We start from the raw sequence: 57,671 nt of genomic DNA on the forward strand, positions 1-57,671 counted from the left end.
CTGGATCATCGCTAACACCTAAGTGCGTCGCTACCAGCGCGATATGTAGAGGTTGATCCATCGAATGAACCAAACCGCCCACATATCTCTTCAGATATCTATCATTTCAAAGAGCGTCGAGACAAAAGAAACCAAGATGCGCCGTAACTTTCAGCGCGCCCCGCCTCAATGCCTCAGAATTTCCCCGCTACGTAAACCTCCGAAACCTCAGCCCCGTCCGTCCCGTCTAGCGCACCGTGTCTGCTTGTCTGCGTCTCCGGTAAGGGGCGTTCTAAGGTTTGTTCCAAATACCCGCAACCCCTTTTTTGGGTTAATCGTCATTTTTTTCAAATTCCCGTATTTCGCCGTAAAATCATAGGGTTGATTATCGAATGATGCGTTAACCACCCCGGTTTGCGCAGGATTATTGCTCTTACCATAGGTCAGCTTTGGGGTGCCATGTTAGCGCCCTAAACTTATCCACAGGCCGGGCGGCAAAATGTGGATTGTTTGCCGCCATTCGGGCCGAATCCGGCAGCTTAGAGACCCCTGTTCGCGGCGCGATCTTGGAAATGAATCGGTATCGCAATCAAACCGCCCGTGCTTTGCGCCGTTTTGGCAGGCGCAAGGCCAGCAGCCCCAGAATCACGGCCATATAAACCAGCGGCTCGATCTGGAATCCTTTGACCAGCCAGATGTAGTGAACGCCCCCCAGGATCACAGCCAGATAAGTCAGCCTGTGCAGCTTGCGCCATTTGGGCCCCAGCTTGCGGATCGAGAAATTGTTCGAGGTCGCCGCCAATGGCAGCAGGCAGAGAAACCCCGCCATTCCGATGGTAATATAGGGACGCTTTATGATGTCCGCCCAGATCTGGCTTGGAATACCGACATCCAACACCAGCCAGACCAGCAAGTGCAGCGATACATAGGCAAAGGCCAGCAGACCAAAGGCGCGGCGGAACTTGATCAGGTTCACCCCGACATAGCGGCGCAACGGGGTAACCGCCAAACCGATGATCAGCAGCTGAAGCGCGATCTCGCCCAACTCATGCTCAAGCTCTTTGATTGGCTCGACACCCAGGCCGCCGGTTTGCGCCAGATACAGCAACCACGGCACCGGCAAGAGATACAGTATATAGAGAGGCCAGGTTGGCACCTTGCCGGCCAATCCGTTCACGCGATCAATGATGCTCCCCACGGTCCGGCCCTGCCTTAAATGTCTTTCGCCAGGTCCATGCCTTCATAAAGGCCAGCGACCTCGCCTTCATAGCCATTGAACATCAGGGTCGGCACGCGTTTGGAAAACAGCCCCCCCCCGATCAACCGCTCGGAGGCTTGCGACCAGCGCGGGTGATCCACCTCAGGGTTCACATTACTATAGAACCCGTATTCGCGTGCGTTCGCCTTGTTCCAGCTGGTGGCAGGCTGCTTGTCGGTCAAAGTGATCTTGACCACGGACTTGATCGATTTGAAGCCGTATTTCCATGGCACCACCAAACGCAGCGGCGCACCGTTCTGGTTTGGGATGTCCTTGCCGTATATCCCCGTCGCCATGATGGTCAGGGGATGCATTGCCTCGTCCAGCCGCAACCCTTCGACATAGGGCCAATCCAGCACGGGATACGCGACGCCGGGCATTTCGTCCGGGCGCAGGGCAGTTTCAAACGCCACATATTTCGCGCCCGACTGTACACCAGCCATGTTCAGCAGATCGGCCAGCTCGAACCCGTTCCACGGCACCACCATCGACCACGCTTCGACACAGCGGAACTTGTAGATCCGCTCCTCGATGGTCATCGCCTTCATAATATCCTCGAATGCGAATTCGCCGGGATTGTCGACCATCCCGTCAATCTGCACAGTCCACGGCGTGGTCGTCAGCTTTCCTGCATATCTGGCCGGATCATCCTTGCCGGTGCCGAATTCATAATAGTTGTTGTAGCTGGTGATTTCTTCGTAGCTGTTCGGCTCAAGCCCCTCGGGCGCGGCGGATACCGAAGACCCCATTCCGGCCAGCCCGACCCCAGCCAAAGCGCCGCCCATGATCTGCCGCCGGTTCAGGAACATATCCTCGGGGGTCACGTCTTTGTCTTTTAGCGTATTGATCCAGCGATTGGCCATTTTGGGCACTCCTTACATCTATATATAAAGTAGGTAGTGCGCCGCCCGCCCGTTACCAAACGCTTTGAGGGTACATTTCAAGGATCACACCGAAACGTCAGGGACGTGTCATGCCGTCAAAGGGGCCACAGCTTGCCCGAGTTGTTGCCGTGGGCAACCTGTGCGAAACGCCAATACTATGGTGAGGATATTGGCATTCTGCGATGCGGCAAGCAACGGCGATGCGGACAGTCCGAGGGGATTCACGGATTATGATGCCCTATAAGAATTGCAGTTTTGCAGACAATGCACCACTTCACGGCAATGCATCCTACGGCAGCTTGCGGACCGCCCCCACCATGTTCCGACAGTAAGGACGCCGCAGCGCAGGTCGTGCGCCCAAGCCGACGCCATCAAGGGTATGGCGCTAGAAACGCGTTACCTTGATGGACCGGTCGATCAGCCGAGCGAGAGGCTGAACATGCACAAGAACACACGCGGGCAGTGCGCCACATGTTCAAGTTTCTGACGGGTCTAATTGTGGCCAAACGCCGCCGCGGGCACTGTTTCCAGCGCGCTGCCTTCTTCTGCCCACTCCATGATCAGGCAGCTCCCGCCCTTACGTTGCCAGTAAAGCGCCTCAAGTTCGTACCACCCCGCTTCCGGAACGCTCACCTCGACAGCGCCGATCGGGTCACACCCCCGTTTCTCGTCCACCTTCGCAACCTCGCGCCCGCCGATGCTGAGTTCGAGGCCATCGTTTGAATAGGTCTCGAGCGTGTAAACGCCGGGCGCATCGAAGCGAAGATAGCCCTTGATTCGCGCCGCAACCATCATTTCCTGCCCCGAAGTAAGCGCGAAGGGCTCGCTCTCGGAACTCAAATAATCGATATCCGCCAAAGGCTCGCCTGGCTTTGCCCCAATGCCAAGCGCAATATAGGCATCGCGCAGCGACTTGACGTCTTCGGGGAAAGCATAATCGACCGCCAGCCCCGTGCTCACGCTTTCTGGCTGCGGGTCTGCGGGTTTCAGTTTCAAGGGGCTTGCCACAACCGTGCCCGCACAAAGCGCCACAAGCGCCGCCACCCCTGCTATCCGATGCATTATCATCTTGGCTCGTCTCCCTGTTTTTCTCTGTTCCAGCCTACGCTCACCCGCGTCGTGCGCAAGCGCTGTGTGAACCAGCTGACGTTAAGTAGGTCTCTGGAAGTTTGCAGCACAAGCACCTGCTGGTGCCCAACGCGGCATATCACGCCAGAAACGCACACTGCTGCACAAAAACGTTTGGGACAAATGCCGGCATGGGCCTGCACCGGACCGTTATCACGTTGCCCGGTCCTGCCAAGAAGATGTTAATTCGATTATCCAAGCAAAAGGGCCAGGGTTTCCCCCGGCCCTTTTTATCAACACCTAACGGCGTTTAGTGTACCGTTGCCTCTTCCGGCTTGGGCCGGTTGCTGGCGGCGATGCGGTCGCCGATGATCAGACCTTCGACACCTGCCGACACAGGGATCAAATCGCCATCCATCACATCCCCGGCCAGGATCATCTCGGCCAGCGGATCTTGCAGCGCGCGTTGGATCACACGTTTCAAGGGCCGCGCACCGAACACCGGATCATAGCCTTCATCCGCAAGCCATTGTTTGGCCGATGCGTCCAGCTCCAGACCGATCTTGCGCCCGGCAAGCCGTTTCAACAGACGGCCGATCTGGATATCGACGATTCCAGTCATGTCGTCGCGCGCCAGACGGTCAAAGATGATGGTTTCATCCAGACGGTTCAGGAACTCGGGGCGGAAGTGTCCGCGAACGGCATCCATGACATCGCGCTTGGCCTGTGCCATGTCCCCGCCTTCCGGCAGTTGGCTAAGCGATTGCGCGCCAAGGTTGCTGGTCAGAACGATCAGCGTCTGCTTGAAGTCGACCTTGCGGCCCTGACCATCGGTCAGCACACCATCATCAAGCACCTGCAGCAGCACGTTGAACACATCCGGATGCGCCTTTTCGACCTCGTCGAACAGCACGACCTGATAGGGCCTGCGCCGCACGGCTTCGGTCAGGACACCGCCTTCGTCATACCCGACATAGCCCGGAGGGGCACCAATCAGGCGGGACACGGCGTGTTTCTCCATGAATTCACTCATGTCGATCCGCACCATCGCGTTTTCGTCATCAAACAGGAACTCGGCCACGGCTTTGGTCAGCTCGGTCTTACCCACGCCGGTTGGTCCAAGGAACAAGAAGCTGCCCAAGGGGCGCGCCTCGTCGTTCAGGCCGGCGCGCGCACGGCGTACCGCGTTGGCGACAGCCTTCACCGCCTGGTTCTGACCGATCACACGGTTGTGCAATTGCTCTTCCATGCGCAGCAGCTTGTCACGCTCGCCTTCCAGCATCCGGCCGGCAGGGATACCTGTCCAGCGCTCGACCACGCTCGCGATCTGGTCGGGGCGCACGGCCTCTTCCACCATCACGTCAGCTTCGCTGTCCTCGGCTTCGCCCAGCTCGCGCTCCAGCTGCGGGATCACGCCATAAGACAGCTCTCCGGCCTTGGCCAGATTGCCTTCACGCTTGGCGATGTCCAGCTCGGCCCGCGCACGGTCCAGCTTTTCCTTCAGCTCGCGCGCACCTTCAAGACGGTCGCGCTCCCCTTGCCACTGTGCCGTCATGGCATCGGCTTTTTCCTGAAGATCGCCCAGTTCTTTTTCAAGCTTTTCCAGACGGTCCTTGCTGGCGACGTCATCTTCTTTCTTCAGCGCCTCGGCTTCGATCTGAAGCTGCATGATCTGACGGTCCAGCGCGTCCAGTTCTTCGGGCTTGCTGTCGACTTCCATCCGCAACCGGCTGGCAGCCTCGTCCATCAGGTCAATCGCCTTGTCGGGCAAAAACCGATCCGTGATATAGCGGTGCGACAGGGTCGCCGCAGCCACAAGCGCGGAGTCGCTGATCCGCACGCCATGGTGCAGCTCGTACTTTTCCTTGATGCCGCGCAAGATGCTGACCGTGTCTTCCACCGTTGGTTCGCTTACCATCACGGGCTGGAACCGCCGCGCCAGGGCTGCGTCCTTTTCAACGTATTTGCGGTATTCGTCCAAAGTGGTCGCACCAACGCAATGCAATTCGCCCCGCGCCAAGGCAGGTTTGATCAGGTTGGCCGCGTCCATCGCGCCCTCGCCTTTGCCCGCGCCGACAAGCGTGTGCATTTCGTCAATGAACAAGATCACCTCGCCCGCGGCTTCGGTGACCTCGGTCAGGACGGCTTTCAACCGCTCCTCGAATTCGCCACGGTATTTCGCACCGGCGATCAGCGCACCCATGTCGAGCGCAAGCAGACGCTTGTTGCGCAGGCTTTCAGGCACGTCACCATCGACGATGCGCAAGGCCAAGCCTTCGGCAATCGCGGTTTTCCCTACACCCGGCTCACCGATCAGCACCGGATTGTTCTTGGTTCGACGGCTAAGCACCTGCATGGCGCGGCGAATTTCTTCGTCACGGCCAATGATAGGGTCGATTTTACCCTCCCGCGCACGTTCCGTCAGATCGAGACTGTATTTTTTCAGCGCATCATAGCCTTCTTCGGCGCTTGCCGTATCGGCAGTGCGCCCTTTCCGGACATCGTTGATCGCGGCGTTCAGGCCTTGGGCCGTCACCTTGCCGTTCTCTAGCGCCTCTTTCGCGGCGGATTTCACCATGCACAACGCCATCAGGATACGTTCTACCGGCACGAAACTGTCGCCAGCCTTCTTGGCCAGCGCTTCGGCTTCGGCCAATACCTTGGCTGTCGCATTGTCCAGATATACCTGTGCAGCGTCGCCCGTCACCTTGGGCAGCTTGCCCATCGACAACGTCAGCGCTTCGACAACCCGTGACGGCGTACCGCCTGCGGCCGCAATCAGATTGCTTGCCAGTCCCTGGTCGTCATCCAGCAGTGCCTTAAGAAGGTGCTCCGGCGTCAGGCGCTGGTGGCTTTCTCGGGTCGCAATTGTCTGCGCTGCCTGAATGAAGCCACGCGATCTCTCCGTGAACTTGCTCAAGTCCATGGTTCTCTCCTTTTTCAGTTAAGCGCCAATCGGTTCCGGCACCTGATTATCAGCGTGCCGGGGTTTTGGCCTTGATCTGAATCAAAGGTTTGAAGCCCCCCGTTTCAAGAGGCAGGTAACATAATTCTGTCCTGAAAATTCGCCCGCACCGACCGGGTTCGCGCAGATTAGTGGAAAATGACCACAATTCGAAGCACTTGAAACCATTCACCTAAACAGCCGCCGCGCAATATTCCGCGCACGTCAAGTAAAAAATATCCACACTACAATTGACTGTTTTTTAATGGAAAATTAACTTTATTAACAGGTTGCGTTGGAATTTATGGAACTTTTCCGCAACAGTTGAGTTTACTAGTCAATGGGAGACAAACCCACGGTACGAGCAGATATAACGATCAATGAGGTAAGACACATGAAGACGTGTAAAATCCAACTGAATGACGTGATTTATAACGCTGCAGAACAATGCTTTGAGGCGATCGTCACCGTCCATGACAAGGGCCGTTCCTTTAGATACGCCTGCGCCATCAATGCGCCGATTACAACATCCTTTGCTGACGCCGCCAAGGGTCTGACCAAACAAGCCGACCGCCGCCATCTGGGCCGCGGTGGCATGAGATCAGAGATCAAGCGACTGGGTCCCGACCAGCGCGCTGGACGCCCCCGTTTTGACCCCAAGGCCTGGCTGAAACATGTGATCAACCTGCCCGGCCTGCGCGCCGCCTGATTTTTTCGATTTTGCGGAACTGCCTGTTGTACCTGCCCCGGTACAGCGCCGCAAACCCCAGAGACTGCTGCCTAGTCCGTCTCTGTTACTTGCCCGGACTGCCCTCGTGCAGTCCGGGTTTTTTTTGTTTTCATGGACATGCCCCGCCAGACCTCGTAAGCCAGCATCGTTTGCCCTTCCCCCACCAACCGGAGCCCCCCATGTCTGACGACCGCCTGATTGTAGCCCTTGATGTTCCCAATGCCGTCGCCGGATTTGAACTGGCCCAAACGCTGGGGGATAGCGTTGGTTTTTATAAAATTGGCCTCGGGATGCTGACGGGGGGCGGGCTGGGGCTGGCCAATGAACTGATTCAGGATCACGGCAAACGGATCTTTCTGGATATGAAGTTATTCGATATCGGGGCCACGGTCGAAGCCGCCGTGCGGGGCCTTGCGCAGTTTGATCTGGATTTCCTGACGGTGCACGGCGACCCGCATGTGGTGCGCGCCGCGATGGAGGGTGCCTCGGGGTCGGGCATGAAAATCCTTGCTGTGACAATCCTGACCTCGCTGGATCGGACCGATCTGGACGCAAGCCTGATCCAGGCGGGCGACATTCCAGATCTGGTCGCCACCCGTGCGGGCCGCGCGTTTGACGCCGGTGCCGATGGCGTGATCGCATCCCCGCAAGAGGCCGCCCTAATCCGCGCCCTGCCCGAAGCCACTGGCAAGCTGATCGTTACCCCCGGCGTGCGCCCTCAAGGTGCGGCGTTGGGTGATCAAAAGCGCGTGGCAACCCCGGCACAAGCGATCGCGGACGGCGCAGACCATATCGTGGTGGGTCGCCCCATCTGGCAGGCCAGAGACCCCGCCGCCGCGGCCCGTGCCGTCTTGGCCGAACTTCCCTGATCTGACACGCGCCACCAAACCTGTGTTAATTCGGTAACAGAACAAAGCTTTTAAACCTTAGCGGGAATAATCGTTTTGAAATTCCACAATCGTATGGCACCCTTACTATGGTGATACTCCCCGACGAACTGGTTCTTCCTGAAGTTCGTCACCTCCCCCCGCACAGTTGCGGGGGGCCTTTCTAACCCTCCACATAGCTACAATGACCGCGGGGAACCCCCGTTCAGATAAAGCCGCAGACGATCCTGAAACATCGGGACTGCTTTGGCGTGTGTGATAAACCTCTGGTCGGTCATCAACGCCCATTTTTGCCCCTCATCCCCGAAAACAATTTCGTCGGCAAAAGACGCAGGCAGGTGGCCGACAAAGAACCAATGCACCACGCCACCCGTTTCAAAGCTACGCCCCCAGTCGAACACCATATCGGTCAAATCCAACGCCAGTTCTTCGAAACACTCCCGCTGAACGCAGGCTTGCGGGGTTTCAACGCCTTCGCGGCCGCCGCCGGGCAAATCCCAAAAACCGGGGAAGGGCAGCCCGTCGATGTCGTCGCGCAAGATCACAACCAGTTGGTCGCCCAGATAAAGCGCGATCTTTGCCCCCTCGAAATCCATGTTCAAACCCTTCGCCCTAAGATAGTCTTGCTACGATCCAGCTTTGAACCCACATACCCCATATGCCAGCCCTTTGTCGTGACTGCCTGTCCCAAATTGCGCCTGCACGCCGCTGTCCGGCCTGCGGTAGCCCGCGTGTGTTTGCGCATCCCGAATTGTTTGACCTTTCCATCGCGCACATGGATTGCGACGCGTTTTATGCCTCGGTCGAGAAACGCGACAACCCGGCCCTGAACGGCAAACCCGTGATCATCGGGGGCGGGCGGCGCGGGGTTGTATCGACCGCCTGCTATATTGCGCGGATCAAGGGCGTGAAATCCGCCATGCCGATGTTTCAGGCGCTCAAGCTTTGCCCCGAGGCGATCATCATCAAACCCCGCATGGATGCCTATGTCGAAGCATCGCGTGCGATTCGCACCATGATGGAGGAATTGACACCCTCGATCGAACCCTTGTCGCTGGACGAGGCATTTTTGGACATGACCGGTACGACCAAACTGCACGGCGCACCGCCAGCGGTGATGCTGGCGCGGTTGGTGCGACGGATGAAGACGGAACTGGGGCTGACAGGCTCCATCGGTTTGTCCCACAACAAGTTTCTGGCCAAGGTCGCGTCGGATCTGGATAAGCCCAACGGCTTTTCCGTGATCGGTATGGCCGAAACCCAAAGCTTTCTTGCCGATAAACCCGTCAGTATGATCTGGGGCGTCGGTGCAGCGTCTCTTGCCACGTTGAACAGGGCGGGAATCAAGACGTTTTCCGATCTGCTGCGGTGGGAACGGACTGATCTGGTGGCACGTTTCGGCAGCATGGGGGACCGGTTGTGGCATCTCGCACGCGGTCAGGACAAGCGCCGCGTCTCGTCGCACGAGCAGATGAAATCCATCAGCAACGAGACGACATTCAACGACGACACCTCGGATCCCGAGCTGCTTGACGGTCACCTGTGGCGCATGGCCCAAAAGGTCGCCGACCGCGCCAAGGCCAAGGATCTGGCGGGGCGCGTCGTGGTGCTCAAGCTCAAGCGTGCCGATTTTTCGCTGATCACCCGGCGCGTGTCACTGTATGATCCGACGCAACTGGCCGATCGCATCTATCGCACGGCGCGCGGTTTGTTCGATCAGTTGAACGATCCCGGCCCTTACCGCCTGTTGGGCTGCGGCATCTCAGACCTTGGGCCCGCCGCGGGGGCCGACCAGTCCGGCGATCTGCTGGACCCCGACGCCAAGCGCCGCGGTCAGGCCGAACGCGCCACCGATGCGATTCGCGAGAAATTCGGCGACAAGGCCATCGTCAAAGGCCGTGCCCTACGCTGAACTTTGGGCTGGCTATTCGGCCGCCAAGGGCACCCGCCCCTCACCGATTCCCGCGATCTGCGCCACGACGACGTGAAGAGCCTTTTGAACGGCCTCGAAGTTGTCGTTTGGACAAACAAGTGATTCGTTCATGTACAAAGACCGGTCCAATTCAACCTGCACCGCATGCTGGCCCCGCGACGGACGTCCGTAGGCCTGCGTGATATAAGCCCCCGCAAAGGGCGTGTTGCGCGTGACGTTAAACCCCGCGTCGACAAAAGCCGCCTCGACCCGGTCCACAACATCACCGCTTGCCGTAGACCCGAAACGATCCCCCAGCACGACATCGGGCCGCTTCATGCCGCGACGGGCCACGCCATCCATCGCTTCGTGGGGCATTGAATGACAATCAATCAGCACCGCCTGACCGTGGCGGCGACGCGCGTTGTCCAACAGTTTTTGCTGCATGGCGTGATAGGGATGCCAATATCCATCAAGGCGGCGCTGCACCTCTTCCTGACTAATCTTGCCGTGATAAATCGACCGTCCGTTGGCCACGACCCGGGGAATCACCCCCAAACCCGATGAAACACGCGGATTATGGCCCTGTTTGCGCAGCCCTTCGATCAGCGCGGGATCAAGTTCTTCGCAGGATCGGTTCAAATCGACAAAGGCCCGCGGCGCGCGCGCCATCAGGAACGGCGCACCGAATTGGGGGGCCGCGTTGAACAGCCGATCGACAAAAGCATCCTCGGAAGACCGGATCGTATGGCTGTCCAAAACGCTGGCCTGCAAGAACGAAAGGCTATAATCCCGCCCCGAATGGGGCGATGCAAACACCACGCAGGACAGGGCACCGTCGGGGTGTAAAACGTCATAGGCAGAGTGTGGCATTCGCGCACCTTTCAAATAACATCATAGCGCATGTTTTTACAAAGCCAAAACCCCTTGATCATGTCTGCGACTCTATTTATAGACCCCGCTACCGGCGCGGAAATCTCGCGCCCCGTTTTTGTTAGGGGCGTTGGTTTTCGGGCTACATAGGGGGTGATTAGCTCAGCGGTAGAGCACTTCGTTGACATCGAAGGGGTCACTGGTTCGATCCCAGTATCGCCCACCACCTAATTCATTGGTCCAGCATCCGCTGGACTGCCCGCAACCCGGCGCTGGCCCGCGCCACGACACAGGAGAACGACCATGAAGGTTCGCAATTCGCTCCGCTCGCTCAAAAACCGGCATCGTGACTGCCGCGTTGTGCGTCGCAAAGGCCGCGTTTACGTCATCAACAAGACGCAGCGCCGGTTCAAAGCCCGTCAGGGTTAAGAACTGTTGCATTCAGTTAGAAAAGCCGCTCCTTCGGGGGCGGTTTTTTTTGTTTCAGTGCAGCACTAGGCACCATCCGGACAGGGCCATTTTGCGGCCCGAACGACGCCAACCTCTGAAAAGGCCCGCTAGTCCGAAAGATAGTCGCTCCAAAGCGTCCGATCGAAACCTTTGACAAAGGGTGTCAGCAGGTCGGGGTTCTTCCGCCATTTTTCGATAGAATCAGTATGTACCGGTCGCCGCAATTGCGTGGCGCTGTGGGTCAGGACCTGCGTCGCGTTCAGATCGGGACGCGCCATTGCGCCGTGCCACTCAAGGTCACAGAACGCTGCCATGCTGCGGCCTGTGGCTTCGACATCTTCGACCAGATCCTTGTAGTGGACGTCAAGGATCTGCCCCGGCAGTATGGTTTTCCAATGCGCCATTGATTGCGCATACAGATTGAACCTGAACGCCATTCGGTCCCAGTCATATGTATACGACAGTGCCGTTCCCGAAAAATGGGATTTCCACATCGACAGGGCAATATCCCTTGGATCACGGCGGACATTGATGATCCGCGCATTCGGGTAAGCCGATTTCAGAAACCCGACAAGCCGGTAATTTTCGGGCATTTTATCAACATAGGCGACTGTTCCCTCGGGGAGATCCGGCATCAGCCTTTGATCCTCTCGGATCATTTTGATGGCGTCGTTGCGCGTGAATGGCAGGTTTTGTTCAATGATATCCCGCAGCAGAAAGCCTGCGGTGCCGCGCTCTCCCAATGGGGCGACATGCGGGTGGGCCCCCAAGACGGCTTCGACAAGTGTCGTGCCCGATCGCGGCAGTCCGATCACGAAAACCGGATACGGAGCGGTAGAAGTTTCGCCGTCGCTTTCGAGAATGGCAGGAAATCTGCCAAGTATCGCGCGTGTCACATCAGCGTCGGCAACCGGGTCGTATGGCAACAAATTCGCCATTTCCTTGTTCGCCAAACCCAGCATCTTGTCAGCATCCAGCGGCTTTTCCTGCGCCGATAAGGCTGCGGACAGCGCATAGAACAACGAAGCGCGGTCTTCGGAATTCCTCGCCACTTTCTTAAGAGCCATTTGGATTTTCGGCTCTAGGGCGGCAACCTCGGCCTTGGACAAGAGGAGCGTCAGTTGCTCTAGCGCCCCTGCATGATCGGGCTGCATGTCCAGAATGGCGTTGTAGTGGAAAATACCGTCCTCGGACCGTCCCATCTCCACGAACTGGGTGGCAAGCCGGTACCGGGCCGCGACGTTGTTCGGGGCAAGCTTCACGGCCTTCTGCACCACTTCCAGCGCCTCTTCAAATCTCGTCTGGCGCGCAAGCGGGAGGCTGAGGTTGGTCAGGGCTACGACGTCCTCCGGATTGATCTTCAAGGCAGCATACAGATCATCAATCGCGTCCTTAATATGCCCAAGGCTCAGGTTGATCGTGCTTCGAAGATGATGGACCGTGACCGATGTTGCAGTAAGGGCAAGCGCCCTGTCCACAGAGGCGAGCCCGTCCTTTTCCTTCCCCAAAGCAAGTTCGGCTTGCGCCTTGAGGTACCAGACCTTCCAGTCCGCAGGCGTCCTGATCGCAAGCTTGGCCAACTGCGCCAGGGCAACGCCCGGACGGCCGATCAAGATCAACGTCTGAGCGAAATTCTTTTGCGCATCGGGGAAGTCCGGCGTGAGCTTCAAGGCCTTTTGAAAATACTTGATCGCATCGCCGGGCCTGCCTGTCGCGCTTGTCGCGATGCCCGTGATATTGGCGGCCACCGCCGAACCCGGCGATTTTCTGGACGCCGAAAGCGCTGCCTTCAAGCTCCGTTTGTAGTTGCCTTGCTGGAGGTATTTCTGCGCATCCAGCATGTCATTTTCATACGTCATCCGGGCAAACTACTCGCGATTTTGGGTAATCAGATTGCATATATATCCAGAACGCGGCCGCGCAAGCGCATGATCACTCAATTGCCCTGCCCAATCGCAAATTCCCAAGTGTGAACGACAGCCGTCCCGGCTGCGCATCCCACCTCCGCCCTTGCGCTCCGCACTCCACACCCTAGGTTCCTCGTCAGACATGAAATATCTGCATCGAAAGGGATATTATGACCGATCTGCCCGACTACACGCCCCCCGCCGTCTGGGAATGGGAACCCGGCAACGGCGGTAAATTCGCCAATATTAACCGGCCGATCGCGGGTCCGACCTCGGAAAAAGAGCTGCCGGTGGGCAAGCATCCGATTCAGCTTTATTCTTTGGCGACGCCAAACGGCGTCAAGGTCACCGTGCTGCTCGAGGAACTTCTGGCAGCCGGTCACGAAGGCGCGGAATATGATGCGTGGCTGATCAACATTGGTGAAGGTGACCAGTTCGGGTCGGGTTTCGTTGACGTGAACCCCAATTCCAAGATCCCTGCGATGATGGACCATTCCGCCGACAAACCGCAGCGGCTTTTCGAATCCGGGTCGATGATGCTGTATCTGGCCGAGAAATTCGGCGCGTTCATCCCGAAGGACCCCGCGCAAAAGGCCGAATGCATGTCCTGGCTGTTCTGGCAAATGGGCAGCGCGCCCTATCTGGGCGGTGGCTTCGGGCACTTCTACGCCTATGCGCCGGTCAAGATCAAATATTGCATCGACCGCTTCGCGATGGAAACCAAGCGCCAGCTTGATGTGCTTGACCGTCACCTTGCTGACAACGAATACATGGCGGGCGAGTATTCAATCGCCGATATGGCAATCTGGGCCTGGTATGGTCAACTTGTGCTGGGGCGTCTGTACGACGCGGCAGAGTTCCTTGATGTGGCGTCCTATAAGAATGTCATGAGATGGGCACAAACGATTGATTCCCGCCCCGCCGTGTTGCGCGGCCGCATGGTCAACCGCCCCTTCGGAGAGCCTGAGATGCAGCTGCACGAGCGTCACGACGCCAGCGATTTCGACACCAAGACCCAGGACAAGATCGGGACGGACAGCTAAATCTACTGCGTTTTGCCGCGCCTGGAGTTAGCGGCAAAACGCTTATCCCACTATTTTAGTCAAGAACTCCTTGCCTTAAGGGGCCATATCTGTTTCTTACTAAATTAGTAAGTAATACAAATCACATGGACATTTATTATGACCCTGAAAAAATCCGCTCTCGCTGCCGTGCTTATGGCCTCAGCTGCCCTGCCCGCTTTCGCCGAAGGCCAGCTGAACATATATTCGTCGCGCCACTACGACACGGATGAAAAGCTGTATTCCGACTTTACCGATCAAACCGGAATCACCATCAACCGGATCGAAGGCAAAGCCGACGAATTGCTGGCCCGCATGAAGGCGGAAGGCGCGAATTCGCCCGCAGATATTCTGGTTACCGTCGACACAAGCCGCCTGAGCCGGGCCCAGAACATGGCCTGCTGCATCCGTGGACAGCGACATCTTGAGGAACGCATCCCCGCCAACTGCAAGACAGCGAAAACGAATGGTTCGGGTTCTCCCAGCGGTCGCGGATCATTTCTACGCCAAGGACACCGTCGACACGCCGCCGATGACCTATCTTGATCTGGCCGCCCCTGCCTACAAAGGCAAGGTGTGCATCCGGTCGTCCTCGAACGAATACAACCAGACCCTGCTGGCCGCGATGGTCACGCATTACGGTGAAGAAAAAGCCACCGCTTGGGCGCAAGGCGTTGTCGACAACATGGCCCGCGCGCCGCAAGGTGGTGATACCGACCAGCTGCGCGGTCTGGTGTCCGGCGAATGTGAAATCGCCGTGTCGAACACCTATTACTTTGCCCGCGCCCTGCGCACGGACGTGGACGGCGTCAGTGCCGAAATCGACAAGATCGGCTGGATCTTCCCGGATCAGGAAGACACCGGCGCGCATATGAACCTGTCCGGTGCAGGCGTCGCGGCCAATGCGCCCAACCGCGACCACGCTGTGAAATTCCTTGAATATCTGTCGTCGGACAGCGCACAGGTCTATTTCTCGACCGGGAACGACGAATTTCCCGCCGTCAAAGGCGTCGAACTGGCTGAATCAGTCGCGAAGCTGGGTGAATTCAAGGCAGACGAAGTGAACCTGTCGGAAGTGGCCGAAAACATCCCGACTGCACAGAAAATCTTTGACGCGGTTGGCTGGGAATAAATCCCACCTGCCCTGACAGATATGTGAAAACAAGACCGTATCGGAAACGCTTCGATACGGTCTATTCTTTTCTGGACACCCCCAGCAGCCCTACCGAACAGGAGCGTCCAGATGACCCAAGGCCCCCGCAAGACCGCCCGCGATTTCGACCCACGCCTGCTCGAGATTTTCGACGGCTATGTGCACGGCGCGATTTCGAAACGTGACTTCATGCGCCAAGCCAGCAAATTCGCCGCCGTCGGTGTAACAGGTGCGATGCTGCTGGAACAGCTTCAGCCAAACTATGCCCTGGCCCAGCAAGTCGCCCCCGATGATCCCGACATCGAAACCGCCACCATCGAATATGACAGCCCGGACGGCCATGGCACCATCAAGGGCCTGATGGCCAAGCCGGCAGGTGCCACCGGCCCCTTGCCCGCCGTTCTGGTGATCCACGAGAACCGTGGCCTGAACCCCTATATCGAAGACGTGGTGCGCCGCTGTGCCAAAGCGGGATACCTTGCCCTTGGTCCCGACGGACTGACGCCGCTTGGCGGCTATCCCGGCACCGACGAAGAGGGCCGAGAAATGCAGCGTTCCCTGGACGGGGTCAAGCTGATGGCGGATTTCTTTGCCGCCTTTGAATTTCTGCGCGACCATGACGACACCACCGGCAAGGTCGGCGCTGTCGGCTTTTGCTATGGCGGTGGCGTGTGCAATGCGCTGGCGGTGGCCTACCCGGATCTGGCGGCCTCGGTCCCGTTCTACGGTCGCCAGCCGGATGCCGCAGATGTGGCTGCGATCCAGGCCCCGCTGATGATCCACTATGCAGGGCTGGACGAACGGATCAACGCAGGCTGGGACGCCTATTCAGAAGCGCTGCGGGCCAATCAAAAAGAGTTCAGCGTGCATTTTTATCCGGATGTGAACCACGGTTTTCACAACGATACCACACCCCGGTATGACGCCGAAGCTGCCGCATTGGCATGGGACCGCACCCTGGCGCATTTCGAAGAACATCTGCGCGGGTGACCCGCGCGGGCGGTGGCCTAGCGCTGCCGTCCCACCTGCCGACAGATCAGAATGACAGGCAGCAACCCCAGTGCAACGATCACCAGACTGGGTACGGCAGCCCCGTCCAGTCTTTCATCGCTGGCCAGACGGTATGCCTGCACCGCAAGGGTATCATAGTTGAAAGGCCGCATGATCAAGGTCGCGGGAAGTTCCTTCATCACATCGACAAAAACGATCAGCAGCGCCGTCAAAAGGCTGGGCGACAAGATCGGCAAATGCACCCGGCGCAGGGTGCCAACCGGCGTTTCGCCCAAGGACCGGGCTGCCGAATCCATATTGGCGTGCACCATCGCCTGACCGCCCTCGTAGGCCCCAAGCGCCGCCGCGAGGAAACGTACCATATAGGCTGCGACCAGCAGCCAGATCGACCCCGTTACCAGCAACCCGGTCGAGATGTCGAAGGTACTGCGCATCCATGCGTCCAGCGCATTGTCAAAGGCTGCGAACGGCACCAGCAGCCCCACCGCGATCACTCCGCCCGGCACCGCATAGCCAAGCCGCGCCACATAGGCGGCAGCATTCGACAGCGTTCCCGGCCGCAGCCGCTGAAAGAAACCGACACAAACCGCCGCCGTCACCGTCAACGCCGCAGCGATCCCCGCAAGCATGGCTGAATTGCGGATAAAGCCAAGATAGCGCGGGCTGAGCAGATCCTGTTCGGACCCGATGCCCATGGAAAACAGGATCACGACGGGCAGCACGGCCCCCAACAGCACCGGCAGGCCGCAGGCGACCAGCGCCGCAGCCGCGCGCCAGCCGGTCAATTGCAGCGGCGGCATGGCGACAGCACGGCGCGAGGGGTCATGGTATTTCGCCTTGCCGCGCTGGACCCGTTCAAGCATGGCCAGCAACAGCGCAAAGCTGAGCAGGCACAGCGCCAGCTGCGCCGCACCCGCACGGTCGAACAGGGAAAACCAGCTGGTGTAGATGCCTGTCGCAAAGGTCTGGACCCCGAAATATGCGACAGTACCAAAATCGGCGATCGTCTCCATCACGGCAAGCAGCACGCCCCCTGCGATGGCCGGACGTGCAAGCGGCAAGCTGACCTTGTAGAACGCCACCCACGCGCTGCTGCCCAAGGCACGCGCGGCCAGGAATGTCGTCGCCGACTGCTGCAGGAACGCGGCACGGGCCAGAAGATAAACATACGGATACAGCACGAGGATCAGCATCAGGGCGGCCCCGCCCAGCGACCTGATCTCAGGGAACCAATAGTCACGCGGGCCCCATCCCGTCATATCGCGCAAGGTCGCCTGCACAATGCCCGGATGATCAAGGACATGGGTATAGGCGTAGGCCAGCACGTAGGCGGGAAAGGCCAGCGGCAGGACCAGCGCGATTTCGAGGATTTTTGCCCCCGGAAAGCGGGTCATCGTCACCAGCCACGCCGCCCCGACCCCCAGGGCAAACGTGCCCACTGCCACAAAAACCACCAGCAGCAGCGTTGTGCCGGCATAGCCCAGCAAAACGGTTTCTATCAGATGGCGCACCGTGTCTGTGCCGCCCACAAGGGCCGCCAGCAGCACCGCCAGCATCGGCAAGGCGCAAGCCCCTGCAATGGCGACGGCAGCCGCAGCCAGCAGGCGCAGCCCGTCACGGGGCCCCTTGACGTCAATTCGGGATGGATTTGTCTGGCGCGAGGTCATTTGTTTGGTTTCGACTATTTTAGTCGGAAATACCAGCGGGGTGCGCAAAATTATCGCTGCATCTGCTGCGACGTCGTGCCGCCTTCGGCGAGGATATTTAAGAGCCAGAGAAGGTCAGGGACGTTAGTCGTAGCTGCGTTGATCTTCGATCACGAGGCCGTCCTTGGGCAAGGTTCCGGGATCGGCAAGAACGATTCTCGCCTTGAGTTTGAGAACGTCGACCACGGTTTGCGCATAGGCATCGGCGTCGCCGCCGGTGGTTTCGATATGCACGGTCATCACGTCCTGTTCACCAGCGCGGCTCGCCACGACGCGGGCCTTGGTGATTTCGGTATGATGGGCGACAAGGGCCGCGACCTGTTCGGGGCGCACGAACATCCCCTTGATCTTGGTGGTTTGGTCGGCGCGCCCCATCCAGCCCTTGATGCGCATGTTGGTGCGTCCGCAGGGCGAGGTGCCGGGCAGGACCGCGCTTAGGTCCCCTGTGGCAAAGCGGATCAGCGGGTAGTCAGGGTTCAGCGTGGTCACGATCACTTCGCCGACTTCACCGGCGGGGACCGGATTGCCCGTGCCTGGCGTGACGATTTCGACGATGACGCCCTCATCGACGATCATCCCCTCCATCGCGGGGCTTTCATAGGCGATGTTGCCCAGATCGGCGGTTGCATAGCTTTGCAGGCAGGTGATGCCGCGCGCGGTGTAATAGTCGCGCAGGGACGGGAACAGGGCACCGCCGCCGACGGCCGCCTTGGTGATGCCAAGGGTCACGCCCATGTCGTCGGCTTTTTCGAGGATGACTTTGAGGTAGTCTGGTGTGCCTGCATAGGCTGTGGTGCCGACATCGCGCGCGGCGATGACCTGCAATTCGGTTTGACCGGTGCCTGCGGGCAGCACGGCCGCCCCGACGGCCTGTGCGCCGGATTCAAAGATCATGCCTGCAGGGGTCAGGTGGTAGCCAAAGCAGTTCTGGACGATATCCCCAGTCCCGATGCCAACCGCATGCAGGAACCGGCCCATGCGCCACCAGTCGGGCGCATTTGACGAAGGTTCATAGATTGGGCCGGGGGATTGGAAGATGTGGGTAAAGGCCTGTGCAGGCTTGGTCGTGAAGCCGCCAAAGGGGGCTGATACCGCCTGCGCCTTGCCCAGTTCGGACTTGCGCAACACCGGCAGTCCGGCAAGTGCGTCGGCGCTGGTGATGGTCGCAGGGTCGACCCCGTCCAACGATCCCGAATATCCCGGCAACGCCTTTGCGCGCGCTATCTGGGCAGGCAAGGCCTGCGCCAGATCAGCGGCGCGGGCGTCGGCGCTGCGGGTTTCTTGGTCATGGAAATGGGACATCTGTGCCATGTTGCTTACTCGCAATTCACGTAAAATTCAGGATCGGTGGCAAGGGTCGGTTCAGCTGAGCCAGCGTTTCCGGCGGCGGTAACTGCGCACGTCGCGGAAGGATTTGCGGCCCTCGTCGGACATGCCAAGATAGAATTCCTTGACGTCCTGGTTTTCGCGCAGATCGGCGGCGGGACCATCCATCACGACACGACCGGATTCCAGAATGTATCCGTAATGTGCAAACCTCAGCGCCACGTTGGTGTTCTGTTCGGCCAACAGGAAAGTCACGCCTTCCTGTTCGTTTACCGATTTCACGATCTCGAAAATCTGTTCGACCAGTTGCGGGGCCAGCCCCATGGACGGTTCGTCCAGGAGGATTGTTTCAGGGCGTGACATCAGCGCGCGGCCAATCGCGCACATCTGTTGTTCCCCGCCCGAAGTATAGCCGGCCTGTGATTTGCGGCGTTCGCGCAGGCGTGGAAAATAATCATACACCATCTCAAGATCGCGCGCGATTGCAGCTTTGCCGTCACTGCGGGTATAGGCTCCGGTCAGCAGGTTTTCTTCGATGGTCAGGTGTTCAAAACAATGCCGGCCCTCCATGACCTGCACGACGCCACGTTTGACCATCTCGGCGGGATCGGATTTGTGCACCGGCTCGTTACGGTACTTGATCGACCCTTTGGTAACCTCGCCCCGTTCAGAGTGCAGCAGGTTCGAAATCGCCTTAAGCGTCGTCGTCTTGCCCGCGCCATTGCCGCCCAGCAAGGCTGTGATACCGCCCTTGGGGACCTTCAGGCTCACGCCCTTGAGCACCAGAATGACCGAGTTATAGATCACTTCGATATTGTTGACCTCAAGAAGGGTCTCGACCTGCGCGTCGGGCGTTGGTGTGGCGTCCAGCATGGGTGTCTCTTTCATAGATGGCGGTTGTCGGGGATGCGGCGACCTGGCCGCCGCATCCCAATTCGAACGGTCCGCTTAGCAGCCTGGCGTGATACCGGATTCAGCAGCAAATGCGGCTGCGTCTTCGGTAACCAACGGGCCAAGGATGTCCTGGTCAGACTGCACATAGTCGGTGATCAGGCTCCAGCTGTCGGCAGCTGCGTCCCACTGGGACACGGCCACAAAGCCGTTACCGCCATGGTTTTCACAGGATACCTTGAATTCCGGACCAAAGTTCGGCAGGCCAAGATCGGCCATTTTGGCCTCTGTGATCTCAAGCGCTTCCATACCGTCACGCATTTGCGCAGGCGTCAAAGTGGTCGTGTTGTGCATGCCTTGCGCTGTTTTCGCAGCTTCGGCCGCCAACATCGCGGCATAAAGACCACGGTTGTACAACGCCGTACCGATCTGGTCGCCTGCACCCGCAGCTTTGCCCGCATCGACGACAAACTTCTGGATGTCGTCAAACACCGGGAAATCATCGCCCACGTTGTGGAACGTCAGTGCCTTGTAGCCGTTGGCCGCATCGCCCGCAGGACGTACGTCGTTCTCAGAACCGGACCACCAGATGCCGATGAACTGATCCATCGGGTAACGGATGTTCGCCGCTTCCTGAATGGCAACCTGGTTCATGACGCCCCAACCGTACATGATAACATTGTCCGGCTTTTCACGACGGATTTGGAGCCACTGGGACTTCTGCTCCTGACCGGGGTGGTCGATGGGCAGCAGGCTCAGTTCAAAACCGTGCTTCTTGCTCAGCTCTTCCAGCGTGCGGATCGGTTCCTTGCCGTAGGCAGAGTTGTGATAGACCAGCGCGATCTTCTTGCCCTCAAGGCTGCCACCGTTCACGTCCAGCAGGTGCTTGATCGCGACCGATGCGCCATCCCAGTAGTTCGCAGGATAGTTGAAGATGTTCTTGAACACGGAACCGTCTTTGGCAGAGGTCCGGCCATAACCCATCGAGTGGACAGGGATTCCGTCGGCAGTCGCTTTGGGAATCAGCTGGTAGGTAATGCCCGTGGAAAGCGGTTGATAAACCAAAGCGCCTTCGCCCTTGGTGCTTTCGTAGCATTCCACACCTTTTTCGGTGTTATAGCCGGTTTCGCATTCGATCATGCGGATCGCTTCGCCACCGATGCCGCCATCGCGTTCATTCAGCAGCGTGAAGTAATCTGCATAGCCATCCGCAAACGGAATGCCGTTGGCGGCGTAGGGGCCGGTGCGGTAGCTTAGTGATGGAAAGACAAGCTCTGCCATCGCGGGGCCGGCAGCCAGTGTAACGCCAAGCGCCACTGTGGTCAGTTTCAGTTTCATGTTCATCGGTGTTTCCTCCCTGGATATGTCCGATAGTGCCGGGTTTGCCCGGTCGTCTTCTTCGGCGTGGGTCTCCTCCCCCGCCATGTGCCGTCCCCTAGTGCGGGAAGGGCCACAATCTCAGTTTTTCCTTGGCCACGCGCCATAGTTGGGCAAGGCCATGCGGTTCTGCGATCAGGAACACGATAATCAGCCCCCCGACGATCACAAGCTGCAAATGCGCCACGATATCCGTGGGCCAGCCCAGCCAGTCCACGCCAACGATCTTGAGAACGACCGGCAGCAGCACCAGAAATGCGGCCCCGGCAAAGCTGCCAAAGATGGACCCCAGCCCGCCGATGATGATCATGAACAGCACAAGGAACGACTTCTGTATGCCAAAGGCTTCGCCGACTTCGACAGCGCCCAGATAGATCGAAAAGAACAGCGCGCCCGATATGCCGATAAAGAACGACGATATCGCGAATGCCGTCAGCTTGGCCCGCAAGGGGTTCACGCCGATGATCTCGGCCGCGATATCCATGTCCCGGATCGCCATCCATTTGCGTCCCACCGACCCGCGGGTCAGGTTGCGGGCGACATAGGCGCTAAAGATCACGAACATCAGACAGAACAGATAGGTCGCCCAGGCTTGGGTATTCGCACCTGTGATGTTGACCCCCAAGAACGTGCGCTCCGGCGCGCTGATCTGACCGGAAGCCGAATAGTTGTAGAACCACGGTACCCGGTTGAACAGCCACACAAGAAAGAACTGCGCCGCCAGTGTCGCCACCGCCAGATAGAACCCCTTGATCCGCAGTGACGGCAAACCGAACAGCACGCCAACCGCCGCCGTAATCAGCCCCGCCAGCAACACATGTATCAACATGCTGACATCCGGAAAGCTGGTCATCAGCTTATAGCAGGCATAAGCCCCCACAGCCATGAAGCCACCGGTGCCAAGGCTGACCTGCCCGCAATAACCCACCAGAATGTTCAACCCGATCGCTGCAATGGCATAGATCAGGAACGGCAGGAAAAGCGAATTCACCCAATAGTCGTTGATCATAAACGGGATCACGGCAATGGCTACGAACAGCACAAAATAATAGCGGTACCGGTCGAACTTGATCGGAAACGTCTGGCTGTCTTCTGCATAGGTGGAGCTGAAATCCCCTGATTCACGATAAAGCATCAGCCGCGCCCCTCATTCCAAATGGTAAAAAATCCCGGGGTTTGGGGCAGCGCCCCGATCCGACATCGAATTAGGCTAAACACGCTCAATGATCTTCTCCCCAAACAAACCCTGCGGACGAAACACGAGGAAAATCAGCGCCAGCATATAGGCAAACCAGTTCTCCGTCGCACCACCAAGAAAGGGTGCACCAATCAGGAATTCGAACAGCTTCTCACCCACACCGATGATCAGACCGCCGACAATCGCACCGGGGATCGACGTAAACCCGCCCAGCATCAACACGGGCAATGCCTTCAACGCGATCAGCGACAGCGAAAACTGCACGCCCGATTTCGTGCCCCACATGATGCCGGCCACAAGGGCGACAAACCCCGCCAACGACCACACCAGGATCCAGATAAAGTTCAGCGACACACCGACGGACAACGCCGCCTGATGGTCATCCGCCACAGCCCGCATTGCGCGGCCTTGCTTGGTATATTGCGCAAACATGACCAACCCGATGACCAGCAGCGCCGCGATGATGCTCGCCACGATATCCAGGTTGTCGATGAAGAAGCCGTAGCCCAGGGCCTCGAACGTGGTCTCGTCGATCCATGTGTTGATGCCCTGCGGCAGGCCGACATCCATTGATTTGATGTCGGACCCCCACATCAGATCACCTACGCCCTCAAGGAAATAGGCAAGACCGATGGTCGCCATGAACAGGATGATCGGCTCTTGCCCCACCAGATGGCGGAACACCAACCTCTGCACCGCATAGGCCAGGGCGATCATCACCACCATGGTCAGCAAAATCGCCAGAAACGCCGGAACGTTCCACCCGAAGTGATGGACGTCGGTGCCGAAGACAGCGTTGATCAAGTGGCTGAAGGGTACCTGCCCGTCCATGATCCCCGCCAGGGTCAGCGCGGCAAACAGCGCCATGACCCCTTGCGCATAGTTGAAAATTCCGGACGCCTTGTAGATCAGAACAAACCCCAACGCGACCAGTGCATAAAGCACCCCCGCCATCAGACCGTTCGCGGTTACCTCAAGGGCAAAGGCCAGTTGCTCAGGCATATCAGACCCTCCAGTTCGCAAAGTTTAGGTCAAAATCAGTCATCATGTGCGACCCCCAAATAGGCGTCGATCACGGCTTGGTTGTTGCGCACCTCATGAGGTGTGCCGTCGCCGATCTTCTTGCCGTAATCCATCACCACCACCCGGTCGCTCAGATCCATCACGACACCCATGTCATGTTCGATCAGCGCGATCGTGGTGCCGAATTCGTCATTCACATCCAGAATAAAGCGGCTCATGTCCTCTTTTTCCTCGACGTTCATCCCGGCCATCGGTTCGTCCAGCAGCAAGATAGACGGCTCCGCCGCCAGCGCCCGCGCCAGTTCAACGCGCTTTTTCAAACCGTAAGAAAGGCGCGACACCGGGGTTTTGCGGATTGCCTGAATTTCAAGGAAATCGATAATCTTCTCGGCGACTTCGCGGTTCGCGGTCTCTTCCCGCTCGGCCTTGCCTTTCCAGAGCGACTGCCAGAACAGGCCGGTTTCCATATGGGTCAACCGTCCGGTCATGACGTTGTCCAGAACCGACATGCCCTCAAACAAGGCGATGTTCTGGAACGTCCGCGCGATGCCCTGTTCGGCGACCTGAAACGGCTTCATCGGCGCGCGGCGCGCTCCTTTGTACCAGACTTCACCCTCTTGCGGCACGTAAAACCCGCTGATCACGTTCAGCATCGACGACTTGCCCGCCCCGTTCGGCCCGATGATCGCGCGAATTTCACCCTCGCGAATATCAAACGAGATATCCTTGATTGCTTCCACGCCACCAAACCGCAGGGTGATGTTTTTCATCTCCATCACGACAGGGCCGATCTGGCGACCATCCGCGGTGATGTATCCGTCCGCCTGATCCTTCATGCGACACCCTCATTCCAAATGGTCTTAAAATCCACTGCGCGCGCGCTGCGCCCGAACACTCCGCTCATGATGCTCATGCCGCAGCCTTCTTGCGATTGTCTGCAAAGACCTTCGCGTCACGCACTTCCAGCGTGGCCGAAATCGACCCTTTGCGCCCGTCCTCATAGGTCACTTCCGTGACCGTGCTGACCGACGATGACCCGTCATACAAAGCGTTGATGATGTCTTCGAACTTTTCACCGATCACCTTGCGGCGCACCTTGCGGGTGCGTGTCAGCTCGCCGTCATCAGCGTCCAGTTCCTTGTGCAGCACGACAAAGCGGTGCACCTGACAGCCCGACAGCATCTCGTCTTCGGCGATTGAGGCGTTGACCTCCTCCACATGGCTTTGGATCTGGTCCATCACCTGAGGATGCCGCGCAAGTTCCTGATAGGACGCATAACCGATGTTGTTCCGCTCGGCCCAGTTGCCGACCGCCGTCAGGTCGATGTTGATGAACGCCGTACATTCCGTGCGCCCATTGCCAAAGACAACCGCCTCCAGAATGTTCGGGAAAAACTTCAGCTTGTTTTCAACGTATTTCGGCGCGAACAGGCTGCCGTCGGCCATCTTGCCCACATCCTTGGCGCGGTCGATGATGCGCAGGTGGCCTGTGCTTTCCTCGATAAAGCCCGCGTCGCCGGTTGCGACCCAGCCTTCGGCATCCTTGGTATCCGCCGTGCTTTCCGGGTTCTTGTAGTATTCCACAAAAACACCGGGGCTGCGGTAGAAGACCTCGCCGTTGTCCGCGATCTTCAGCTCTACGCCGGGGCATGTCACGCCAACGGTGTCGCTGCGCACTTCGCCATCGGGCTGTGCGGTGATGAAAACGGTTGCTTCGGTCTGACCGTAAAGCTGTTTGAGGTTGATCCCGAGCGAGCGGTAGAAGTCGAAAATCTCGGGGCCGATCGCTTCGCCTGCGGTGTAACCCACGCGCACGCGGCTCAGACCCAGGGTGTTTTTCAGCGGACCGTAAATCATCAGCTCGCCCAGACCGTATTTCAGCCGGTCCATGAACCCGACGGGCTTGCCGTCCAGAATATCGGGGCCGACACGGCGCGCGATCCCCATGAAGGTGTCGAACAACCACTTCTTGAAACGGCTGGCGTCTTCCATCCGGATCATGACGCTGGTCAGCTGTGTTTCAAACACGCGGGGCGGCGCGAAGTAATAGGTCGGACCGATTTCGCGCAGATCGACATGCATCGTGTCGGCGGATTCGGGACAGTTCGTGCAGAACCCCGTCCACAGCGCCTGACCGACAGAGAAGATGAAATCGCCGACCCAAGCCATCGGCAGGTAAGCAAGGATATCATCGGTTTGACGCAGGTGGTCGAATTCAGACGACGACTTGGCCGTCTCGATGATGTTGCGGTTGCTCAGCACGACGCCCTTTGGCTTGCCCGTGGTGCCGGAGGTATAGAGCATCACACCGGTGCTATCGTAATTCAGCTTGGCCTGACGCGCTTCAAGCTCCTTGATATGCTTGTCGCGGGTCTTGCGGCCGAGGTCCTGAACCGCGCTGTACTGGTCCAAAGCCGCGTGGTCGTATTTACGCAGACCGCGCGGATCAAGGTAGATCATCCGTTCGAACTGGGACAGCTGGTCTTGAACCTCAAGCACCTTGTCGACCTGTTCCTGATCCCCGACGATGGCAAATCGCGCGCCACAATGTTCCAGCACATAGGCCATTTCTTCGGCATTGGCGTCTTGGTATAGCGGCACCGGCACTGCGCCGACCATCTCGGCGGCCATCATCGCCCAGTACAGATAGGGGCGGTTGCGGCCGATGATGGCGATAAAGTCGCCTTCGTTCGCGCCAAGTTCAAGTAGGCCAAGGGCCAGTGCTTCGACTTCGTCGCGGGTCTGGGACCACGTCCAGCTTTGCCAGATACCATATTCTTTTTCGCGATACGCCGGCGCGTTCGCGAATTGCTTTGCATTACGATGCAACAGCGCCGGAACGGACTGCGGTCCGTCGGCGCTTACAAGCTTGTAAGCCAAATGTCTTCCTCCCAATGCCTGCTCTTTAATGGCAGGTCGATCGCTGATGCGATTCTGATGTCGCATCATGATGTTCACCGAAGGTTGATCGTCAACTTTTTCTTAATGATTTCTCAATCCTTACGAATTGTTACAAGGTGGTTTTAATCCGACAGCCTTGGCACCAGCACCGCTAAGGTGGTATCCCTTGAAGACTGAAAAGGGGGGCAGACATGCAGCTGAACGACACGCAGACCAACGCGATGACGGCGGCCGGGCTGAACCTGATTGCGCAAGCCCTCACGATTTATGATGCAGACCTGAATCTGGTGCTGTGCAATGCGCCCTTCCAGCAGATGTTCGATCTGCCGCGGGCGCTGGTCACGCCCGGCGCGACCTTTCAGGAAACCATCGCCCACTTGGCGCGGACCGGTGAATACGGCGATGTCGCGGATGTTGCCGCCTTCGTAAATGAACGCGTGGTACAGGCCCGCGCATTCGAGGCGCATTACATGGAACGTACCCGCTCGAACGGGCGCACGATCTCGGTCGAAGGGTCGCCGCTGCCGCAGGGGGGCTGGGTGACGGTCTATACCGACATCACCCGCACAAAACAGCACGAGGCGTTGTTGCGGGCCCGGTCGGACGCGCTGTCGGGACAGGTCATCGCCCACGCCGAAGAACTTTCCGCCACCAACCGCGAACTGGCCGCGATGAACACTGCATTGGAAGAGGCCAAGCGCCAACTGACCCTGTCAGAGGCCCGCACCCGTCTGACCACCGAAATGATGCCCGCCCATATCGCCCATGTCGATGCCGACGGGCGTTATACCTATTCCAACAGGCGGCTCAGCTCGGTGATGCCCGGACGGCCGACCGACCTGATCGGGCGCAGCATTCGCGACGTTCTGGGCGCGCAGGCGCATGACAGCATCGCCCCGTCGCTGACCCAGGCCTATGCCGGAAAGCAATCCATTGTGGAATTCAGCGACCACGCCACTGCGCGCCGCATCCGTGGCGCTTTCACGCCGGACAACAACGGCGGCGTCTACATTCTGTCGATGGATGTAACCGAAGAAACGCAGAACCGGACGGCCCTGCAACAAACGCGGCGGCGCGAATCCGCAGCGCAGGTGATATCGGGCCTGGCGCATGATTTTTCGAACCTGCTGACGATTATCCTTGGCCTGCAGTCGCGTTTGGGGCGGCTGGACGCCCTGCCCGCAACGGCGCACCCGTTGATCGAAGGCACCTTGGCTGCCGCACGGCGCGGCGGTGCCCTGCTGAGTACCATCGCCGATATGACCGGCGCGCGGACCTTGCGACCGATGGCGACCAACATCGACACGATGCTGGCCGATCTCAGCGTGCTGGCGCGGCCCACCCTGCCCGAAGCCCTTGAAATGCGCATCGTAAACCGCATGCCGGAACGCCCTGTGCTGCTGGACAGCGGGTTGGTGCAGGACGGGCTGCTGAACCTGATCCTCAATGCCCGCGACGCCTGCGGCACGGCGGGGGTCGTCACGCTTGAGGTGCAGCTGGTCCATGATACCTGGATCGAATTTGCGCTGCGCGACACCGGACCGGGATTTTCGCCCTCGGCGCTTGAAAACGGTTTCACGCCATTTTTCACCACCAAAGGGGCCGAAGGGTCCGGCCTTGGGCTGGCAATGGTTTATGACATGGTGAAATCAGCCGGCGGCGATCTGCGGCTGGCCAATACGGACAGCGGCGCGCTGGTGACGATGCGCCTGCCCTACCGCCCCGCTGTTGCCGCCACCACCGGGCTGGTGCTGTTGGTCGAAGACGCCGATGACCTGCGCGCGCTGGTGCGCGACATGCTGATGGGTCTGGGCCATTCCGTGATCGAGGCCGCCAGCGCGGACGAGGCGACCGCCCTGCTGGCCGACCTGCCGGACATCGCGCTGATCCTGTCCGACATCCAGCTTGTGGGCGAAGCCACGGGCCTTGACCTGGCGAAACGCCTTGGGCCCGACGCCCCGCCACTGGTGCTGATGACGTCCCTGCCCACCGATGATGCGCTGTTTCTTGAAGCGCAAAAGCGCGCCCCGGTTCTGCGCAAGCCCTTTGGCCCGGACGATCTGACCGCCCTGATCAACCCCAAGGAGATGGCAGCACAATGACACGCCCCCTTGTTACCATTCTGGACGACGAACCCGAAATCCGCACCCTGCTTGCCGAAGTGCTTGAGGAAGCCGGGTTCGACACGCTCAGCTTTGGCCGCGCCCGCGCGTTCGAGGCTGCCTTGGCCACCCACACCCCCGATGTCTGCCTTGTCGATCTGTCCCTTCCCGACACCGACGGGCTGACGCTGGTGCACCGCCTGGCGCTGGAACAGGGGGCGATTGTCATCATTATCTCGGGTCGCGCGCAGGTTCAGGACCGCGTGACGGGGCTTGAACTTGGGGCCGATGATTACATCATCAAACCCTTCGACCCCGCCGAGGTCGTCGCCCGCATCCGCGCCCGCCTGCGCAGCCCGAAACCCGCGTCCCAAACAGGCAACGTCGCCGCCTTCAACGGCTGGACGGCACATTTCGACCGGTACACGCTCGAGGATGACACAGGGGCCGAAACCCCGTTCTCCCATGCGGAAGGCGAAGTCCTGCGCCTGTTTCTGGACGCCCCCAAACGCCTGATCAGTCGCGCACAAATGCAAACCAGCCTGGGCGGCGTCGCATCCGAAAGCTTTGACCGCGCCATGGATGTCCGCATCTCGCGGCTGCGCACCAAACTGCGCGAAGACCCCAAAAACCCGCAGTTGATCAAAACAATCTACGGTGCCGGCTATATCTTTCTGGGAGACGTGACATGGAGCTGACCCCCTATCAACTGGGTCCTGACGACCCTGCGCTTGGGCCCCTCCTGGTCCTGATGCACGATTGCTTCGGATATATGGAGGGCCGCATTTCACCGCCAAGCTCTCTTGGTCAGGTGACAGCGGCAAGCCTTCGGGACACTGCGGCGCAGGCCGAAATCTGGTGCATTGGCGCGCCACCTGTTGCCTGCATGATCCTGACCGAAAAGCCCGGCAGGCTTTATCTGGGCAAGGTTTGCGTGGCCCCTGCCCATCAAAGGCTCGGGCTTGCCCGCCACCTGATCGATCACGCAACGGCGCGCGCCCGTGCCTTGCGCCTGCCGGTGCTGGAGCTGCAAACGCGGATAGAGCTCGAGGATAACCACGCCACTTTTCGTGCGCTTGGCTTCACCGAACATGCGCGCACCGCACATACCGGATTTGATCATCCCACCAGCATAACCCTGCGCAAGCCGGTTCCCTAGCCGCCCAACATCGCCCGCATCGCCGGCACGGTTTCAGCGTTGAACCACCCCCCCTCCGGCGTGTTGGCCCCTGCCGCGATGCCCGCTTCGATCTTGGCAATCGCATCGCCCCTGATCTGCCGCTTGACCGACGCAAAGGTCGCAGGCGGAATCTGCGCCAACGCTGCGGCTTCGTCTATCGCGGCTTGCAACAAATCCTCGGCGGGCACGATCCGGTCCACGATGCCCGAAATTTTCGCGTCCTCCGCCGCCATCGGCTGCCCGGTCAACATCAAGCGCCGCAGATCATTGGGTGAAAGCGTCGCGCGCGCGATCTCAAGCGGGCCAAGGGGAAAATCCGCCCCCACCCGAACCTCGGCCAGCCCAAAGGCGGCCTTGGGCGCGGCAAGCCGGACATCGCTGGCCAGCACATAGAACAGCCCGCCCGCAATCGCGGCACCGTTTACAGCCACGACAACCGGTTTCTTGCAGGCGAACAAGGCCAGGAACCCGTCATTCAGCGCGGTCACGATGGCGTGCTGGGCCGCGAGATCAAACCCTTGCGCCTGCTTCAGGTTCAATCCGGCCGAAAACACCTTGAATGGCGATGCAATCACGATGGCGCGCACAGATGCATCCGCCTCGAGCGCCTTGATCCTCTGCGCAAACTGCATCAGGCCTTGGGCGGAAATCGCATTGACCGGCGCGTGGTTCAGGGTCAGGCAAACGACACCGCCCGCATGGTCGCTGCGCATCAGGTCAGGGGTATCTGTCATTGTTAACTTTCCTTCTGCTTTGCGCCGAAGGTTTCATGCAATCCCCTGACTGTCACCTTAAAAAAGCCCGACACGGGGTGGATTTTCATTGCGCCCCCAAGTGCCTCGGCGCTAGATTCAACAAATGATTGAATGCCTTCTTTACCGCACGGGACGCGCTCAGGGGCGGCTGTTCTACCGCGTTGAAATCGCGATGAACCTGTTCAGCGAAGTCTCTGTGCTGCGCGAATGGGGCGTGGCAGGCGGACGCCCCAAAGCAATCGTGCAATGCTTCAGCAACCTGCGCGAGGCGTCTCGTGTTGCGGACCGACACCGCAACCGCGCAGAGCGGCGTGGATATCTACGCTTCTGATCCCAACCGTGCGACCGCATGTGCCAGCACCTGCACCCCGGCAACCAGGTCCGCTTCGCCCGTGTCTTCCTCGAATGTATGGCTGAGCCCGCCAATCGACGGCACGAACAGCATGGCCACTGGCATCAGCCGCGACACGTTCGTCGCGTCATGCAGGGCACCCGACGGCAGCGTGCGCCACTTGCCCGGCGCAACGGCCTCGGCCCCCGCCTCCAGCGCACTGCGCAACCGCTGATCCATCGAAACAGGCTCCAACCCCAACATCGGCCCATAGCTCAGGTCCATCCCGCGGTCCTCCGCGATCTCGGACGCTGCGGTGCGAATGACCGTCTCCATCCGCCCCAGGCGATCACTGTCCGCATCGCGCCACTGCATCGAAAACACCGCACGTCCGGGCACGATAGAAGACGCATTGGGATGCAGCGACAGATGCCCGATCGTCCAGACGGTTTGCGGCGTGACCACATTGCGCAGCCGGTCATTCAACACTGCGTTAAAGGCCGATACGGCCTGAAACGCGTCGCGCCGCAGATGCATCGGTGTGGTGCCGGCATGGTTTTGCTGCCCCTCAAAAGTAATCTTCATGTCGCGAATGCCAACGATATCAGTGACAACACCGATTTGTTCGCCACTGGTGTCCAGCGTCGGACCCTGCTCGATGTGGAGCTCGATAAAACCGGTAAATTGCTCTGCCGACACTGCGCCCGTCACCATATCCGCGACCGCACGCCGCGCATCACCCAAAGCGATTCCGGCATGATCCACCAGCCGATCCGCATCCTTTTGCGTCAACTGCCCTGACCAGACGGCACTGCCCGTGGTCACGCCAAATCGCCCCTCTTCATCTTGAAAGGATACGACCGACACCGCAGGCCCGCCTGCATCTCGCGCCGCCCTTGCGACCTCAAGCGCTGCAATCACCCCCAGGGCACCGTCCAGCCAACCGCCCTCCGGCTGGCTGTCCGAATGCGACCCCAGCAGCAAAGACGGCCCCTCTGCCAATCCGAACAGATTGCCCATCGCATCCACTTCAACGCGCAGGCCCGCATCTTCCATCTGCCGTGCAAGCCAGCGCCGCGCCGCAATATCAGCGTCCGAATATGCCGGGCGCACAACGCCCTTTCCCACCCCCGACGCGCCAAAGCCGCGCAACGCATGCAAATCCTTCAAAAACCTGTCTGCTTCAATCCGCATGCTATGCCCCACCTTCTCTGGCTCTGAAATATCCCAGGGAGTTTGAGGGACAGCGTCCCTCATCCCTTAAAATATCTGTTCAAGTCGATAATTATCGACCCCCAGCAGAACGCGGAAACCAAGGCGATGCAAGACCGGAATGGCCGACGCGCTTTTTCAAGCAACATCCCGAATGAAAATGCGTCATGGCGTGACAGACCTACTCCGCCGCAACGGCCCCCTTCGCCGCCTCGACCTTGACGGCCGAGAATTTGAATTCGGGGATCTTGCCATAGGGATCAACCGCCGGGTTCGTCAGGATGTTCGCCGCCGCCTCGACATAGGCAAAGGGCAGGAACACCATGTCCGGCGATACGGCGCGGTCTTCACGGGCCATGATCTCGATCATGCCGCGCTTTGTCGTCAGCCTGACATGTTCGCCGGGGGCCACACCCAGCTTGCGCAGGGTAGACGGATGCAGCGAACAATTCGCCTCGGGCTCAAGCCCGTCCAGCACGGCAGACCGCCGCGTCATTGAACCGGTGTGCCAATGCTCCAACTGCCGCCCCGTGGTCAGGATCATCGGATAGTCCTCGTCCGGGGCGTCATCGGGCGCGATGATGCTGGCCGGCGTAAACCGGGCGCGCCCGTCCTGGCGGGGGAACCCGTCACCAAAGACAATCGCCTGCCCGGGATCGGTGGGGCTGGTCGACGGGTACGTCACCGCGCCTTCGCCCTCAAGCCGGTCCCATGTGATGTTGTTAAGAGACGACATGTTCAGCTTCATTTCCGCGAACACCTCGCTCGGGTGGGAATAGGCCCACTCCAGCCCCAGCCGCTTGGCCAATTCGACCTCGATCCACCAATCCTCTTTCGCCTCACCGGGTGGCACCACCGCAGCACGGCCCATCTGTACCTGACGGTTGGTGTTGGTCACTGTGCCTGTCTTCTCGGCAAAGGCGGAAGCTGGCATAATCACATCGGCGAAATTCGCCGTTTCGGTCAGGAAAATATCCTGCACCACCAGATGTTCAAGCTTGGCCAGCGCATCACGGGCATGTTCCACATCGGGGTCCGACATCGCAGGGTTTTCGCCCAGAACATAAAGGCTGCGAATATCGCCGTCATGGATCGCATCCATGATCTCGATCACCGTCAGGCCCTTTTGATTGCTGAAATCTGCGCTTTTCCATACCTCGGTAAAGGCCGATCGCACACCGTCATCCGCAACCGGTTGGTAATCCGGCAGGAACATCGGGATCAGCCCAGCGTCGGACGCCCCTTGTACGTTGTTCTGCCCGCGCAGCGGATGCAGCCCCGCACCGGGTCGCCCGATCTGACCCGTCATCAGCGCAAGCGAAATCAGACAGCGTGCGTTATCAGTGCCGTGAATATGCTGCGACACGCCCATGCCCCAGAAGATCATGGCAGCATTGGCACCGGCGAAAGTCCGCGCCACATCACGCAGGGTTTCGGCATCAATACCGCAAATCTTGGCCATCTTTTCGGGCGTAAACGTCTTAAGATGCGCCTTCTCGATTTCCCAATTTTCGGTATAGGCTTCGATATACTGTTGATCGTACAGCTTTTCTTCGACGATCACATGCATGATCGCATTCAGCATCGACACATCCGTACCGGGCCGGAATTGCAGCATATGCGACGCATGCCGCTTGAGCGCCTGGCCGCGCGGGTCCATCACGATCAACTTGCCGCCGCGCTTGGCGAACTGCTTGAAGAAGGTCGCCGCGACCGGATGGTTTTCGGTCGGGTTCGCCCCGATCACAATTGCCACATCCGCGTTTTCGATCTGGTTGAACGTCGCGGTGACAGCCCCCGATCCGACATTCTCCATCAACGCGGCAACCGACGACGCATGGCACAGCCGCGTGCAGTGATCGACGTTGTTGTGACCGAAACCTTGCCGGATGATCTTCTGGAACAGATAGGCTTCCTCGTTGGTGCATTTGGCCGACCCGAAACCGGCAACACCACGCCCGCCGATCTTTTTCATGCCATTGGCCGCGAAATCCAACGCCTCGTCCCAGGACGCCTCGCGGAAATGCGTGTGCCAATTTCCGGGATCGACGTTCAGCCCCTTGGCAGGCGCGTCGTCGCGGCGGATCAATGGCTTGGTCAGCCGATGCGGGTGGTGGATATAGTCGAACCCGAACCGCCCCTTCACGCACAAACGCCCCTCGTTCGCGGGGCCGTTGATGCCTTCGACATATTTGATCTTGCCGTCCTTGACCTTCAGCGACACCTGACAGCCCACACCGCAGAACGGGCAAATGCTGTCGACTTCGCTGTCGAAATCCGCGCGGTCCCCGACCTGGGCATCATCGACGACCGTGGCCTCCATCAAGGCCCCTGTCGGACAGGCTTGCACGCATTCGCCGCACGCGACACAAGACGACGCCCCCATCGGGTCTGCCATGTCAAAGGTCGGATAGCTGTCATGGCCCCGGCCCGACATGCCGATGACGTCATTCACCTGAACCTCGCGGCAGGCCCGCACACACAGGTTGCATTGGATGCAGGCATCCAGATTGACCCGCATCGCCACATGGCTGTCATCCAGCAGCGGTATGCGCCCCTCCTCCAGCTTCGGAAAACGGCTGGACTCAATCCCGTTCAGCGCCGCCATATCCCAAAGATGGCTCGACTTGTCATGCGCCACGTCTTGGACCGGCTGATCGGTGACCAGCAGTTCCATTACCATCTTGCGCGCATTTTCCGCGCGGGCGTTGTTGGTGGTCACAACCATCCCGTCGGCAGGCTCGCGCAGACATGACGCCGCCAGGACCCGCTCACCCTCGATCTCGACCATACAGGCGCGGCAATTGCCATCAGGGCGATAGCCCGGCTCGGGGGTGTAACACAGATGCGGGATTTTCAGGCCGCGCCCGTTGGCAACCTCCCAGATGGTCATCCCGACCTCGGCCTCGACCTTTTCGCCATCCAGCGTAAATGAAATTGTCTCGGCCATGGGGGATCCTCCTGCAACTCGTTTCCGCAGTCTAATCCGCAACATCATGCAACGGCAGTCACAATCCCGACACACCACCCCGATTTTGCGCCACGGCTGTTTCCGATACGCTTCCCCTCGCTTCTCTGGCTAAAAAATATCCTCGCCGAAGGCTCCGGCCCTTCCAACCCGCGCAGCGCTTGCCTATCAAAGGCCCAACAGCAAAAGGCGCGCCCATGTCCCACATCACCCTTATCCGCCACGGTCAGGCAAATTCCGCCGCCACGGACGAAGCCAGCTACGACATGCTCAGCCCGCTTGGCCACCAACAGGCGGCCTGGCTGGGCGATCACCTGCGCCACTCAGAAACCCACCACACCCGGCTTTATACCGGAACACTGCGCCGCCATATCGAAACGGCAGACGGCATGAACACCGGGCTTACCCCCATCCGCGACGCCCGCTTGAACGAACTCGAATACTTCACCCTTGCCACCCTGCTGGAGCAGCAACACGGCGTCCCCCTCCCCGATGACCAGCACGGGTTCAGCGCGCACCTGCCGCTGGTGTTCGAGACGTGGAAAAGCGACAAGCTCGACAATCCCCCGGAAAGCTACGCCAGCTTCGAGGCGCGCATCCAGTCGGTGCTGGAGGAGATTGCAGCAGGCCAAGGCCCCGCGCTTGTGGTGACCTCCGGCGGGCTGATCTCGATGGCGATGGCGCAGGCGATGGGGCTCGGCGTGCCCGCAATGGCACGCATGGCACTGGCAATCATGAACACGTCGATGCACCGCCTGTTTCCCATCGGCGGCCACTGGTCGCCCGTCCTGTTCAATGCGGTCCCCCACCTTGACACCGCCGAGCGCCGCACAGCGCAAACCCATATCTGAAAGGTCAGATCATGCTCAAACTTTACTACGCTCCGGGCACCATCTCGATTGCCGTGGCCATCACGCTCGAAGAAGCCGCGCTGCCCTATGAGGCGATCAAGATCGATTTCAAAACCGCCGAGCAGACACAGCCCGATTACCTTGCGCTGAACCCCAAGGGGCGCGTACCTGCACTGGTTCTGGATGACGGGACGGTGCTGACCGAAACCGGCGCGCTGCTGGAATACATCGCGGCCATCGCGGCAGATAAAAACCTTGTGCCTGCCGATCCCAAAGATGCGGCCCACATGCGCAGCGCCATGTACTACCTCGCATCAACCATGCACGTTGCACACGCCCACAAGATGCGCGGTTCACGTTGGGCCACGCAGCAATCCAGCTTTGATGACATGACTGCCATGGTCCTGCAGACCATGTCGGCCTGTGCCGCCTATGTCGACACCCACATCCTGCGCGGCGATTATGTGCTGGGGGACAATTTCAGCATCGCCGACCCATATCTTTTCATCGTCTGCAACTGGCTTTCAGGGGACGGCGTCGATGTCGCGCTCTATCCGAAAATCCTGAACTTCATGACTGAAATGAAGCAGCGGGCCAGCGTCGGAACCATCTACGAAAAGGCCATGCTATGACCGCACCCCATCTTTGGGTCCGCGCTGAACAGCGCGACAACGAAACCCGCGTGGGTTTGACACCTGCGGGGGCGGCAACCCTGCTGGCCCAAGGTTACCGCGTCACGGTCGAGGCGTCGGATACCCGCGTTATCCCGACCGACGCCTACGCCCAGGCAGGCTGCACCATCGCACCGCAGAACAGTTGGCCCGACGCCCCGGATGATGCCATCATCTTTGGTCTGAAAGAACTGCCCGACGATGGCACGCCGCTCAAGCACCGCCACATCATGTTCGGCCACGCCTACAAGGGACAATCTGCCGGGCGCATCCTTCTCAAGCGCTTCAACGCCGGTGAAGGCACGTTGTACGATCTGGAATATCTCACCGATGACACAGGTCGCCGCGTCGCCGCCTTCGGCTATTGGGCCGGTTTCGCGGGGGCTGCTGTCGCGGTCAAATGCTGGATCGCCCAGAGGCACGGGACATCGGCAGCCCCGATTACCCCCTACGCAAACGCGGATACGCTCACGGCCGAACTCAAAACCGACCTGGAAGCCCTGTCTGCCCGCCTGCCCGATGCCTTGGTGATCGGCGCGCTCGGCCGGGTCGGAACAGGCGCATCGGACCTCTGCAAGCGCCTGAATATCCCCGTTACCGGTTGGGACATGGCGCAAACGGCACATGGTGGCCCATTCCCCGAAATCCTGGAACACGGGCTGTTTTTCAACTGCATCCTCGCAGGCCCACAAACGCCCGTATTCGTTCCAAAAGACGCGGCAATCCTGCCACGCAACCTGCGGGTCATCGGCGACATCGCCTGCGACCCCGACAGCGATTTCAACCCTGTCCCGGTCTATGACCGCGCAACGACCTGGGAAGAACCCGCGCTCCGCCTTCACGACGCGCCCCCACTTGACGTGACGGCCATCGACAACCTGCCGTCGATGCTTCCGCTCGAGAGCTCTGAAGACTACGCAGCACAGCTTCTCGACACACTAGGCAGTCTGTCCCGCCCCGGGGCCCCAGTATGGCTAAGGACCAAAGCCCTTTTTGACCAACATCGAAACGCACTTTGATCGCCCGTTTCTCTGGCTCTCAAATATCCTCGCCGAAGGCGAAACCCTTGGGCGCGCGCCAATAAAAAGATGCCTCCGGCGGGAATATTTAAGAGCCAGAGAAGCGAGGGGAACGCAGAAAATGTAATGTCGTCGCAAGACGACACCATTGGGTCGATGCTGGCTTAGCCGAAAACGCGATAATAGATGGAATCTGGCAAGAATTGCGCAAAGCGGAACAGAAGCGAAAACGCGAATGGGAAGCTCTTCTTGAACCGATCACTGTTCATGTGATCGAACACTTCCTGGGCGGCGGCGTCGGGCTCCATAAGGAAAGGCATCTTGAAGTCGTTCTTTTCGGTCAGCTGCGTCTTGATGAAACCCGGGTTGATGACCTGCACCTTGACGCCCGTCTTGCGCAGATCGGCATACATGCATTCCGCCAAGGACAGCGTACCAGACTTGGAGGCTGTGTACCCGATCGATCGGGGCAACCCGCGAAATGCTGTCAGACTTGAGGTGATCACGATATGGCCGGCGTCTTTCTTGACCATGCCTGGCACCACTTCGCCAAGCACCCGGACGAGGCCTGTCAGATTGACGTCGATCATCGTCGTCGCGTGATCCGCTTCCCAGGCTTTCGCTCCGAAAGGCCAATAGGCACCGGCCAGATAGACGATGCCATCGACTTCGCCCACGGCAGAAACCGCTGCGCGCACGCTTTCGATATCCTGGACATCCATCGTCTGATAGCTGGCCCTACCCGGAAGCTCCTCAACCAGTTTGGCGAGCTTGACTTCAGACCGGGCGGACAAAATTACTTCGGCCCCTGCACGGTTGATCCTGTGCGCCAGCGCCTCACCCAATCCGGCGCTGGCACCGACCAGCCAATACCGTTTTCCTTGCCAAGCGTTTTTCATCATCTGTCCTTTGTTCGGATCGTCGCGACCAGTTCTGCGACCCGTATGCCATATTTGCGAAACTGGCTGCGGTTGATCATTGTTCCATCGGAGGTAAGGTAGATCCAATCGATGGTTTGCAAGGTGTGGCCGCCCAGTTCGTCAGGCAGTTTTATCGGATACCTGAGCTGTATCGTTGATCCGGAATGCTGACCGCGCCCAACGCCCGGCACATCCGGGGCTGTCGCGGTAAACCGACCGCCTGCGCCCAGCGTGATCGTCCAGACACGGTCCTGGGTCGCCTCATTATCATAAACGAAGTGTTCATTGATCTGCGCTGTGTCACCGTCCCATGATACGTTGAAATCCGCGACGAAACTACTTGTCACACGCCCCGCAGGCCCAAAGATGACGCCTTCGCAGACCATCTCTCCGTTCAGGTGTTTCTTCATGTCCAGAACTAGCAGATCATCCGCATAATCCGCCGGTTTCTGGCCGGAAAACGCCCAGAATTTGCACCGCAGCGCTGCGGCAAGCAAGACAACACCCGCACCGATGAACAAATAAGTCATTTCCATCTTCAGGGACCGTCCTCTTGCAGATTTGCCCCCACAAGCAACGCGACTGCAGCGCTCTTGAGCACGCAGGGCAGGCCGGCATAGAGCCAGACCAGTGTCGTCAACGCCTCGGGTGGGGTCACCAAAGCACCGCTGTCAAAGCCAGCAGCGTGTAGTATTGGAAGTAGCGTGACCGCAGCGAAAGCAAGCGTGAACTTCGAGACAAGCGACCACAGCCCGAATCCTTCGGCGGCGGATGGCGCAATCTTGGCCATGCGGGTGGCAAACATGGCGGGCAGCAGCGTCAGGTCAGCCCCCAGTGCCGCACCCGAACCGATGCACACAAGTGCAAAGGCCCCGATGTCGCCAGCCGCCAGCGTCAGCGCGCCTGCGAAGGCGACGATGGCCAGCACCATGGCCCCCAGCAGCACCGGCTTGGGGCCGAGGCGTTCGGCCAGCAGGCCCCAGAATGGCGCTGCGGCCGCGGCGGACAGAAAGAACAGCAACAGCAATGGCCCCTCCCATCCAGGGGCCTGCAGGGCGCTTTCGACATAGAACAAAAAGAGCGTCGACGTGACTGCTACCGGTGCCGCATTCAGCAGGGCGATCAGCAGCAGGCGGCGCGCAACAGGATCGCGCAGCACGGTGCCAAACCCGGTCGCTGACGGAACCCCGACGCTGCGCCATTCACCGCGCATTGCAACAACCGATGCCAGGGACAGCACCGCGAACCCGACGGCGAACCCGGTAAAGGGCGCGTCCATCACCGCCCCCAAGGCAACGGGCACCACAGAGGCCACACAGACCCCCAGCAAGGCACCCGTCTCGCGCCAGCGGGCGAGCGACAGATGTCCGGTGCCGGGCAAAGCGGCTGCGTCGGCCTTGGCCACGCCTTGGGCATAAAAGCAGATGGTCAAAAAGCTGAACGCCGAAAAAACCCCTGTCAGCGTGACGGCAAACCACCAAAGCGGCGGCAGCAGCGGCGGCACCGCAAACAGCGCGATCATCGAACCAGCCATCACCGCGCAGGCCACAGCAACAGCAATCCCGCGGTGGTCGCGCAGTTTCTCGGAGAGCTTGCCAAGCAACGGGTCCTGCACCACGTCCAGCAGGCGCAGCACAAACAAAACGGTCCCCAAAGCCGCGAGGGAAACACCATATTCATCGACGAAAAACTTTGGGGCGTGGATATAGATCGGCAGCCCCGCAGCAGCCAGAAGGGCCGCGAACAGCGCATAGGCCGGAAGGTGCCGCGCCGCGGGCTTCATCCGCGCGAGACCTCTTTGTCGGGCGGGTCGGGACGGGGTTTATAGCCGCCACCTTTCCACCAAAGCTTGAGCGCCTGCCAGTGGATCAACGCCAGAACGCGGCGTGCGCCAAACGGGCGGCGCAGCAGGGACCGCAGGATGCCGGCATTCGTCAGCGGCTTGCGCGTGCCGGTCAATGTCGCGATCAGCCCGCCATCGGCTTGGGTGTAGTCGATCCAGATCCCGACACGGTCGGGGCGGATGTCAAAGCGGAAACGGTACGACCCCTCGACCGGTTGAAAGGGCGAGACGTGAAATATCTTGGTCGCGTGCAGATGGTCATCCGGCTTGATCTCGCGCAGGTCAGGGTGTTGGCACAGATAGCTGTGGCGGTCGCCAAAGGTATTCGACACTTCGGCAATCACCGTGATCAGCGCGCCGTCCTGCCGGCGACAAAGCCAAAAGCTGACCGGATTGAACACATGTCCGAGAACGCGCGGCTGTGCCATGATCTCGATCTTGGTGACGCCCTCGATCTGATGTTGCGCCAAGACGTCACGTACCCAGGCGGCACCGCGTCCGGCCCCCTTGGCCCCGCCATGGTCGCTGTCGTGCAACGATGTCAGGCCGCTGCGGTTGCGCGCGAACAGGGTCGGCGTCCTCAGTGGCGCTTCGGCATCCAAAACGATGTAATCAACCGAGTAGCGGAAGGCATTTTCGACCGCGCCCTTGCGCCCATGATAGGTCACGCCGACGATATGATCGACGCCGTCGGTCATTCGGCGGCCAAGGCCACCTTTGCAGCGCCTCTGATGCCTTGCACCACATCGACCGCGCTAGACAGTCCATCCTCGTGGAAACCATGCTTCATCCAGGCCCCGCAGAACCATGTGTTGTTGGTCCCGTTGAAACCGCGCATCTGTTCCTGCGCAGCCAAGGCACCGCGATCATAGACCGGATGGCGCAGGGTGACCTGATCATAGATCAGTTCCTCGCGGATCGTGCGCGTGGTGTTGAGCGTGACGAAATGCGGGTCGTCCATAGGGATGGGTTGCAGCGAGTTCATCCAATAGGTCAGATCGATACGCTCTGATTTCTGGCCCTTTTCTTCGGCATAAACCCAGGACGCCCATGTCTTGCGGCGCTTGGGCATGATCGACGCATCCGCATGCAACACGATATTGTTGGGCTGGTATTTCACTGCCCCCAACGCAGCGGCTTCTTGCGGGCTTGGATCGGACAGCATCGCCAGCGTATCGTCGGAATGGGTGGCAAAGATCACGGCATCAAAGGCTTCCCATGCACCGCCAGCCGTTTTCACTTCGACGCCCAGACCCGTGCGCCGCACGGATTGGACAGCGGCGTTCAGCCGGATGTCAGTCCCCTTGGCGATCAATGATGTCTCGAGCCGTCTGACGTATTGAATCGATCCGCCTTGCACCGTGTACCACTGATGCTGGCCCGTGTGGCTAAGCAAGGCGTGGTTCTCGAAAAAGTCGATCATCGAATAGGCCGGGAAATCCAGTATCTTGTCCACCGGCGTCGACCAGATCGCCCCTGACAGCGGCGTCAGGTAATATTTGCGGAAATAGTCGCCCGCGCCCAGCTTATCCAGAAACCCCTCGATGGTCAGCGACCGGTCCTGGGCGATCCTCGTGGCGGTATTGTTGAACCGCAAAATATCACTGAGCATGCGCAAGAATTTCGGGTTCGCCAGATTACGCCGCTGCGCAAAGATCGAATCCATCGTCATCAGCGCATATTCCAGCCGGCCCCCGTCGATCGACGCCCCAAAGCTCATGTTGGATTCAATGACCGGCACGTCCAGTTCCTTGAACAGGGCCGCAAGATGAGGATAATTGGCGTAGTTGAACACGATAAACCCGGTATCCACCGGCTGGTCGCCATTTTTGCCTGCGATCCTGGTGCGGGCATGACCGCCCAGTCGCGCTTCGGTTTCGAAAATCGTAACGCGATGGTCATCCCCCAGCATATGCGCGGCCCCCATCCCGGAGATTCCGGCACCGATCACGGCGATTTTGCGTAGGCCTGTCAGGGTGTCGGGCAAGGGCGGGTCGATGGCTTCAAACGGCATAAGAGGTCGATATCCAGTATGTTGGGTGTCGTGAAGGTAATACGGAAGAGACACGCGCCAAGATGTAAATGAGTTGCACGGCTTTTAAATGAATCTGTGTGCCCATGCGTCACTTTGACCGATGACAGCGCTAGCGATCCGGACGGGGTTTGGTCAGGGAGACGACGGTGGTGTCCGGCTCTGCCAGATCTTCGAAGTCGAAGTTATCCAGCCGCGCCGCGCGTTTGCCTGCACGTTCCGCAGCGGTTCCCAGCCCTTCCAGATCGGCACGGGCCTGGCCGAAATGCGTGTTCAGCTTGCCGACACGCTCCACGACAATCTCGACATCGCGGTGCAGCATTTTCAATGTCTTGCGGATGTCACCGGCCTGCTCGCGCATCCGTGCATCCTTCAGGATTGCGCGCATGGTGTTCAGCGTCGCCATGCAGGTGGTGGGTGACACGATCCATACCCGCGCGGCGAACCCTTCGCGAACCAACTCGGGGAAATTGGCATGCAGTTCGGCATAGACGGCTTCCGACGGCAGGAACATCAGCGCACCGTCAGCGGTTTCGCCTTCGATGATGTACTTGCTGCTGATCGCGTTGATGTGGGCCTTGACGGCGACGCGCATGGCACGGGCCGCGTCCTTCACCTCGTGGTCGGTCTTGGCCCGGCGCAGGGCCTCGTAGGGCTCAAGGGGGAATTTGCTGTCGATCACGATGGGGCCGGGCGGGTTTGGCAGGTGGATCAGGCAGTCTGCGCGCTTGCCCGACGACAGGGTGGCCTGCATCGTATAGCTGTCACGCGGCAAAGCCTTGGACACGATGTCATTCAGCTGGATTTCCCCGAACGCGCCGCGCGTCTGCTTGTTGCTCAGGATATCTTGCAGCGACAGCACATCGCCAGACAGCTTGGTGATGTTGTCCTGCGCCTTGTCGATCGCGGCCAGCCGTTCCTGAAGCTGCGTCAGGCTGGTCGTGGTCTGTTTGGACGACCCGTGCAAGGTCGCCGACATCCGTTCCTGCATTTCGGCCAGACTGCGCGCCGACCGGGCCGCGTTATCCGCCAGCCGGTCCTGCATCTGCTGCTGCACATGGGCCATCCGCGCCTCGATGCTTTGGATCATCTGCGCCTGCGCGTTGGCTTGGGTGTCAGACACCGTCTGCAAGCCGCCGCGCATCTGTTCCTGCCCCATGCCAAGCTGCTGCACATGGCCGCCCAGAACCTGCATCTGCCGCGCCAAAGGTTCAGCCATCCGTGCCGACCGCCCTGCCGCGCGCACCGCCATGATCAACAGCATCAGAATCAGCAGCGCAAGCGCCACAGCCCCAAGCACCATCAAGACGCGCGGATCATCCAACCCGTAGCTTTGCCCGCCGATCTGGATCATGTGCGCCCGAACAGACGTTCAATATCGCTGAGCTTGAGTTCGACATAGGTGGGCCGCCCGTGGTTGCATTGGCCAGAGTGGGGCGTCGCCTCCATCTCGCGCAGCAGGGCGTTCATCTCTTCGCCGCGCATCCAGCGGCCCGACCGGATGGAACCATGACAGGCAACGCGGCTCAGGATCGCCTCGATTCGCGCCTGAACCGTGTTGCTTTCGTTCTGGTCGGCAAGTTCGTCCAGAACATCCAGAATCATCGCCTTCGCGTTCACTGTCCCAAGGATCGCGGGGGTTTCGCGCACGGCAATGGCGCTGCCCCCGAAAGCTTCGATCGTCAGGCCAAGTCTGGTCAGTTCATCCGCCACATCCAGCAGGCGCGCACAATCGGAGGCGGAAAGATCGACGATCTCGGGGATCAGCAATGCCTGCGCGGCCACGCCGTTTTCCGCCATCTGGCGCTTGAGCTTTTCATAGACCAGCCGTTCGTGCGCGGCGTGCTGGTCAACGATCACCATGCCCGTGGCGGTTTGGGCGATAATGTAATTCTCATGCACCTGCCCGCGTGCGGTACCCAGCGGATAATCCGGCGTCTCTTGCGGTTCTTCGGTCACGGGCGCTGCGGGTGTTTCCACCCTGCCCCACATACCGGCGGTTTCGGCAAATCCGGGCGACTGCGCCTGATAGGCCGCAGTCCGCGCGCCCAGCGAAGGGCGGTCCATCTGGTAAACCCGCGCGCCGGTCTGTTCAGGCCGCATCGCGCCCAACGTCGCATCTGCCACGGTCGTCGAGGCGCGGTGCCCCGCATCCGCCAGCGCATGGCGCAGGCCGGATACGATCAAGCCGCGTGCAAGACCCGGATCACGAAACCGCACCTCTGATTTCGCGGGGTGCACGTTGACGTCGACCAAGGTCGGGGCGCAGTCAAGGAACAGCGCTGCCGCCGGATGACGGTCGCGGCTGAGAAGATCAAAGTAGGCCCCCCGCAATGCACCCACCAACAGCTTGTCGCGCACCGGACGGCCATTCACGAACAGATACTGTGCCACAGCAGTGCCCCGCGAATAGGTCGGCAGCGCCGCAAAACCGGTCAGATGCAGCCCTTCGCGCTCTGCGTCGATGGGCAGGGAATTATCCGCGAACTCACGCCCCAAGACCTGCGCCAAGCGGCCATGAAGGGCGGCGAACATATCGCCCTGCTCAGCCTCGGCGCGGAACACGTCACGGCCCTGCCCGTCGCCTGACACATCACGCAGTGTGAAGCGGACGAAAGGTTCGGCCATGGCCAGACGTTTAATTATATCGGCAATCGCCTGCGCCTCGGCGCGGTCGGTGCGCAGGAACTTCAGGCGCGCGGGCGTGGCGAAAAACAGGTCGCGCAGGGTCACAACCGTGCCACCGTTCAGCGCGGCAGGGCGCACAGGGCCTGTCTGGCCGCCGTTCACGGTGATCTCGGCCCCGTCCTGGCCCGCAACGCGGCTGGTGATGGTCAGACGTCCCACGGCCCCCAGCGACGGCAACGCTTCGCCCCTGAAACCGAAGGTGTGAATGTTCAACAGGTCTGATCCGTCGATCTTTGACGTGGCATGGCGTGACAAGGCCAAGGGCAGGTCAACCGCCGGAATGCCGCAGCCATCATCCGTCACACGGATCAGCGTCTTGCCCCCATCGGCATATTCCACGGTGATCTGGCGTGCACCGGCGTCGATGGCGTTCTCGACCAGCTCCTTGACGGCAGAGGCAGGGCGTTCGACCACCTCGCCCGCCGCGATGCGATTGATTGCGGAATCATCAAGCTGACGGATAACCGGTGCTAGATCGCGTATATTGGGGTTTGGATGAGCCATGCTGCTAGACCTAGCATAGCCCCCCACGATTCTTCTAGACGGTTTCGTGGCCGCGGTACGGGTTTTGAACCCGCAACCGGGCGGCTCAGCGGGTTGCCGCTTGGTACCACGCAACGATCTGTGCGCGTTCATCGGGCCGCATGTAGCTTAGGTTTGCAGGCGGCATCGCGTGGGTCAGGCCGGCCTGCAGGTAAATCTGCTTGGCAGCCTTCGCGATCTGATGCTCGGTCTCGAGCCGCACGCCTTTCGGAGCCCAAAGCAACCCGTCCCACGATGGTTCTGCCGCGTGGCACATGCTGCACCGGCCCAGCACGATATCATGGACCTGGTCAAAGCCGTCAGCCTGGGTAAAGCGCAGGGACGGGCCGGTCGCTTCTTCGGGTTCAGCGATGCGGAACATGGGCGCGGTGGACAGCCAGATGATCGTGATGAACAAAAGCGCCGTGGCAAGCCATGTCCAGGTCGGGTTACCCGCGCGGGAATGCAGGCTGTTGAAGTAATGCCGGATCGTCACGCCCATCAAAAACACCAGCGCCGCGATCAGCCAGTTCATTTCGGACGCAAAGGCCAGCGGATAGTGGTTGGACAGCATCAGGAATATCACCGGCAGGGTAAGGTAGTTGTTGTGGGTGCTGCGCTGTTTGGCGATCTTGCCGTATTTCGCATCCGGCGTGCGCCCCACCTTGAGGTCGGCCACCACAATGCGCTGGTTTGGCATGATGATGAAAAACACGTTGGCCGACATGATCGTCGCCGTGAAAGCCCCCAGATGCAGCAGGGCCGCGCGGCCCGAAAAGACCGACGTGTAGAAATACGCCATACCGACAAGGATCACATATAGGCCGATCATCAGGCGCGTATTGTCATCGCCGAATTTGCTTTTGCAGATCTGGTCGTAAACGACCCAGCCAAAAGCCAGTGACACCATCGAAATGCCGACTGCCTGCCACGTTGCCAGATCCGCCACCGCGGGATCGACAAGATAGAATTCGGCCCCAAGGTAATAGACAAGGATCAGCAGCGCGAAGCCCGACAGCCATGTCGAATAGCTTTCCCATTTGAACCAGACCAGATCGTCGGGCATCTGCGCCGGAGCCACGAGGTATTTTTGCACATGGTAGAACCCGCCCCCATGGACCTGCCATTCTTCGCCATCCGCGCCGGACTTCAGGTTGCGGTCGCGGTGGAGGCCCAGATCAAGGGCGATGAAATAGAACGAGGACCCGATCCACGCGATGGCTGTGATGACATGCACCCAGCGGACGGCGAATTCGATCCACGCGCCCATGGCGGCCATATCGTACATGTTGGAATCCTATTTTTTCTTGGTTGGAATGGGTCCGCCGGGGGCGCGCCTAGATTACAGCGCAGGATGCCTCCGGCGGGGATATTTAAGAGCCAGAGAAGAGCGGTGTCTTCTGTGGCCTACGGGGTCAGTGCGGCAGGCTGCCTTTGGAGGTGCCCGACATGCCGCCCGACACTTCCTCAGTAGATTCTGCGGCCAGTTCTTCGGGCAGCAGCAGGTTAAGGACAATGGCGATCAACGCTGCGGGCAGCAGGCCGCTGGTCATGAGGATCTTGAGGGTGTCGGGCAGGTGTTGCACGGCACCCGGTTCCAGTTGCAGGCCCAGACCGATGGAGATCGAGATGGCGAAGATCACCATGTTGCGGCGGTTCCAGTCCACGTCCGACAGCATCGACATGCCCGCCGCGACCACCATGCCGAACATGACGATGACACCACCACCGAGCACTTCGATCGGGATGGTGCGAATGACCGCGCCGACTTTGGGCACCAGGCCGCAGATGATCAGGAAGATCGCGCCGATGGTCACGACATGGCGGCTCATGACCCCGGTCATCGCGATCAGGCCGACGTTCTGGCTGAACGATGTATTCGGCAGGCCGCCAAAGACGCCCGCGATCGCCGTGCCGATCCCGTCGGCGTATGTCGCACCTTCGATTTCCTTGTCCGTCGCCTCGCGGCCAGCGCCGCCTTTGGTGATGCCGGAGACGTCGCCTACGGTTTCAATCGCCGAGATGAATGCCATCAGGCAGAAGCCGATGATTGCCGCAGCCGAAAATTCAAACCCGTATTTGAAGGGGTTTGGCAGGGCGAAGGCGGCAGAGCGGCCCCATGAGCCGGTAATCGCGTCGATGGTCAGCATGCCCGCGGCAAGCGCGTAGATGTAGCCGACGATCAGGCCGATCAGCACCGCAGAGATCGACAGCATGCCCTTGGTGAAGAACTTGATGCCGAGGGTGACGAAGATCACGACCAGCGCCGCAGACCAGTTCAGCAGGCTGCCGTATTCGGGCGTGCCGATCGCGGGAACACCGCCAGCGGCGTATTGGATGCCGACCTTGACCAGTGCCAGACCAATCATCGTGACCACAAGGCCGGTCACAAGCGGCGGCAGGGCAAAGCGGATTTTGCCGATGAACAGGCCAAGGCAGGCGTGGAAAAGCCCCCCGATGACGATGCCGCCGAACAGCGCGGCAAGGCCGTCAACGCCTTTGCCGACCACCAGCGGGATCATGATCGGGATGAAGGCGAATGATGTTCCCTGCACGATGGGCAGCCCGGCACCGATGGGGCCGATCGTGAGGGTCTGCAACAAGGTCGCGACACCGGCAAAGAGCATCGACATCTGGATCAGATACAGCAGTTCGGGGAAATCCGGCGAATTCGAGCCAAAGCCGAACCCCGCCGCCCCCGCCACGATGATTGCTGGCGTCACGTTTGACACAAACATCGCAAGGACGTGCTGGATGCCCAACGGGATCGCGCGGCTTAGCGCGGGGGTGTAGTTCGGATCGCGCAGCTGTTCAGGCGTCCCGATCGAAGTGCTGGTCATAGGTACTGTCCCTTGTTGGAAGGTGGCCGCGTCTTCCGGGGCGCGGTCCTTTTTGGCCTTAGGCTCTGATCACATAAGGCGGGTCGAGGGGATGTTCGTCAAGGTTCGCCGACGCTCCGATCCGGTCCACGACCGCAAACAGCCCTGGCTCTGCCAAGGGCGTAAGCACACCGTGCCACGTGCCGCGGTGGAAGTTCACGCCCTGATGTGGTGCTGTCAGAAACGCGCGCGGGCGTCCCGGCACACCGTTTTCATCAGGGGCCACGATGACAAGGAAGGGTTCCCCCGTCATGGGCAGAAACGCTTGTGACCCTTCGGGATGCCGTTCCAGCAGGTCCAGCACATAGGGCAAGCGGCGGGCCTCGGCGTTGAAAATGCTGATGCCGGCGCGCCCGTCGGGTCCGAAATCCAGCACCGCTTTGTCATGATGACGTCCGCATAACCCGGCGTTGATGATCTTGTCCGGGCTGCCTGACGCATCAAGGATGTCGCCGAAGGGCGCGAAGGCGGCTTTGGTCAGCGGCTCTATCTGGATATCGCGTGTCATAGGGCCAGCGGCATGTGGCGGTTGACATCCTTGTACAGCAGATAGCGGAACGGCGTGCTGCCGGTCGCCACGCAGGCTTGGGGGCAGAACGCACGCAGCCACATGAAATCCCCCGGCCCGACAGGCACCCAATCGCGGTTCAGCAGATAGTCGGCAGTGCCTTGAAGCACGTACAGGCCATGCTCCATCACGTGGGTTTCGGCAAAGGGGATCACACCACCGGGCTGAAACGTGACGATGTTCACATGCATGTCATGGCGCAGATCGAGCGGGTCCATGAAGCGCTGTGTCGCCCAGACACCGTCGGTGTCAGGCATGGCCGTATGTGGTACATCATCTTCGTGCGTCACCAGAGCCGGAGGCGTCTGGATGCCTTTGACCGCAACATAGCGCTTGCGGATCCAGTGGATGCCGCAGGGGACATCGGCCGAATTCCACAAGGTCCAGACAGCGGCGGGCGGCAGGTAGACATAAGACCCCGCCACCAGATCATAGGCATCCCGCCCGATGGTCAACTGCGCAGTCCCATGGGCCACGAACAACACCGCCTGCGCGTCCAGATCGGGTTCTGGCGTGGCACTGCCACCCCCCGGAGCCAGTTCCAGCGCGTACTGGGAAAAGGTTTCGGCAAAACCCGTCAGAGGCCGGGCCAGAACCCAGGCGCGTGTGTTCGACCAGCCCGGCAGAAGGCTGGTGACGATATCGCGCTGCACGCTGGCGGGGATGACGGCATAGGCGTCGGTGAACACGGCTGTGCTTTCGGGCGATTGCGACTGGTCGGGCAGACCGCCGGGGGGGAAGGCATAATTCATAGCATGGTCTCCAATCGCAAGCGCGCGATGCGCTCCACCTGCGCGCAGGCGGTGGTGAATTCGGTGGCTGTTTCATTTGCAAGCCGCGCCTCGAAATGGCGCAGGATGCTTGCCTTGTCGTGATCCTTGACGGCGATGATGAAGGGGAAACCATACTTGGCGACATAGGCGGCATTCAGCGCCTCGAACGACGCGCGTTCGGCATCCGTCAAGGCATCAAGGCCAGCGCTGGCCTGTTCATCAGTGCTTTCTGCCGTCAGCCGTTTCGCAGCCGCCAGTTTGCCAGCCAGATCGGGGTGGGCAGTCAGGACGCCCATGCGTTCGGCGTGCGTGGCCGACCGGAACATACGCGCCAGCGCATTGTGGATGCCAGCGACGCTGTTGTGGGCAGGCCCCAGTTCCAGATCAAACGCGCGTTCGGCGATCCAGGGGGAGTGTTCGAACACGCCGCCGAATTTTTGCACGAACGCCGCGCGGTCCATCAGATCAATGCGCAAGGGATGCTGCGGAGGATGGGTGGCACGCCAATGGTCGGCAATGTCGATGCGGCGCGGCGTCCAGACGCCCTCGAACCCCTTGATGTAGTCGATAAACCGCCTGAGCGCCTGGATACGCCCCGGACGGCCAACCAGACGACAATGCAGCCCTACCGACATCATCTTGGCCGCCCCATCGCAGCCCTCGGCATAAAGCGCGTCGAATGTGTCGCGCAGGTAGGCATAGAACTGATCGCCCGAGTTGAACCCCTGCGGCGTGGCAAAGCGCATGTCGTTGCAATCAAGCGTGTAGGGAATAATCAACTGATCGCGCCCCGCGACCTGCATCCAATAAGGCAAATCATCGTCATAGGTGTCGGAGATATAGTCGAAAACGCCCGTTTCGGCGGCAAGCGCCACCGTGTTGATAGAGCTGCGCCCCGTGTACCAGCCGCGCGGTGGCGTGCCCACGACTTCGCAATGCAGGCGGATGGCTTCGGTGATGTCCGCGCTTTCGGCCTCGGCGTTGTGGTCCTTGTAGTCGATCCATTTCAGCCCGTGACTGGCGATTTCCCAATCCGCATCGCGCATCGCCTCGACCTGCTGGGGGGACCGTGCCAGCGCGCTGGCGACACCGTACACCGTCACCGGGATGTCTGCGCCGGTAAACAGGCGATGCAGACGCCAGAACCCGGCACGCGCGCCGTAGTCATAGATGGATTCCATATTCCAGTGGCGCTGACCGGGCCAAGGCGCGGCCCCCACGATCTCGGACAGGAAAGCCTCTGAGGCGGCATCGCCGTGCAGCACGTTATTCTCGCCGCCCTCTTCGTAATTGATGACGAACTGCACGGCGATGCGCGCACCACTGGGCCATTTCGGATCAGGGGGCGTGGGGCCATAGCCCTGAAAATCACGAGGATAGCGGTTCATGCGGATGTCCTTTGATATGCACGGCACAGATTGCCGGTCGCACCTGCCAGATATCAACCACCGATGCCCCGAAATGTACAGCAGGCGAGAGGTTGAGGCCTGCGCAACACAGGCGGATATCTTGAAACGGAAAAGATTAGGGGTGCGAGAAAGGGGCCGCTGCCCATGCGCGGTGCATGTGCAGGCCTGTCGGCCCCTGTCCAAAGATCACCGCAGCCAGCGCGGTTTGCCCGATCATAAGAATTCTGTTCACCGATACACATATTTCAGACTTATTCGCGCGACTGACAGGCCGCGCATCTGTTTCTATGTAGTGACCATATAGGCCCAGGATGATTCGCAGGTCAAAACAAAAACGAATCGGTACGCAAAAAAGAATGATTCGCCCACAAAATGCGCGCAGACAGGGGCATTGACCTGCCTTTCCTGGCCTCTATCGTGTTTCGGACGAAACCAAAGGAAGACAAATCACCATGGCTGACGGCTATCTGACGACCCATGTCCTTGATACTGCGCGCGGGCAACCGGCGGGCGGGCTGACGATCACGCTTTATCGCATCGAGGGGGCCAACCGTATGAAGCTGGCCGAGATGGTGACCAACGCGGATGGCCGGACCGACATGCCGATCCTGCCCAAAGGCCAATTCGCCACCGGCACCTACGAGCTGGTGTTCGAAGCAGGTGCCTATCTGGATGCAACCGGCAACCCGCCTGAAACGCCGCGCTTTCTGGACCAGATCCCGCTGCGCTTCGGCATTTCGGACAGTGATGCGCATTACCATGTCCCGCTTCTGCTTTCTCCGTTCGGCTATTCAACCTATCGCGGAAGCTGAACCATAAGGCTGACGTTAGGGCGGGGTGCTTGCCAAGCATCACAGCGCCATGCGAGTTTACACCCTGATCAGACAGGAATGCGCCCCATGTCCCACACCGACCCCACTCTTGTGACCGCCCCCACCACCGTGGGGCAGAACCAGTTGCCGCAGGTGACCGAGCCGCGCAACCCCGGCATGCCGCTGGATATGGACTGGGTGCGCGCCGTGCAGGTCAATACCTCGGCGGTGGAGCGGCGCGCGGCGTCTTTGCCAGCGCGGCGGTCGGTCAAGAAAGACCATCAGGCCGCGTGGCTGCTGCGCGCCATCAGCTGCATCGACCTGACGACACTGTCAGGCGACGACACCGCCCGCCGGGTCCAACGCCTGTGCGCCAAGGCGCGCCAGCCAGTGGCACCCGCCGTGCTGGAGGCTCTCGGCATGGCCCCGATCACCGTTGGCGCGGTCTGCGTCTATCACGAGATGATCGCCCCCGCGAAAGAGGCCCTTGCCGGGACAAACATCCCCATTGCCGCCGTTTCCACAGGCTTTCCCGCGGGCCTTTCGCCCTTTGAACTGCGCATCCGCGAGATCGAGATGAGCGTTGCTGCCGGAGCCGCAGAAATCGATATCGTCATTTCCCGCCGGCATGTGCTGTCGGGCGACTGGCAGGCGCTTTATCACGAAATGCGCGCCTTTCGTGCCGCCTGTGGCGAGGCCCATGTGAAGGCCATTCTTGCCACCGGCGAACTGGGCAGCCTGCGCAATGTCGCGCGGGCATCGTTGATCTGCATGATGGCCGGAGCCGATTTCATCAAGACGTCCACCGGCAAGGAAAGCGTGAACGCAACGCTGCCGGTAACGTTGGTGATGATCCGCGCGATCCGCGATTATTACGAGCGGACGGGCATTCGAATCGGGTACAAGCCCGCCGGCGGCATTTCAAAGGCCAAGGATGCGGTGACCTATCTGGCGATGATCAAGGAAGAGCTCGGGGATCGCTGGCTGCGGCCCGACCTTTTCCGATTTGGCGCGTCATCGTTGCTGGGCGACATCGAGCGGCAGCTCGAGCATCATGTCACTGGCAGCTATTCCGCGAGCTACCGCCATGCCATCAGCTGAGCCGTCTGTAGCACGGCCTGGATTTGAGTATTTTTAAAAGGGTGAAGCCATGAGTGTTTCGGAAATTTATGAGACCATGGACTATGGATCGGCCCCTGAGTCTGCCGGGGATGCGTTTGCGTGGTTGGTTGATCAGGGCAGCCGGTTCGGGCACTTCATTGACGGGGCGTTCACCGAGCCGCGCGATGATTTCGAGAGCCGTAATCCGGCAAATGGCGATGTGCTCGCAAATTTGACGCAAGCCTCGCAAGAGGAAGTGGATGCTGCCGTTGCTGCGGCACGCAAAGCCCAGCCGAAATGGGCAAAGCTGGGCGGCCACGGGCGTGCCCGATTCTTGTATGCGATTGCGCGGCTGTTGCAGAAGCATAGCCGGCTGTTCGCGGTGCTGGAAACGCTTGATAACGGCAAACCGATCCGCGAGGCACGCGATGTCGATGTGCCTTTGGCGCAACGGCATTTCTATTATCACGCTGGCATGGCGCAGCTGATGGAAAGCGAATTGCCGGATGTCGAGGCCTTGGGGGTCTGCGGTCAGATCATCCCGTGGAACTTTCCCCTGCTGATGCTGGCCTGGAAGGTGGCACCCGCTTTGGCGATGGGCAACACCGTGGTGCTGAAGCCTGCGGAATACACATCGATCACCGCGCTTTTATTCGCTGATATCTGCCGGGAGGCCGGGCTGCCCAAAGGCGTCGTCAACATCGTCACAGGCGATGGTGCCGTCGGGGAGATGATCGTCGGGGCCGAGGTCGATAAAATCGCCTTTACCGGATCGACTGCCGTGGGTCGGCATATTCGCGAAGTGACCGCGGGCAGTGGCAAGGCGCTGACCCTCGAGCTGGGTGGGAAATCACCCTATATCGTTTTTGACGACGCCGATCTGGATTCCGCGGTCGAAGGGCTGGTCGATGCCATCTGGTTCAATCAGGGTCAGGTCTGTTGTGCGGGATCCCGGCTGCTGGTGCATGAGCCGGTTGCCGACCGGTTCTATGACAAGCTGCGCGCACGCATGGCCAAGCTTCGTGTCGGAAACCCCTTGGACAAGTCCATCGACATGGGGGCCATGGTCGATGACGTCCAGGTTCAACGTGTGACAAAGATGGTCGCAGCCAACACTGGGGGAGAGGTCTTTACCGCCGGTGAAATACCGTCTGAAGGCTGCTATTATCCACCCACGTTGATCACGGGCATGAACCCTGCCGACCCCCTGATGCAAGAGGAAATATTCGGCCCCGTCCTTGTCGCCACGACCTTCCGGACACCGGATGAGGCTGTTCAACTGGCCAACAACACCCGCTATGGCCTTGCCGCGACGATTTGGTCCGAGAATATCAACCTTGCCCTCGATATCGCGCCGAAATTGGCCGCTGGCGTGGTCTGGATCAACGGAACCAACATGATGGATGCTGCGGCAGGTTTTGGCGGCGTCCGCGAAAGCGGCTTCGGACGCGAAGGCGGTTGGGAAGGGCTCGCGGCCTATACCAAACCCAAGGGCTCCAAAAAACCGCTGAAAGACATTGCACCGATGGCCGGAAAAGGGGCCCCTGCGGACCCGATCGACCGCACAGCCAAGCTCTATATCGGCGGCAAGCAAACCCGCCCCGATGGCGGCTATTCCGCGCCTGTCTGGGGCAAATCCGGCGGGCTTCTAGGCCATGTATCACTCGCTGGCCGAAAAGACCTGCGCAACGCGGTCGAAGCCGCCCAAGCGGCAAAAGGCTGGAGCAAGACGACAGGCCACCTGCGCGCCCAAATCATGTACTACATTGCGGAGAACCTCGCAGCACGCAGCAAGGAATTCGCCGACAGACTTGATGCGATGCAGGGCGGCAAAACCGGCGCAAAAGAAGTCGAAGCATCGATCAACCGGCTGTTCACCTACGCCGCCTGGGCTGACAAATACGATGGCCAGGTCCACGGCGTCCCGATCCGCGGCGCGGCTCTTGCCATGAAGGAACCCGTCGGCGTTATCTGCGCTATTTGCCCGGCCGAAGCCCCGCTTTTGGGTCTGGTTTCCTGCATGGCCCCGGCGATTGCGATGGGCAACCGGGTGATCCTGTCTGCCAGCACGCCCTTCCCCCTGTCTGCCACCGATTTCATCCAGATCCTCGAAACCTCCGATGTGCCCGCTGGTGTCGTCAACATTCTGACCGGCAGTCAGGCGGATATCGCAGAACCAGCCGCGCGGCACATGGACGTCGATGCGATCTGGAGCTTTGGGGCAAAGGATCTCGGCAAAATCATCGAAAAGGGTTCCGCTCAAAATCTCAAGCGCACTTGGGTCAACAACGGACTGGCGCGCGACTGGACTGGACCAGAAGGCGAAGGCCATACGTTTCTGCAAGCCGCCACTCAGATCAAGAATATCTGGATTCCGTACGGCGAATAATCACCCAACCAAGGTTGAAAACCTGACTTCTCTGGCTCCCAAATATCCTCGCCGAAGGCACGCCGGACCCCGCAGGGTCCGGCAAAACATCGTGTGGCGCTTTAGCGCCTCACTCTGACAGCTGGCTCAATCGGATGCCGTGGTTACGACACCCTCAGGCTGACCAACCACGACAAATGCCAAGCCTTCAGGATCAAGCAATTCCCCGGCAACGCGCTTGACGTCTTCAAGGGTGACAGCCTCGACCTTGTCATTGCGTGTCGCGATATAATCAATCGGCAAATCCAGCATCTGCATGCCCACCAGAATGCCAGCGATCGTCTGGTTTCCGTCAAACCGCAACGGATAGGATCCGGTGATGTAGGTCTTGGCATCGTCCAGCTCTTGCTGGGTCACGCCCTCGCGCCCCATCTTGGCCCATTCATCCTGGATCACACCGATCGCCTCGCCGATGCGGTCATTGGCTGAACTGACAGACCCTTGATAGGTTTCCGCCAGATCCATCGGTGCAAGATAGGAATAAACCCCATACGTCAGGCCCCGCTTCTCGCGGACTTCCTTCATCAGACGGCTTTCGAACGATCCCCCGCCAAGCACCTGGTTCAGCACCGTCGCGGCAAAGAAATCATCGTCTTTCTGCGCTATGCCTTTCTGCGCGAACAGGGCAACAGATTGCGGCGTCGGGAAATCAACCACGGTGGTTCCGGACGGCACCTTCACATCGGCACGCGGCGGCATGGGGGCACCGGTTTCAGGCAGATCGCCCAGCAATTCATCCAGCAGCAGGCCAAGCTCCTCTGGCGTGATATCGCCCACCGCACCGATGTAAATCCGGTCCCGTGCCATCACCTCCGCGTGGGCCGCGACCAGATCGTCGCGGGTCAGGGCCGTAACGCTTTCTTCGGTCCCGCTCAGAGAGGTGGCATAGGGGTGGTCGCCGTACAGCAATCCATCCATCGTCTTGCGCGCAATGTCATTGGGGTCTTTCGCGCTGGACCGGATGCCCGACAGCACTTGGCCGCGCACCCGTTCAATGGCTTCCTGGTCAAACCTCGGGTTCTGCAACGCCTGCTTCAGCAGCGCCACGGACGCGTCCTGATTTTCAACCAGAAACCGTGTGGACACCGACAGTGAATCGTCGCCCACGTTGAACCGGAAGCTTGACGCCAGGCCCTCGGCGGCGCGGGCAAAGGCGCGTGCGTCCATGTCGCCTGCCCCTTCTTCCAGCAGGCCGGTCATCAGGTTGATCGCCCCCCGCTTGCCCGGAGCATCAAGGGATGCGCCCCCCCGAAACCGGACGTCAAGGGCGACGAAAGGGATCGAATGTTCCTCGACCAGCCATGCGGTCAGCCCCCCGGGCGAGGTGACTTGTTGAATATTCACCTCTGCGCGGGCAGGCAATGCGGCCAGCAGGGTCAGGACGAACGCGTAAAACAGTCTCATTGGGTCACCTCTTCGCGCATCAGCCAGCCTGTGACGGATGCCTCACGGTTAAACACGTCGCGGGCCGCTTGCATGATGTCCTCTGCCGTTACGGCCTCAAGCACATCGGGCCATTCCTGCACATCCTGCACGGTCAATCCGATCGCCAAGGCGCTGCCATAGCGGTTGGCGACACTGTCCGCACTGTCGCGCGAATAGATTTGTTCGGCGCGGATCTGGTTCTTGATCCGCTCAAGCTGTTCTGGATCGACGCCGTCTTTCATGAAGCTGGCCATCGCCGCGTCCATCGCGTCTTCGGCCTCTTGCAAGGTCACGTCGGGCTGCGGCACCACGACAACGTTGAACGTCGTGTCATCCAGCGACAGCCCGCTATAGAACGCCGCCGCATAGGTCGCCACAGGGGCGTCGAACTGAAGTTTTTCTGCAAAGTACGACGTCGTGCCTCCGCCCAGAATTTCGGCCAGCAGGGTCAGGGCCGCAGCCGTCTTCTGGTCACCCGGATCACGTTCCTGCGCCAGATAGGACCGGCTGACGTATTCCTGGGCCACGCGAGGGTCGCGGAAGGTCATGCGCCGTTCTGCGGTTTGGGGTGGTTCCTGGGTGCGCAGGCGTTCGGGCAAATCGGGGTTGGCAGGGATCACGCCGTAATACTGTTCGGCCAAGA

At 59.9% G+C, this 57,671-nt stretch carries 48 protein-coding genes, 1 tRNA gene and 1 pseudogene (1 of these 50 cut by a window edge); 18 read left to right on the forward strand and 32 right to left on the reverse strand.

Features of this window, described 5'->3' with window-relative positions; translation table 11 throughout:
* Nucleotides 1–568: 568 nt before the first annotated feature.
* From msrQ to clpB, 4 genes are all read right to left on the reverse strand, one after another.
* Entirely contained in the window at nucleotides 569–1,168 is a 600-nt protein-coding gene (msrQ, locus tag RGAI101_RS10400) for a protein-methionine-sulfoxide reductase heme-binding subunit MsrQ (protein ID WP_037229403.1), read from the reverse strand.
* Between the two features lie 23 nt (nucleotides 1,169–1,191).
* A complete protein-coding gene (gene msrP / locus RGAI101_RS10405) occupies nucleotides 1,192–2,100 on the reverse strand; it encodes a protein-methionine-sulfoxide reductase catalytic subunit MsrP (protein WP_008226636.1) in 909 nt (302 codons plus the stop codon).
* 513 nt (nucleotides 2,101–2,613) lie between these two features.
* A complete protein-coding gene (locus tag RGAI101_RS10410; RefSeq protein WP_198133692.1) occupies nucleotides 2,614–3,117 on the reverse strand; it encodes a PA14 domain-containing protein in 504 nt (167 codons plus the stop codon).
* 382 nt (nucleotides 3,118–3,499) lie between these two features.
* The gene (clpB, locus tag RGAI101_RS10415; protein ID WP_008226519.1) at nucleotides 3,500–6,115 is read right to left on the reverse strand and encodes an ATP-dependent chaperone ClpB; all 2,616 of its coding nucleotides are present in this window, start codon (nucleotides 6,113–6,115) and stop codon (nucleotides 3,500–3,502) included.
* A gap of 412 nt (nucleotides 6,116–6,527) precedes the next feature.
* On the opposite strand from clpB, the gene RGAI101_RS10420 reads away from it, so the two are divergent.
* Both RGAI101_RS10420 and pyrF read left to right on the forward strand, forming a co-directional pair.
* The gene (locus RGAI101_RS10420) at nucleotides 6,528–6,842 is read left to right on the forward strand and encodes a hypothetical protein (RefSeq protein WP_008226621.1); all 315 of its coding nucleotides are present in this window, start codon (nucleotides 6,528–6,530) and stop codon (nucleotides 6,840–6,842) included.
* 200 nt (nucleotides 6,843–7,042) lie between these two features.
* Complete coding sequence (gene pyrF / locus RGAI101_RS10425) at nucleotides 7,043–7,732, forward strand: orotidine-5'-phosphate decarboxylase (RefSeq protein WP_008225813.1); 690 nt, start codon at nucleotides 7,043–7,045, stop codon at nucleotides 7,730–7,732.
* A 197-nt stretch (nucleotides 7,733–7,929) separates the two neighbouring features.
* Here pyrF and RGAI101_RS10430 read toward each other — a convergent pair whose 3' ends face one another.
* On the reverse strand, nucleotides 7,930–8,346 hold the full coding sequence (locus RGAI101_RS10430) for an NUDIX hydrolase (protein ID WP_008229201.1): 417 nt from the start codon (nucleotides 8,344–8,346) through the stop codon (nucleotides 7,930–7,932).
* Between the two features lie 62 nt (nucleotides 8,347–8,408).
* Between RGAI101_RS10430 and RGAI101_RS10435 the strand changes: the two genes are divergently transcribed.
* On the forward strand, nucleotides 8,409–9,662 hold the full coding sequence (locus RGAI101_RS10435) for a DNA polymerase IV (RefSeq protein ID WP_037227956.1): 1,254 nt from the start codon (nucleotides 8,409–8,411) through the stop codon (nucleotides 9,660–9,662).
* Nucleotides 9,663–9,674: 12 nt separating this feature from the next.
* On the opposite strand, the gene RGAI101_RS10440 is transcribed toward RGAI101_RS10435, so the two are convergent.
* Entirely contained in the window at nucleotides 9,675–10,535 is an 861-nt protein-coding gene (locus RGAI101_RS10440; protein WP_008226860.1) for an N-formylglutamate amidohydrolase, read from the reverse strand.
* Between the two features lie 151 nt (nucleotides 10,536–10,686).
* On the opposite strand from RGAI101_RS10440, the gene RGAI101_RS10445 reads away from it, so the two are divergent.
* Together RGAI101_RS10445 and ykgO are read left to right on the forward strand one after the other, a co-directional pair.
* A tRNA-Val gene (locus RGAI101_RS10445) sits at nucleotides 10,687–10,761 on the forward strand.
* A gap of 77 nt (nucleotides 10,762–10,838) precedes the next feature.
* Nucleotides 10,839–10,964 carry a type B 50S ribosomal protein L36 gene (gene ykgO / locus RGAI101_RS10450; RefSeq protein ID WP_005850168.1) on the forward strand — a complete coding sequence of 42 codons (126 nt, stop codon included), beginning with the start codon at nucleotides 10,839–10,841 and terminating at the stop codon, nucleotides 10,962–10,964.
* Nucleotides 10,965–11,092: 128 nt separating this feature from the next.
* Here ykgO and RGAI101_RS10455 read toward each other — a convergent pair whose 3' ends face one another.
* On the reverse strand, nucleotides 11,093–12,844 hold the full coding sequence (locus RGAI101_RS10455; protein WP_008225375.1) for a tetratricopeptide repeat-containing sulfotransferase family protein: 1,752 nt from the start codon (nucleotides 12,842–12,844) through the stop codon (nucleotides 11,093–11,095).
* A 218-nt stretch (nucleotides 12,845–13,062) separates the two neighbouring features.
* Between RGAI101_RS10455 and yghU the strand changes: the two genes are divergently transcribed.
* The 3 genes and pseudogenes from yghU (at nucleotide 13,063) to yghX (ending at nucleotide 16,096) form a co-directional block, all read left to right on the forward strand.
* Entirely contained in the window at nucleotides 13,063–13,935 is an 873-nt protein-coding gene (yghU, locus tag RGAI101_RS10460) for a glutathione-dependent disulfide-bond oxidoreductase (protein ID WP_008225078.1), read from the forward strand.
* Nucleotides 13,936–14,073: 138 nt separating this feature from the next.
* Nucleotides 14,074–15,085 (forward strand): annotated as a pseudogene (locus RGAI101_RS10465) (extracellular solute-binding protein).
* A gap of 111 nt (nucleotides 15,086–15,196) precedes the next feature.
* On the forward strand, nucleotides 15,197–16,096 hold the full coding sequence (gene yghX / locus RGAI101_RS10470; protein ID WP_008229323.1) for a YghX family hydrolase: 900 nt from the start codon (nucleotides 15,197–15,199) through the stop codon (nucleotides 16,094–16,096).
* A 17-nt stretch (nucleotides 16,097–16,113) separates the two neighbouring features.
* Here the strand turns inward: yghX and RGAI101_RS10475 are convergent, their stop codons facing one another.
* The 8 genes from RGAI101_RS10475 to RGAI101_RS10510 all read right to left on the reverse strand — a co-directional run bounded on the left by RGAI101_RS10475 (nucleotide 16,114) and on the right by RGAI101_RS10510 (nucleotide 26,518).
* Complete coding sequence (locus RGAI101_RS10475) at nucleotides 16,114–17,784, reverse strand: ABC transporter permease (RefSeq protein WP_008227420.1); 1,671 nt, start codon at nucleotides 17,782–17,784, stop codon at nucleotides 16,114–16,116.
* 123 nt (nucleotides 17,785–17,907) lie between these two features.
* Nucleotides 17,908–19,134, reverse strand: a complete 1,227-nt coding sequence (locus RGAI101_RS10480; RefSeq protein ID WP_008225760.1) for a phenylacetate--CoA ligase family protein — start codon at nucleotides 19,132–19,134, stop codon at nucleotides 17,908–17,910.
* A gap of 51 nt (nucleotides 19,135–19,185) precedes the next feature.
* Nucleotides 19,186–20,022, reverse strand: coding sequence for an ABC transporter ATP-binding protein (locus RGAI101_RS10485; protein ID WP_037227961.1), 837 nt, complete (start codon nucleotides 20,020–20,022; stop codon nucleotides 19,186–19,188).
* Nucleotides 20,023–20,097: 75 nt separating this feature from the next.
* Entirely contained in the window at nucleotides 20,098–21,378 is a 1,281-nt protein-coding gene (locus RGAI101_RS10490; protein WP_037229405.1) for an ABC transporter substrate-binding protein, read from the reverse strand.
* 97 nt (nucleotides 21,379–21,475) lie between these two features.
* The gene (locus RGAI101_RS10495) at nucleotides 21,476–22,552 is read right to left on the reverse strand and encodes a branched-chain amino acid ABC transporter permease (protein WP_008228443.1); all 1,077 of its coding nucleotides are present in this window, start codon (nucleotides 22,550–22,552) and stop codon (nucleotides 21,476–21,478) included.
* A gap of 75 nt (nucleotides 22,553–22,627) precedes the next feature.
* Nucleotides 22,628–23,617 (reverse strand): branched-chain amino acid ABC transporter permease, encoded by a 990-nt coding sequence (locus RGAI101_RS10500; protein ID WP_008228873.1) that lies wholly within the window; start codon nucleotides 23,615–23,617, stop codon nucleotides 22,628–22,630.
* Between the two features lie 35 nt (nucleotides 23,618–23,652).
* The gene (locus tag RGAI101_RS10505) at nucleotides 23,653–24,474 is read right to left on the reverse strand and encodes an ABC transporter ATP-binding protein (RefSeq protein ID WP_008229118.1); all 822 of its coding nucleotides are present in this window, start codon (nucleotides 24,472–24,474) and stop codon (nucleotides 23,653–23,655) included.
* 73 nt (nucleotides 24,475–24,547) lie between these two features.
* Entirely contained in the window at nucleotides 24,548–26,518 is a 1,971-nt protein-coding gene (locus RGAI101_RS10510; RefSeq protein WP_008225849.1) for an AMP-binding protein, read from the reverse strand.
* Nucleotides 26,519–26,730: 212 nt separating this feature from the next.
* Between RGAI101_RS10510 and RGAI101_RS10515 the strand changes: the two genes are divergently transcribed.
* Genes RGAI101_RS10515 through RGAI101_RS10525 form a run of 3 tightly spaced genes read left to right on the forward strand, consistent with a single transcriptional unit; the run spans nucleotide 26,731 to nucleotide 29,800 of the window.
* Nucleotides 26,731–28,641, forward strand: a complete 1,911-nt coding sequence (locus tag RGAI101_RS10515) for a PAS-domain containing protein (protein WP_008227812.1) — start codon at nucleotides 26,731–26,733, stop codon at nucleotides 28,639–28,641.
* Nucleotides 28,638–29,339, forward strand: coding sequence for a response regulator transcription factor (locus tag RGAI101_RS10520; protein WP_008225893.1), 702 nt, complete (start codon nucleotides 28,638–28,640; stop codon nucleotides 29,337–29,339). The genes RGAI101_RS10515 and RGAI101_RS10520 overlap by 4 nt, the downstream gene beginning before the upstream one ends.
* Nucleotides 29,330–29,800 (forward strand): GNAT family N-acetyltransferase, encoded by a 471-nt coding sequence (locus RGAI101_RS10525; RefSeq protein ID WP_037227964.1) that lies wholly within the window; start codon nucleotides 29,330–29,332, stop codon nucleotides 29,798–29,800. Before RGAI101_RS10520 ends, RGAI101_RS10525 begins: the two co-directional genes overlap by 10 nt.
* Here the strand turns inward: RGAI101_RS10525 and RGAI101_RS10530 are convergent.
* A complete protein-coding gene (locus tag RGAI101_RS10530; protein ID WP_008228157.1) occupies nucleotides 29,797–30,555 on the reverse strand; it encodes an enoyl-CoA hydratase/isomerase family protein in 759 nt (252 codons plus the stop codon). The genes RGAI101_RS10525 and RGAI101_RS10530 overlap by 4 nt on opposite strands.
* A gap of 124 nt (nucleotides 30,556–30,679) precedes the next feature.
* Between RGAI101_RS10530 and RGAI101_RS10535 the strand changes: the two genes are divergently transcribed.
* Nucleotides 30,680–30,907, forward strand: coding sequence for a WGR domain-containing protein (locus tag RGAI101_RS10535; protein ID WP_037227968.1), 228 nt, complete (start codon nucleotides 30,680–30,682; stop codon nucleotides 30,905–30,907).
* Here the strand turns inward: RGAI101_RS10535 and RGAI101_RS10540 are convergent.
* On the reverse strand, nucleotides 30,896–32,101 hold the full coding sequence (locus RGAI101_RS10540) for a Zn-dependent hydrolase (protein WP_008225410.1): 1,206 nt from the start codon (nucleotides 32,099–32,101) through the stop codon (nucleotides 30,896–30,898). The genes RGAI101_RS10535 and RGAI101_RS10540 overlap by 12 nt on opposite strands.
* Nucleotides 32,102–32,300: 199 nt before the next feature.
* Nucleotides 32,301–35,069 (reverse strand): formate dehydrogenase subunit alpha, encoded by a 2,769-nt coding sequence (gene fdhF, locus RGAI101_RS10545; RefSeq protein ID WP_008228137.1) that lies wholly within the window; start codon nucleotides 35,067–35,069, stop codon nucleotides 32,301–32,303.
* Between the two features lie 215 nt (nucleotides 35,070–35,284).
* Here fdhF and RGAI101_RS10550 point away from each other — a divergent pair, with 215 nt between their 5' ends.
* The 3 genes from RGAI101_RS10550 to RGAI101_RS10560 are packed head-to-tail and all read left to right on the forward strand — an operon-like array spanning nucleotide 35,285 to nucleotide 37,628.
* Complete coding sequence (locus tag RGAI101_RS10550) at nucleotides 35,285–35,938, forward strand: histidine phosphatase family protein (RefSeq protein WP_008225756.1); 654 nt, start codon at nucleotides 35,285–35,287, stop codon at nucleotides 35,936–35,938.
* Between the two features lie 11 nt (nucleotides 35,939–35,949).
* Nucleotides 35,950–36,570 (forward strand): glutathione S-transferase family protein, encoded by a 621-nt coding sequence (locus RGAI101_RS10555; protein ID WP_008228410.1) that lies wholly within the window; start codon nucleotides 35,950–35,952, stop codon nucleotides 36,568–36,570.
* Entirely contained in the window at nucleotides 36,567–37,628 is a 1,062-nt protein-coding gene (locus RGAI101_RS10560; RefSeq protein ID WP_008228266.1) for a saccharopine dehydrogenase, read from the forward strand. The genes RGAI101_RS10555 and RGAI101_RS10560 overlap by 4 nt, the downstream gene beginning before the upstream one ends.
* A gap of 164 nt (nucleotides 37,629–37,792) precedes the next feature.
* On the opposite strand, the gene RGAI101_RS10565 is transcribed toward RGAI101_RS10560, so the two are convergent.
* The 12 genes from RGAI101_RS10565 to puuE all read right to left on the reverse strand — a co-directional run bounded on the left by RGAI101_RS10565 (nucleotide 37,793) and on the right by puuE (nucleotide 51,241).
* Entirely contained in the window at nucleotides 37,793–38,530 is a 738-nt protein-coding gene (locus tag RGAI101_RS10565; protein ID WP_008227475.1) for an SDR family NAD(P)-dependent oxidoreductase, read from the reverse strand.
* A complete protein-coding gene (locus tag RGAI101_RS10570; RefSeq protein ID WP_008226833.1) occupies nucleotides 38,527–39,084 on the reverse strand; it encodes a DUF3833 family protein in 558 nt (185 codons plus the stop codon). Before RGAI101_RS10570 ends, RGAI101_RS10565 begins: the two co-directional genes overlap by 4 nt.
* 2 nt (nucleotides 39,085–39,086) lie before the next feature.
* A complete protein-coding gene (locus tag RGAI101_RS10575; protein WP_008225913.1) occupies nucleotides 39,087–40,331 on the reverse strand; it encodes an MFS transporter in 1,245 nt (414 codons plus the stop codon).
* The gene (locus RGAI101_RS10580) at nucleotides 40,328–41,089 is read right to left on the reverse strand and encodes a DUF1365 domain-containing protein (protein ID WP_008227312.1); all 762 of its coding nucleotides are present in this window, start codon (nucleotides 41,087–41,089) and stop codon (nucleotides 40,328–40,330) included. Before RGAI101_RS10580 ends, RGAI101_RS10575 begins: the two co-directional genes overlap by 4 nt.
* Nucleotides 41,086–42,405 carry an NAD(P)/FAD-dependent oxidoreductase gene (locus RGAI101_RS10585; protein ID WP_008225707.1) on the reverse strand — a complete coding sequence of 440 codons (1,320 nt, stop codon included), beginning with the start codon at nucleotides 42,403–42,405 and terminating at the stop codon, nucleotides 41,086–41,088. The genes RGAI101_RS10580 and RGAI101_RS10585 overlap by 4 nt, the downstream gene beginning before the upstream one ends.
* 130 nt (nucleotides 42,406–42,535) lie before the next feature.
* Nucleotides 42,536–43,777 carry a DNA recombination protein RmuC gene (locus tag RGAI101_RS10590; protein WP_008225963.1) on the reverse strand — a complete coding sequence of 414 codons (1,242 nt, stop codon included), beginning with the start codon at nucleotides 43,775–43,777 and terminating at the stop codon, nucleotides 42,536–42,538.
* A complete protein-coding gene (gene mutL, locus RGAI101_RS10595) occupies nucleotides 43,774–45,615 on the reverse strand; it encodes a DNA mismatch repair endonuclease MutL (RefSeq protein WP_008225641.1) in 1,842 nt (613 codons plus the stop codon). The genes RGAI101_RS10590 and mutL overlap by 4 nt, the downstream gene beginning before the upstream one ends.
* Before the next feature lie 85 nt (nucleotides 45,616–45,700).
* On the reverse strand, nucleotides 45,701–46,921 hold the full coding sequence (locus RGAI101_RS10600; protein WP_008224883.1) for a urate hydroxylase PuuD: 1,221 nt from the start codon (nucleotides 46,919–46,921) through the stop codon (nucleotides 45,701–45,703).
* Nucleotides 46,922–47,048: 127 nt separating this feature from the next.
* Complete coding sequence (locus RGAI101_RS10605) at nucleotides 47,049–48,473, reverse strand: uracil-xanthine permease family protein (RefSeq protein WP_008227003.1); 1,425 nt, start codon at nucleotides 48,471–48,473, stop codon at nucleotides 47,049–47,051.
* Between the two features lie 58 nt (nucleotides 48,474–48,531).
* Nucleotides 48,532–49,020, reverse strand: coding sequence for an ureidoglycolate lyase (locus tag RGAI101_RS10610; RefSeq protein WP_008228594.1), 489 nt, complete (start codon nucleotides 49,018–49,020; stop codon nucleotides 48,532–48,534).
* Nucleotides 49,017–49,832, reverse strand: coding sequence for a bifunctional allantoicase/(S)-ureidoglycine aminohydrolase (locus tag RGAI101_RS10615; RefSeq protein ID WP_008225152.1), 816 nt, complete (start codon nucleotides 49,830–49,832; stop codon nucleotides 49,017–49,019). Before RGAI101_RS10615 ends, RGAI101_RS10610 begins: the two co-directional genes overlap by 4 nt.
* A complete protein-coding gene (puuE, locus tag RGAI101_RS10620; protein ID WP_037227976.1) occupies nucleotides 49,829–51,241 on the reverse strand; it encodes an allantoinase PuuE in 1,413 nt (470 codons plus the stop codon). The genes RGAI101_RS10615 and puuE overlap by 4 nt, the downstream gene beginning before the upstream one ends.
* 473 nt (nucleotides 51,242–51,714) lie before the next feature.
* On the opposite strand from puuE, the gene uraH reads away from it, so the two are divergent.
* From uraH to RGAI101_RS10635, 3 genes are all read left to right on the forward strand, one after another.
* A complete protein-coding gene (uraH, locus tag RGAI101_RS10625; RefSeq protein WP_008225166.1) occupies nucleotides 51,715–52,074 on the forward strand; it encodes a hydroxyisourate hydrolase in 360 nt (119 codons plus the stop codon).
* Between the two features lie 87 nt (nucleotides 52,075–52,161).
* Nucleotides 52,162–53,175 (forward strand): deoxyribose-phosphate aldolase, encoded by a 1,014-nt coding sequence (deoC, locus tag RGAI101_RS10630; protein ID WP_037227979.1) that lies wholly within the window; start codon nucleotides 52,162–52,164, stop codon nucleotides 53,173–53,175.
* A gap of 49 nt (nucleotides 53,176–53,224) precedes the next feature.
* A complete protein-coding gene (locus RGAI101_RS10635) occupies nucleotides 53,225–55,564 on the forward strand; it encodes an aldehyde dehydrogenase family protein (protein WP_008226928.1) in 2,340 nt (779 codons plus the stop codon).
* A gap of 126 nt (nucleotides 55,565–55,690) precedes the next feature.
* Here the strand turns inward: RGAI101_RS10635 and RGAI101_RS10640 are convergent, their stop codons facing one another.
* Complete coding sequence (locus RGAI101_RS10640; RefSeq protein ID WP_008225382.1) at nucleotides 55,691–57,007, reverse strand: M16 family metallopeptidase; 1,317 nt, start codon at nucleotides 57,005–57,007, stop codon at nucleotides 55,691–55,693.
* A protein-coding gene (locus tag RGAI101_RS10645) for a M16 family metallopeptidase (RefSeq protein ID WP_008227325.1) crosses the window boundary here: on the reverse strand, nucleotides 57,004–57,671 show its 3' portion. The gene runs 676 nt beyond the window's last position; the window shows 668 of its 1,344 coding nt (coding positions 677–1,344); its start codon lies beyond the right edge, outside the window — the gene reads right to left on this strand; it ends in the stop codon at nucleotides 57,004–57,006. Before RGAI101_RS10645 ends, RGAI101_RS10640 begins: the two co-directional genes overlap by 4 nt.

Source organism: Roseobacter sp. GAI101 (genome assembly GCF_000156335.1).
Lineage (GTDB): Bacteria > Pseudomonadota > Alphaproteobacteria > Rhodobacterales > Rhodobacteraceae > Sulfitobacter.

Coding starts and splice junctions, on each gene's coding strand:
- RGAI101_RS10635 (WP_008226928.1), top strand. CDS start 53,225: ATGAGTGTTTCGGAAATTTATGAGACCATGGACTATGGATCGGCCCCT.
- pyrF (WP_008225813.1), top strand. CDS start 7,043: ATGTCTGACGACCGCCTGATTGTAGCCCTTGATGTTCCCAATGCCGTC.
- RGAI101_RS10515 (WP_008227812.1), top strand. CDS start 26,731: ATGCAGCTGAACGACACGCAGACCAACGCGATGACGGCGGCCGGGCTG.
- RGAI101_RS10550 (WP_008225756.1), top strand. CDS start 35,285: ATGTCCCACATCACCCTTATCCGCCACGGTCAGGCAAATTCCGCCGCC.
- RGAI101_RS10565 (WP_008227475.1), bottom strand. CDS start 38,530: ATGATGAAAAACGCTTGGCAAGGAAAACGGTATTGGCTGGTCGGTGCC.
- RGAI101_RS10440 (WP_008226860.1), bottom strand. CDS start 10,535: ATGCCACACTCTGCCTATGACGTTTTACACCCCGACGGTGCCCTGTCC.
- yghU (WP_008225078.1), top strand. CDS start 13,063: ATGACCGATCTGCCCGACTACACGCCCCCCGCCGTCTGGGAATGGGAA.
- RGAI101_RS10480 (WP_008225760.1), bottom strand. CDS start 19,134: ATGGCACAGATGTCCCATTTCCATGACCAAGAAACCCGCAGCGCCGAC.
- RGAI101_RS10530 (WP_008228157.1), bottom strand. CDS start 30,555: ATGACAGATACCCCTGACCTGATGCGCAGCGACCATGCGGGCGGTGTC.
- clpB (WP_008226519.1), bottom strand. CDS start 6,115: ATGGACTTGAGCAAGTTCACGGAGAGATCGCGTGGCTTCATTCAGGCA.
- RGAI101_RS10430 (WP_008229201.1), bottom strand. CDS start 8,346: ATGGATTTCGAGGGGGCAAAGATCGCGCTTTATCTGGGCGACCAACTG.
- RGAI101_RS10605 (WP_008227003.1), bottom strand. CDS start 48,473: ATGACCAGCACTTCGATCGGGACGCCTGAACAGCTGCGCGATCCGAAC.
- RGAI101_RS10575 (WP_008225913.1), bottom strand. CDS start 40,331: ATGAAGCCCGCGGCGCGGCACCTTCCGGCCTATGCGCTGTTCGCGGCC.
- ykgO (WP_005850168.1), top strand. CDS start 10,839: ATGAAGGTTCGCAATTCGCTCCGCTCGCTCAAAAACCGGCATCGTGAC.
- yghX (WP_008229323.1), top strand. CDS start 15,197: ATGACCCAAGGCCCCCGCAAGACCGCCCGCGATTTCGACCCACGCCTG.
- RGAI101_RS10505 (WP_008229118.1), bottom strand. CDS start 24,474: ATGAAGGATCAGGCGGACGGATACATCACCGCGGATGGTCGCCAGATC.
- RGAI101_RS10485 (WP_037227961.1), bottom strand. CDS start 20,022: ATGCTGGACGCCACACCAACGCCCGACGCGCAGGTCGAGACCCTTCTT.
- RGAI101_RS10615 (WP_008225152.1), bottom strand. CDS start 49,832: ATGAATTATGCCTTCCCCCCCGGCGGTCTGCCCGACCAGTCGCAATCG.
- RGAI101_RS10455 (WP_008225375.1), bottom strand. CDS start 12,844: ATGACGTATGAAAATGACATGCTGGATGCGCAGAAATACCTCCAGCAA.
- RGAI101_RS10420 (WP_008226621.1), top strand. CDS start 6,528: ATGAAGACGTGTAAAATCCAACTGAATGACGTGATTTATAACGCTGCA.
- RGAI101_RS10475 (WP_008227420.1), bottom strand. CDS start 17,784: ATGACCTCGCGCCAGACAAATCCATCCCGAATTGACGTCAAGGGGCCC.
- RGAI101_RS10555 (WP_008228410.1), top strand. CDS start 35,950: ATGCTCAAACTTTACTACGCTCCGGGCACCATCTCGATTGCCGTGGCC.
- RGAI101_RS10610 (WP_008228594.1), bottom strand. CDS start 49,020: ATGACACGCGATATCCAGATAGAGCCGCTGACCAAAGCCGCCTTCGCG.
- mutL (WP_008225641.1), bottom strand. CDS start 45,615: ATGGCTCATCCAAACCCCAATATACGCGATCTAGCACCGGTTATCCGT.
- RGAI101_RS10580 (WP_008227312.1), bottom strand. CDS start 41,089: ATGACCGACGGCGTCGATCATATCGTCGGCGTGACCTATCATGGGCGC.
- RGAI101_RS10495 (WP_008228443.1), bottom strand. CDS start 22,552: ATGCTTTATCGTGAATCAGGGGATTTCAGCTCCACCTATGCAGAAGAC.
- RGAI101_RS10520 (WP_008225893.1), top strand. CDS start 28,638: ATGACACGCCCCCTTGTTACCATTCTGGACGACGAACCCGAAATCCGC.
- RGAI101_RS10585 (WP_008225707.1), bottom strand. CDS start 42,405: ATGCCGTTTGAAGCCATCGACCCGCCCTTGCCCGACACCCTGACAGGC.
- deoC (WP_037227979.1), top strand. CDS start 52,162: ATGTCCCACACCGACCCCACTCTTGTGACCGCCCCCACCACCGTGGGG.
- RGAI101_RS10525 (WP_037227964.1), top strand. CDS start 29,330: ATGGAGCTGACCCCCTATCAACTGGGTCCTGACGACCCTGCGCTTGGG.
- fdhF (WP_008228137.1), bottom strand. CDS start 35,069: ATGGCCGAGACAATTTCATTTACGCTGGATGGCGAAAAGGTCGAGGCC.
- RGAI101_RS10490 (WP_037229405.1), bottom strand. CDS start 21,378: ATGAAACTGAAACTGACCACAGTGGCGCTTGGCGTTACACTGGCTGCC.
- msrP (WP_008226636.1), bottom strand. CDS start 2,100: ATGGCCAATCGCTGGATCAATACGCTAAAAGACAAAGACGTGACCCCC.
- RGAI101_RS10435 (WP_037227956.1), top strand. CDS start 8,409: ATGCCAGCCCTTTGTCGTGACTGCCTGTCCCAAATTGCGCCTGCACGC.
- RGAI101_RS10590 (WP_008225963.1), bottom strand. CDS start 43,777: ATGATCCAGATCGGCGGGCAAAGCTACGGGTTGGATGATCCGCGCGTC.
- RGAI101_RS10535 (WP_037227968.1), top strand. CDS start 30,680: ATGATTGAATGCCTTCTTTACCGCACGGGACGCGCTCAGGGGCGGCTG.
- RGAI101_RS10540 (WP_008225410.1), bottom strand. CDS start 32,101: ATGCGGATTGAAGCAGACAGGTTTTTGAAGGATTTGCATGCGTTGCGC.
- RGAI101_RS10640 (WP_008225382.1), bottom strand. CDS start 57,007: ATGAGACTGTTTTACGCGTTCGTCCTGACCCTGCTGGCCGCATTGCCT.
- RGAI101_RS10500 (WP_008228873.1), bottom strand. CDS start 23,617: ATGCCTGAGCAACTGGCCTTTGCCCTTGAGGTAACCGCGAACGGTCTG.
- RGAI101_RS10560 (WP_008228266.1), top strand. CDS start 36,567: ATGACCGCACCCCATCTTTGGGTCCGCGCTGAACAGCGCGACAACGAA.
- uraH (WP_008225166.1), top strand. CDS start 51,715: ATGGCTGACGGCTATCTGACGACCCATGTCCTTGATACTGCGCGCGGG.
- puuE (WP_037227976.1), bottom strand. CDS start 51,241: ATGAACCGCTATCCTCGTGATTTTCAGGGCTATGGCCCCACGCCCCCT.
- RGAI101_RS10600 (WP_008224883.1), bottom strand. CDS start 46,921: ATGTACGATATGGCCGCCATGGGCGCGTGGATCGAATTCGCCGTCCGC.
- RGAI101_RS10570 (WP_008226833.1), bottom strand. CDS start 39,084: ATGGAAATGACTTATTTGTTCATCGGTGCGGGTGTTGTCTTGCTTGCC.